A 56849-nucleotide genomic window follows, 5' to 3' on the forward strand; every position below is an offset into this window, starting at 1 on the left:
GCGAAGATCAAGACCAGGATCCGCGGCATTACGGCGCCCGAAGTCCCGGTGTCCCGCCTCTCCGAGTACTTCAAGTAGGGCGGAACAACACCCATCCCCTCTGTGCCCCCCTCTTCCTTACGCCGCCTTGAAGCTCCGCAGGCGCAGGCTGTTGCCGACCACGAAGACCGACGAGAACGCCATGGCCGCTCCCGCGATCATCGGGTTGAGCAGGCCCATCGCCGCCAGGGGCAGTGCGCCGACGTTGTAGGCGAAAGCCCAGAAGAGGTTCGACTTGATGGTGCCGAGGGTCTTGCGGGAGAGGCGGATGGCGTCCGCCGCGGCGCGCAGGTCTCCTCGTACGAGAGTGAGGTCGCCGGCTTCGATGGCGGCGTCCGTCCCCGTACCCATCGCCAGGCCCAGGTCGGCCTGGGCGAGAGCGGCGGCGTCGTTGACCCCGTCGCCGACCATGGCGACCGAACGGCCCTCCGCCTGGAGGGACTTGATGACATTCACCTTGTCCTCGGGCATGACTTCGGCGATGACCTGGTCGATGCCGACCTCGGCGGCGACCGCCTCCGCGACGGCCTTGTTGTCGCCGGTGAGGAGGATCGGGGTCAGGCCGAGGGCGCGGAGCCGGCGGATGGCCTCCGGGCTGGTGTCCTTGACGGCGTCGGCCACCGTGAGGACGGCGCGGGCCTCGCCGTCCCAGGCGACGGCGATGGCGGTACGGCCGGCCGCCTCGGCATCGGCCTTGGCGCGCTCCAGTTCGGCGGGGAGGGTCATCGCCCACTCGGTGAGGAGCTTCGTACGGCCTACGAGGACGGCGTGGCCCTCGACGATGCCCTGGACGCCGAGACCGGGAACGTTCGCGAAGTCCTCCGGGGTGGGGAGGGCGCCGACCTTCTCCGTGGCTCCGGCCGCGACCGCCCGGGCGATCGGGTGCTCGGAAGCATTCTCCAACGCGCCTGCCAGACGCAGGACTTCGGCCTCGTCCACGCCCGGTGCGGTGCGGACCGAGAGGAGGGTCATCCTGCCGGTGGTGACGGTGCCGGTCTTGTCGAGGACGATCGTGTCGACCTTGCGGGTGGTCTCCAGGACCTCCGGGCCCTTGATCAGGATGCCGAGCTGGGCGCCGCGCCCGGTGCCGACCATGAGGGCGGTCGGGGTGGCCAGGCCGAGGGCGCACGGGCAGGCGATGATCAGGACGGCGACCGCCGCCGTGAACGCGGCGGTCAGCCCCGCGCCGCTGCCGAGCCAGAAGCCGAGCGTGCCGAGCGCGAGCGCGATGACGATCGGAACGAAGACGGCGGAGATCTTGTCGGCGAGGCGCTGGGCGGCTGCCTTCCCGTTCTGCGCGTCCTCCACCAGCCTTGCCATCCGGGCCAGTTGGGTGTCGGCGCCGACCCGGGTGGCCTCGATGACGAGACGGCCGCCCGCGTTGAGGGTCGCTCCGGTGACGCTGTCGCCGACGCCGACCTCCACCGGTACGGACTCGCCGGTCAGCATCGACGCGTCGACGGCCGAGTTGCCCTCGACGACCGTGCCGTCCGTGGCGATCTTCTCCCCGGGACGTACGAGGAAGCGGTCGCCCGGCTTCAACTCGTGGGTGGGGACGGTGACTTCGACCCCGTCGCGCAGGAGGGTGACGTCCTTGGCGCCGAGCTGGAGGAGCGCCTTCAGTGCGGCGCCCGCCTTGCGCTTGGAGCGGGCCTCGAAGTAGCGGCCGGCCAGGATGAACGCGGTGACGCCGGCGGCGGCCTCCAGGTAGATGTTCCCGGCGCCGTCGCTGCGGGCGATCGTCAGCTCGAAGGGGTGCGTCATGCCGGGCATGCCGGCCGTACCGAAGAACAGCGCCCAGAGCGACCAGAGGAAGGCCGCCGATGTGCCGACCGAGATCAGGGTGTCCATGGTCGCGGCGCCGTGCCGGGCATTGGTCCAGGCGGCGCGGTGGAAGGGCCAGGCGGCGTACGTGACGACGGGCGCGGCGAGCGTGAGCGACAGCCACTGCCAGTACTCGAACTGCAGGGCCGGGACCATCGCCATCGCGATCACCGGGACGGCGAGGACGGTGGCGGTGATCAGACGCTGGCGCAGCGAGGTGAGGGCGGGGTCGGCCGCCTCCGTATCGGGGTCGGCGTGGGGGTCGGGCGGGCCGTCGTGGCGTACGGGGGCGGGCTCCTCGGCGGAATACCCCGTCTTCACGACGGTGGCGATGAGGTCGGCGACCTCGGTGTTCTCCCGGTCGTACGCGATCTTCGCCTTCTCGGTGGCGTAGTTGACGGTCGCCTCGACGCCGTCCATCCGGTTGAGCTTCTTCTCGATGCGGGCGGCGCAGGAGGCGCAGGTCATGCCGCCGATGGCGAGCTCGACGTGGGCGGGGGCGGCCGGGGGCGGGGTCGGTGCGGGTGCCGGTGCGGGTGCCGGTGCCGGGGTCTGGGTGGCCATGACCGCTCTCCTTTGGTGGGTGGGGCTCTCTGGTCTATTACCCCCTGGGGGTATCCCTTGCTGGGTTCATGTATACCCCCCTGCCCCATGTGATGCAAGGCTTCTTGTATACCCCGAGGGGGTATATGGGAGGGGTGGACATCGGCTTGGGTTTGATCGCGCCCGCGTGGGGGTGGTGCGCGGGGCGGAGTGGGGCTCTAGTCTTGATATTGGACTAGACCTATATCTGTTGGCTGTGCCGTATCGGATGCCCGTTTCGGATGCCCGTATCGGCTGCCCGTACGGGCGATGGCGAAGGAAGCGGAAACCCCATGAGTGAGCGTGCAGTCCTGGAGGTGATCGCCCTCACCGTCGAGGACGCGATCGCGGCCCAGTCCGGCGGTGCCGACCGGCTGGAGCTGGTCACGGACATGGCCGCGGACGGGCTGACCCCGCCCGTCGCGACCTTCGCCGCGATCCGCGCGGCCGTGGACATCCCGCTGCGGGTGATGCTCCGGGCGGCGGACGGTTTCGCCGCGGGCTCCCCGGCGGACGTGGACGCGCTGGTCAAGGACGCGCGGGCACTGCGGGCCGAGGGTGCGGAGGAGTTCGTACTCGGCTTCCTGGACGCGGACGGCAACGCCGACCTGGTCACGGTGGAGCGGCTGGTGGCGGAGCTGGAGGGATGCAGGTGGACGTTCCACCGGGCGATCGACCGGGCCGCCGACCGGGACGCGGTCCGCAAGCAGCTGGCGGACCTGCCGGGACTGGACGCGTTCCTGACGGCCGGCTCGGCGGAGGGCGTCGACGCGGGCCTGCCGACGCTGCTGGCGGAGGCCGGGCTGGCGGGATCGCCTGGCTACGGGGCGGAGATTCTGGTCGGGGGCGGGCTGCGGCTCGACCACCTGCCGGTGTTGCGGGCGGGCGGGGTCAATGCGTTCCACATTGGTGGGGCGGCGAGGCCGGGGGGCTGGGGGGAGTCGGTTTCGGCGGGAGCGGTGGGGGAGTGGAGGGGGGTTTTGGACGCGTAGACGCGGAGCGGTGGGCGCTGGGCTGGGGGCGGGGGGCGGGGCTCCGCGTGGGGGCCGCCCCCTTGCCCACCCGTCCCGCCCCCGGGGGCGGCCCCGCTGCCCAAGGAGGCTAGGGGGGCTAGCGGGTTAAGGGGCAGGCTTTTAGGGGCGCGGGGAACTGCGCGATCAGCCACGACGCGCCCGCACGACGCCCACCGGCCCGCCCAGCCCGGCCCCGCCCCGCCCGCCGCTCAGCCGCCCAGTGCCGCCGGGAGCGGTCCCGTGTGGCGGACCGCCAGTCCCGATACCGCGCGCGTCAGCGCCACGTACAGCCGCCGAAGCCCCGTCCTCTCGTCCGGTTCGCCGGCCACGATTGCCGTCGGATCGTCGAGAACCACGTAGTCGTATTCGAGGCCCTTGGCGAGGGAAGCGGGCACAAGTGTCAGGCGAGACGCGGCAGTTGTCTCCTCGCCGGGCGAGAGGTAGGAGTGGTCCGCCGCTTCGAGTGCCTTCGCCAGGTCGGGGATGCGTGCGTCCGCCGCGATCAGGCCGATCGAGCCCTCGTGGGTCAGCGCCTCCTCGCAGGCGGCGACGATCGCATCGTTCAAGTCGGCCTTGTCCAGGACCTGTTGGACGGACATCGCGCCGGGGCTCTCCCGTACCGAGGAGACCGGGGCGAGGCCCGGTGACATGTGGGGGAGCAGCAGGGAGGCGTACGCGATCACGTCGCGGGGGACGCGGAAGCCCGCCGTCAGCTCCTCGACGAGTGCGTCCGGCTTGCCCAGGTGGGTGAGGGCCTCGGCCCAACTCCCGGTCGCCCAGGGCGTGGTGCCCTGCGCGAGGTCCCCGAGGATCGTCGCAGAGCCGGTGCTGCACCGGCGGCCCACCGCCCGGTACTGCATGGGGGAGAGGTCCTGCGCCTCGTCGAGTACGACATGGCCGAGCGAGTGCGTGCGCGCGACGAGGTCGCGGGCCTCGTCGATGAGGACGGCGTCGGCGGCCGACCACTTTGCGGATTTCGGTGAGCGGGCCGGCTTGGCCCAGAGGATGGTGGACTGCTCGTCGGGTGTGAGGATGCCGGCCGCGTGCTCGGCCAGGAACTCGGGGTCGGCGAGCAGGCGCAGGACGAGTTTGGCCGGGTCGACCGGGGGCCAGATCGCCTTGACCGCTGCCTTCACCGCCGTGTTGCGGGCCACCGCGTCCTGTACGCGGTCGTCGGGCGCCTCGCCCGACTCCTCCATCCGTACCAGGATCTGGTGCGCGATGCGCTGCGGAAGGGCCTCGCGGGCGGCACCGTAACGGATGTCGCGGGCCTGCAACTCGCCGACGATTTCCTCCAGTTCGTACGTGGGTACGCGCCAGCGGCGGGAGCCCCGTACGACCATCACCGAATCGGTGGGCGCCGTCACGTGCGAGCGGACGGCACGGCGCAGGACCTCCGCCATGCGGGCGTCGCCCTTGATGACGGCCGCGGCGGCCTCGTCCGTGCCGCGGATCTCGATGCCCGCGCCGTCGCCGGTGGTGACGAGGTCGTCGACCGTGGCCTGCTTGACCTCCAACTCGCCCAGGGCGGGGAGGACTTGCTCGATGTAGTGCAGGAACGACTTGTTCGGGCCGATGACGAGGGTGCCGGTGCGGGCGAGACGGTCGCGGTGCGCGTAGAGGAGGTACGCGACACGGTGCAGGCCGACGGCGGTCTTGCCGGTGCCGGGGCCGCCCTGCACGCAGACGGAGCCGGACAGCTCCGCTCGTACGATCTCGTCCTGCTCGGGCTGGATCGTCGCGACGATGTCGCGCATCGGGCCGACGCGGGGGCGCTCGATCTCCGCCTGGAGCAGCTTGCTGGGCGGCGCGGCCTCGTGGGTGTCGCCGCCGGCGAGGTGCTCGTCCTCGTACGCGGTGAGTTCGCCTGCGGTGTAGCCGAAGCGGCGCCGCAGGCCGACGTCCCGCGGGTCCTTCTTGGAGGCGCGGTAGAAGGGCTGCGACACGGGTGCGCGCCAGTCGATGACCATGGGGTCGCCGTCGGCGTCGTGAACGTGCCGGCGGCCGATGTAGAAGCGCTCGCCGGCGCTCCCTTCGGCCTCCGCGGCGCCGACGGTGTGCAGGTAGTCGAGGCGGCCGAAGAAGAGCGGGGTGTGCGAGAGGTCCGCGAGGGCCTTGATGCGGTCCTCGATCTGGGCGGTGAGGACGACGGCGTTGACCCAGTTCGCGGTGACGTCCTTGATGTCGAGGTTCTCGACGTCCTCGCGCATGGCGCGCAGGGCGGAACGGGACGCGGAGAGGTGGGCGCGCTCGCGGGAGAGAGGGTCGGAAAGGGGGTCTGTGAGGGGGGCGGCGATCGTGTCGTCGGTGTCGTGCGCGGGCACGGTGAGGCCTCCGGCTGAGGTACGAAGGCCGGGCGGCCGGGTTCCTTGCGGCGGCCGGGGTCCTGGCGCGGGGCCGGGACCGGGGCGGCCGGGTGTGCGGCTCGGCTCGGCGGGAGCTACGTCTTGGCTTGCCGGCCGGTTTCCGTCCGGGCGGCGCGCGCTCCACGGGAGGGAGGCGGGCAGACGGGCGATTGTAGTGGCGGGGGAGGGCGAGGGCCAATGGTTATTGGTGCGGGTGCGGGTGCGGGTGCGGGGGCGGGGGCTTGTGCGGGCGGCCCCGAGCCCCGTACGGGTGGTGGTCCCCGTAAGACCAGCGGGTGAGTTTCGGGGGCGGGCTCAGCCTGAGGGTGGAGAGCGGCGGGGGTGCGGTTCAACCCGGGGTCCGATGTGCCGGAGGGGGGCGGCGGACACCATGGATGTATGAGTACAGCGACGTTCACCCCAGGTGCATCAGCAGGAATGGCAGGAGCCCGCACGGCGGGCCACGGGCACTCCGGTGCCACCGCAGTCTCGGACAAACCGCACCGCGTCGTCCGCGCGCTGCGTGCCGTCCGGATCTTCGCGGGTGTGGCGGTCGGCGTGGCCCTGCTCGGCGACTACGCGCAGGAGTGGAAGGAGGACATGCGGGAGGCGGACGGCCAGAAGACGAAGGACTGGAGGCGCGAGCGCGACGCATGGGCGGACGGGCGTATGAGCGGTGAGCGGTGAGTGGGATGCGGCGGGCGCATGAGCGGCGAGCGGTGAGCATGATGCGGCGGGCGCATGAGCGGTGACCGGTGAGCGGGATGCGGCGGGCGTATGAGCGGTGACTGGTGACCGGTGAAGCTGACGCGACAGTCGCATGAGCGGCGGTCGTCGGCGAGTCTGCCGCGACGCATGGACAGGCTGCCGTACGGCCTCGGCTGCCGGTGAGTCTGCCGCGGGGCGGGATACGCGCAAGGTCAACCCTGGGCTGGACGCCGGGACTTGGCCTGGGCCACGCACCGGGCCCTGCAAGGCCACGCACCGGGTTACCCACCGGGTTCCCCACCGCGCCAAGCCCTCGGGCCGCACGTCCGACCGCGCCCTGCCACCTACTCCGGCCGCACGTCCGACCGCGCCCTGCCACCTACTCCGGCCGCATACCCGGCCGCGCCCTGCCACCTACTCCGGCCGCATGCCCGACCGCGCCCTGGCACCTAGCACCTACCTCCGGACCGCAGCCCGGACCGCATGCTCCGCCGGCCCCACCCCCGTCGGACCGCCCCCACCGCACCCCCGCCCGACCGCCCCACCGCATCCCCGCCCCCGACGCGCGTCGTTTCCGGAGGGGGAAGCCTCATAGGCTTGCCGTCGTGACGACAGACCGGACCGAGAACGCCCGCGCCGCCACCGCCCGCGTGAGCTCCACCCGCTCGCCGCAAGGGGACCCCCGTGCGGCCCGCCCACGAGCCCTGCTCGCCGCGCGCGTGCTCCTGGGCCTTTCGCTGGCCGCGCTCATCACCCTCTTCGTGGTGACCCACATCCCGCTGGGCGACACCCTCGTCTACCGGGCCGAAGGACAGGCCGTCGTCAACGGCACCAGCCTCTACGACTTCGTGACGACGGAGTGGAAGCTGCCCGCCACCTATCCGCCGTTCGCGGCGATCCTCTTCGTACCGACGACCTGGCTGCCGGTCACCGCCATGAAGATCTGCTTCTTCGTCGGCAACCTCGCCCTCCTCGCCCTCCTCGTACGCCTCTCGTGGCGGTTCGCCAAGCTGCCGGACCGGCCCGAGCTGATGACGGCCGCGATCGCCTTCGCGATCTGGCTGGAGCCGGTCTTCCAGACCTTCGTGTTCGGGCAGATCAACCTCGCGCTCGCGTGCCTCGTGCTGTGGGACCTGACCCGGCCGAAGGGTGCCCTCGGCAAGGGCGTCGGGCTCGGCATCGCCGCCGGCATCAAGCTCACCCCGGCGATCTTCATCGTGTACCTGCTGGTCACAGGCCGGGTGCGGAACGGGCTGACCGCCCTCGCCTCCTTCACCGCCACCGTTCTGTTCGGCATCCTCGTCCTGCCCGCCGCGAGCCTTGACTTCTGGACCCGGCGGATGTTCGAGACCGACCGGGTCGGCAAGGTGTGGATCGTCGACAACCAGTCCCTGCAGGGGATGCTGGCGCGCGCGATGAACTCCATGGAGCCGGGGTTGGTGTGGTTCGGGTGCGCCGCCGCCGTCGGGCTCGCCGGGCTGTGGATCGCCCGCCGGGCGGTACGCGCCGGGAGGGAGGAGTGGGGCATCGTGATCGTCGCGATCACGATGGTGCTGGTCTCGCCGATCAGCTGGTCCCACCACTGGGTGTGGTGCGTGCCGCTGCTCGCGCTGCTGCTGGCCGAACGCCGCTTCCGTACGGCCGCGGCCGTCGCCTTCCTCTTCACCTGCCGCAGCTTCTGGGCGGTGCCCCACCAGGGCGACCTCGATGTACAGCTGCCGTGGTGGCAGCAGCCGGGCCTTTCGCCGTACCCGATGGCGGGGCTGGCCCTGCTGGGCTGGATGGTGTGGCGGCTGCGGGACGGGGCAGAGGCGGACGGTTCATCGCTACCGGGCGGGGGCGGGGGCGGGGGCACGGGCGCGGGCACAGCAGCGGGTACGGGCACGGGCGCCCCCGTGCTCCGCTCCATGCCGGAGCCCCGCAAGCAGACGCCCTCGGAGTCGCGCACCGAGCACTGAGTCCGGGCGCCGAGCGCCGAGCCCGAGCGCCGAGTCCGGGCGCCGAGCCCGAGCGTCGAGTCCGGGCGCCGAGCCCGACCACTGAGTCCGGGCGCCGGACCGGGCGCCGAGCCCGAGCGCCGAGTCCGAGCACTGAGCCCGAGCCCTCAGCCCGAGCCCTCAGCCCGAGCGCCGAGCCCGGGTGAACACCCGCCCACCGCACCCCCCTCGCCCCACCCCCCCACCCCGCAGTTACGCCGCCTGCGGCCCCGACCCCTCCGCCAGCAGGTCGTCCGCGTCCACGATCCGGTACGCGTATCCCTGCTCCGCCAGGAAGCGCTGGCGGTGCGCCGCGAAGTCCTGGTCGATGGTGTCGCGCGCGACCACCGAGTAGAACCGCGCCTCGTGCCCGTCCGCCTTCGGCCGCAGTACGCGCCCCAGCCGCTGCGCCTCCTCCTGCCGCGACCCGAACGTGCCGGACACCTGGATCGCGACCGTCGCCTCCGGCAGGTCGATCGAGAAGTTCGCGACCTTGGACACGACCAGGACGTTCAGCTCCCCGGTCCGGAACGCGTCGAAGAGCTTCTCCCGCTGCGAGTTCGGCGTCTCCCCCTTGATGACCGGCGCCCCCAGGTGCTCGCCCAGCTCATCCAGCTGGTCGATGTATTGGCCGATCACGAGCGTCTGCTCGCCCTTGTGCTTGGCGACCAGCGCCTCCGTCACCTTCCGCTTCGTCGCCGTCGTCGCACAGAAGCGGTACTTCTCCTCCGGCTCGGCCGTCGCGTACGCCAGCCGCTCGGAGTCGGTCAGGTTGACCCGTACCTCCACGCAGTCGGCGGGCGCGATGTAACCCTGCGCCTCGATCTCCTTCCACGGGGCGTCGAACCGCTTCGGCCCGATGAGCGAGAAGACGTCCGACTCGCGCCCGTCCTCCCGTACCAGCGTCGCCGTCAGCCCCAGCCGGCGCCGCGCCTGGAGGTCGGCCGTGAACTTGAAGACGGGCGCGGGCAGCAGATGCACCTCGTCGTAGATCACCAGACCCCAGTCGCGCGAGTCGAACAGCTCCAGGTGCGGGTAGACGCCCTTCCGCCGCGTCGTCAGCACCTGGTACGTGGCGATGGTGACCGGCCGGATCTCCTTCTTCGTACCGCTGTACTCGCCGATCTCCTCCTCGGTCAGCGAGGTCCGCTTCACCAGCTCGTGCTTCCACTGGCGGGCGGAGACCGTATTGGTCACGAGGATCAGCGTGGTTGCCTTCGCCTCGGCCATCGCACCGGCCCCGACCAGCGTCTTTCCCGCGCCACAGGGGAGTACGACCACACCCGACCCGCCGTGCCAGAAGCCCTCCACGGCCTGCTTCTGGTACGGGCGGAGCGCCCAGCCGTCCTCGGCCAGCTCGATCGGGTGCGCCTCCCCGTCGACGTAACCGGCGAGGTCCTCGGCCGGCCAGCCCAGCTTCAGCAGCGTCTGCTTGATCTGCCCGCGCTCGGAGGGGTGCACGGCCACGGTGTCCGGGTCGAGCCGGGCTCCGACCAGCGGCTGCACCTTCTTCGACCGCAGGATCTCCTCAAGCACCGGACGGTCGGTCGACGTCAGTACGAGGCCGTGCACCGGGTCCTTGGAGAGGGTCAGCCGCCCGTACCTGGCCATCGTCTCGGCGACGTCCACCAGCAGCGCGTGCGGCACCGGGTAGCGCGAGAACTCCACGAGCGCGTCCACGACCTGCTCGGCGTCGTGACCCGCCGCCCTGGCGTTCCACAGCCCCAGCGGAGTCAACCGATAGGTGTGGATGTGCTCCGGCGCGCGCTCCAGCTCCGCGAACGGCGCGATGGCACGACGGCAGGCGTCCGCCCGGTCGTGGTCGACTTCCAGGAGCAGCGTCTTGTCGCTCTGGACGATCAGGCAGGACACACATACCTCCGGAAGTAGGATCGTCCCGTGACGGACAACACACCCGCAACGGCGCGGGCTTTGCCCCGTGCTCGACGCTCTCAGGGCGTCTCCGCAAGTGCGCCAGGAATGCGCGCCGCCCTCTACGTACGACTTTCACGCGAAACAGAAGAGTCTACCTCGCCCGAGCGTCAGCGCTCTGCGTGCGAGGCGTTGTGCAAGGCCAGGGGCTGGAACGTCGTCGCAGTAGAAGAAGACATCGACGTGTCCGGCTATTCCCGTGGGCTTGATCGTCCGGGGCTGCAGCGCGTGCTGTCCCGGCTCGCCGAGTTCGACGTCATCGTGTTCTTCAAGATCGACCGTCTCGCCCGGTCCACGGTGGACTTCGCCGAGATCATGAAGGTGACGCAGAGCGCGAGCGTGGCGCTGGCGTCGGCCAGCGAGCCACTGGACCTTACGTCGTCCATGGGGCGCGCCATGGCGAAGGTGATCGCGGTCTTCGCAGAGCTGGAGTCCGACACCATCGGCATGCGGGTCTCCAGCGCCCACGAGCACCTGCGCCGGGAAGGGCGCTACACGGGCGGCAGGGTGCCCTACGGATACCGCGTGGTCCCGAACCCCGAGGGTGCCGGGAAAGTCCTGGAGATCAACCCCGAGGAAGCGGAGACCATCCACAGGATCGTCAAGCGGGTCCTGGACAAGGATTCACTCCTGAAGATCGCAACGGACCTCACCGCGTCGGACAAACCCTCACCCGGCCACTCGTCCCGTCAGACCACGGGCAAGCGCAGCGACTCGAAGCAGTGGTACACATCCACGCTGCGCAGCCTGTTGACCAATCCGCAGTTGTTGGGCCAGGTCATCGAGGACGGCAAGCCGATCTTGATGACTGACGGGCTGCCGATGGTGAGCCGCACGCCGATTCTCGACACGGACACGTGGCAGGCGTTGCAGGACGAGTTGGGCCGACGGGCCAATCCTGGTGACAGACGGCGGGAAGGCACGTCGCTGCTTCGGGGAATCGTGTACTGCGCGGTGTGCCAGACCCGGATGTATACGTACGTCGCCAAGGGGCGGACCCGGTATCGCTGCATCGGCCGGTTGAAGGCCCTGCAAGCGGGTACGGAAAGCGGCTGTTACGGCGTGAGCATCGCGGGTGAGGGGATGGAGCGGTACGTCACGGACCGGTTCCTCACGAGCTTCGGAGCGCTCCCTGTGGTGCTCGTGGTGGAGCACGCAGGAGAGGACTTCCGCCCGCAGATCCGGCAGGCCAGGGAAGCGCTGGACGACCTGGAGAAGGACCGGTACGACCGTGGGCTGTTCAAGGGCGAGGAGGGTGCAGCTAGGTACGCAGCGCAGTACGGCAAGCTGGAAGAGCGGCTTGCCGCGCTGAACGAGAAGCAACGCACCGCCAAGCCTGCGGGTGTTGAGGCTGTTCCGACCGGTCGCACCCACGGACAGAACTGGAAGGACGCCGACACGGCGGGCAAGCGGGATCTACTGCTGGACGCCGGGGCGTACGTCGAAGTCGGCATGTCCCGCAAGGGTGGGCCGAAGCTCGACACGTCCCGTCTTACGGTGCACTTCGGAGAGGACGGCAAGTTCCGCCGTGCGGACGCTGACGGCAAGGACGTGGAAGCGGTCGTGCACCGTGCCGTGGCGCGGGAACTGGCGTTGTCCGGAGACTGACTGAGCATTCATGAGGTGCGCCACGTAGTCGGAGTGCTTCCTCACACGCTCCAAGAGGTCTTGGGGTGGAGACACCGGGTATTTCATGGCCAGTTCGTCAAAGGCGTTTTCAAGCCGTTCGAGGGTGCCAGTGCGCCGTACGTGCGCAAGCGCGGCGGGTGGGAGCGGGGTCACAGCGGGGTGCGGGCGCCGGTTGCGGGGTAGACGGGCGCCATGACTGTGGAGCGTACGACCGGTGGCGAAGCGGGACCGCGTACGTCGTGGTCCTGGGTGCTCTTACGGACGGGCCTGATCGTGCTGGCGTTTCTGGTGCTGGTCGCCTTCTCCGTCGTACTGGCGAAGCTGACGCTCGAACCGTCGCCCGCCTCCGAGGGGCTCGTGCACAGCAATCTGCGGCCCGGGGCGTCCCTGCGGCAGTACGTGCAGGACTACACCTTTCTCGGCGCGGCCAAGCAGGTCGGCGGGAATGTGCTCCTCGGCGTGCCGTTCGGGGTGCTGCTGCCGGTCCTGGGGGCGCGGCGGTGGCGGTTCGTGCGGATGCTGCTGATGACGGTCGCGGTGATCGTGCTGGTCGAGCTGGCGCAGGGGGCGATCGTCAGGGGGCGGGCCTTCGACGTCGACGACGTGATCATGAATACGGCGGGCGCGTTGATCGGGTACGTGGTGCTGGGGCGGCGGCTGGGGCGTGTGGTGCACCGGCGGCGGTACCGGGCGGTGGCTACGCCGGATCGTCCGCCAGCTCCGCCACCCCCGTGATGCGGTGCAGGGGGTACGTCTTCACCTGGTCTGCCGTGTGGTCGTAGGCGGTGACGAAGCCGCCCTCGACGCGGACCGGGGCGATGACGCGCTGGCTGGCCGCGCCGTCCGCGTTGACGTAGCCGATCCAGAGCGTGGAGCCGGTCATGGCGGCGGCCTGGACGGTGGCGAGGGTCTCGGCGGAGGAGGTGCGGGGGAGCTGGGCGCCGGTGGCGCTGGTGGTGGCGGATTCTTCGGGGGAGCCGGCCGCGGCGGGTTTGCGTACCGCGTTCGCGGCCATGTCGCCCGCGCGGATCGCGTGCAGCGCCGCGCCGAGCAGGGTTTCGTCCGGTACGTGCGGGCCTTCCGGCACCGGTGCCGGAGCGGTCCGCGGCGGTGTGCGGTGGGTGTCCGTACGCGTGATCAGTACGTCCCCGGCGGCCGACTCGGCGGCCGGCGCGAAGCCCATCGCGCGCAGTCCGTCCAGGAGCGTGGCCGGGTCGGTGCGGGCGGCCAGGACCGTGGGGGCGAGGCGGCGCAGGCCCAGGCCCGCCGAACGCTTGTCGGCGAGGATCTCGCCCAGTACCGCGTCGTCGTCGCAGCGTACGTAGGCGGAGGCGGCGCCCACGCGCAGGTGCCCGTGCCGGCGGGCCACGTCGTCGATGAGGTAGCTGAGGGGCTGCGGGATCGCGGTGCGGCTGTGCGCGGCAAGGAAGGCGTGCAGGTCGGAGGCGGCCTGGCCGGAGTCGAGCGCACGGCGCACCGAACCCGGTGTGAACCGGTACACGGTCGCCCCGCCCCTGCTCTCCACGTCCGCGATCACGGAGAGGGTCTCGGCGAGCGGGCGCTGCAGAGGTCCGGGGGCGACGGCGGTCAGGTCGGCCTGGAGCAGCACGTGGTCGAGGGGCTCGGGGATGAGGGGCGCGAGGAGGGTGGAGGCGCGGAGCGCGGAGGCGGCGGACTCGGCCTCGGTGGGGGAGACGCCGCCTTCGGTGACCGGGACGGTGGTGTGGGCGGCGGCTGTTGGGGTGGCGGTGCGTGCGGCGCCTGTTGGGGCGGTGGTGTGCGCCGTGCCTGTCGGGGCGGTGGCCGCGGGAGTGCCGTCCAGGCCGGCCAGGGCCCGGCCGTGGGCCGACAGCGCGCCGCGTCCCGTCACGCCCAGCTGTTCCGCCTCGGTGAGGGTCCACAGCGCCACGCGGGTGCGGAGTTCGCCGGTGGCGCCGCGCTGGGGGCGTTCCCAGCGGAGGCGGTCCAGGACGGATTCCGGAGTGGGGGAGGTGCCTTCGGGGAGGGCGGCCAGCAGGGCCAGGACCCGGCGGCGCACCTCGGGGGCCGAGGAGCGGTCCAGGTCGGGGCCGAGTGCGGACAGGGTGCGGCCCTTGGCGTCCTGGCCGCCGATCAGGCCCGCCGTACGGGTGCCGCGCAGCCAGGTGGCGGCGAGGCGGGTCCAGCGGTCCTGGGGCGGGAGGCCCAGCCATTCGTCGTACGCGGGCGTGGGTGCGTACCGTTCGTCGGTCTCGCCGTCGGAGGCCAGCAGCCCCGCCGCGTAGGCGAGTTCGATCCAGAAGGCGGCGGTCGGCTCCGGGAGGTCCATCGCCGCCGCCGTGCGCTTGAGGTCGCGGACGCTCAGGCCGCCGGAACGCAGCACGGCGGGGCCGCCCCTGTCCCAGTCCTTGAGCAGGTCCTCGACCGTCGTCAGCGCGGTGAACGCCTGGCCCGCCGCCGTCAGGTCGACCATCTTCCGCGCGTGCGACGAGGCGGTGACCAGCTGCGGAGGGAGAGGTTCCGTGGTGTGGTGGGCGCGGCCCGCGCGCAGGTGCAGGGCGGCTTCCCTGGGCAGTACGACCGTACGTGCGCTGGTCGGCAGCAGCAGCCCGTGGTCGCGCAGCCAGCGCACCGGCGGCGTCGGGTCCGAACTGACCTCGCCGTACGGCGGGCCCCAGACCAGCCGGTCGAGCACCGTCAGCGCCTCGGACGGGGCCGTGTCGAGCAGTGCGTCCATCCGGGCCCGGTCGGTGAAGAGCGAGGTCAGGCCGTGTACCGCCGACACCGGGTCGTGGGTGCCCGGCAGTCCGGCCGCCACCAGGATGCCCTGCAGCCGGGTCGGCGACATCCCGGTGGTCGCCTCCGCGACGGTCGGGCCGAGACCCGTGGGGGAGGGGTGCGTGGGGGACGGCGCGAGCAGCTCGCGTGCGGTGCGTACGAGCCGGAGCCGGTCGTCCGCACCCCAGACCAGGGCCTGTTCGCGCAGCACCCGGACGGCGTGCGGCAGCGCCGCCTCGGTCTGCGGGGCGCCCTCGTCGCCGGTCATCAGAGCGCGCAGCATGTCGTACGTCGCCGGGTCGGGCGCCACCGCGAGTGCCTCGGCGGTCTGCAGCGCGAACTTGTCGAGCCGCTCCAGGGCCCGGACGACGGAGGCCCTGGTTCCGGCCCGGGTGGCGAGCAGGCCCACGTCCCCGGGAACGGGCGAGAGCAGGTCGGGCCGGGCCCGCAGCAGCGCGGTCAGAGCCGCGTCGTCCCGGGTGCGCAGATCCTCGGCGAGGGTGCGCGGAGGCGCGGTGCGGCCGGATGAAGCGCTGCGGGATGCGGGCCGGTCAGATGCGGTGCTGCCGGATGCGGGTCGGTCAGATGCGGTGCTGCCGGATGCGGGCCGGCCTGCTGCGGTGCTGCCTGCTGCGGACTGGGCTGCTGCGGTGCGGTCGTGTGCCGGGCGGTTGGACGGTGTGCCGGCGGGCGTGCTGTCGCCGGGCATGCCTGCGGACGTGTCGGCTGTCGTTCCGGCCGACTCGGCCGACGTTCCGGCAGTCGTGTCACCGGTGGTGTTTCCTTCGGGCACGTGCGCCTCCAGGTCGCGCTCGCTGGTCCCCATCCGCCCCACGTTAGCCCCTGTGCGGGCCCCCACCCGGCGGCAGGCGCTAACGTCGGTCCGGGGCGGGTCGGCAACTGCCCGTGGCCGACGCGTACTTGCGAGGTGCGAGAAGCCAGGACGCCGCGGCGCAGCACGCGCAGCAATGGCACGGTTCAGCAGGGCACAGCACGCACAGCACAGCAGACGCAGGGGACGGACGGACGTCGTGGGCATCGAGAGCGACCAGCTGGTCTTCGACTATCTGAGCCGGGTCGGCGACCTGGCCCAGCAGCACCAGCTGAACTCCGGCGACCGCATGCGCCTGGTGTCCACGCTGCGCGGCGAGATCGACCGGCAGCGGGCGAAGGCGATCGGCGGCCCGGACAGCGTCGCCGCCGTACAGCGCATCCTCGGCAGGCTCGGCACGCCGGACGAGATCGTCGAGGCGGCGGGCGGCGGAGGCGTGGAGGCCGTCCTGGCCTCGCGTACGTCACGGAAGGTGCCGCGGCAGAGGCGTGCGGCCCAGGAGCCGGGCCGGGGCGAGAAGGCGTCCGGAACCCCCGTCGGCTTCGAGAAGCAGCCGGGGAAGCAGCCGGGCACGGAGGAGGGGAACCAGTCGGGCACGGAGGCGGGGAAGGAGTCGGGGGCGCCGTCGTGGATGCAGTCCGGGCCGTCTTCCCCGCACCTCGCCGACAGTGACGAACTCGGGCCCGGCGGCGACGACATCGAGTGGTGGCGCACCGAGCCGGGACCCTTCGGCGGCCTCGGCACCTCCGTGCCCGGCTTCACCGGCGGCGTCGAGATCCCCGAGATACTCAAGCCCCCGCCGGAGGACGACGAGGACGAGGCGGACGAGGACGACGGCGACGGCGAGGAGGACGCTGCGGGCCTGGGGCGGTGGCTGCCGCGCCGCCTCCGCCGGCGCACCCGCGCGGAGGCGGAGCAGGACGCGGAGGAGGACGCCGAGGAGGCACCGGCGCCCGTCCGCGCGGCCCTCGTGCCGCGCGGCAGCCCGTTCCTGCTCCTCGCCGCCCTGCTCCTCGTCACCGGCGCCGTGCTCGGCAACGTGCTGGTCCTCGCGGGCGGCTGGTTCCTCGCGTACTTCTCGCGGAAGATCAGCCGCGCCGAGGCGAAGTGGGCCGTACTCGGGCTGCCCGGTGTTGTCGCGGCCGGTGGTGTGGTCTGGCTGTGGGGGCGTACGGACGGACGCTGGGGCGCACCGCTGTCGACGCAGGCCGAGGGCGCGCTGAGCGACGCGATCGCGGGGCTCTGGCCCGTACTGCTGCGGACGGCGGCGGTCGCCACGGCGCTCTATCTGGTGTGGCGGGCCCGCAGGCTCGGCCGGTAACGCACGGACTGCGGCGAACGGCGAACGCGAACGGCGAGCGCGTGAGCCGGCTACTACTTCGTCAGGTCCGCCCGCAGCTCGTCCAGGATCCTGCCCGCGGCCGTGTAGCCGATGCCCTGGATCCACAACTGGTCGTCGACGCCGAAGACCTTGCCCGCCTTGACCGCGGGGATGTTCTTCCAGAGCGCCGAGTTCAGCGTCCGGGTCTGCTTGGCCTTCGCCGGGTCGCCGTACGTGGAGTGGAGGATGACGGCCGCGTCCTCGCCCGCGAGGTCGATCTTCTCGGGGCTCACGTCGTACGAGAAGCCGTCCTTGGCCTTGTCCACGACGGCGGGGCGGCCGAGGCCGACATCGGCGAGGACGGTCGCGATGTAGTTCTTCCTGCCGTAGATGCGGATGTCGGCGCCTTCGACGAAGCGCACCACATTGACCTTGGTCCGCGCCGCCTTGGCCTTGCCGCCGATCGCCGCGGTCACCTTCGCGGCGTGCGCGGTGTACTCCTCGACGGTCTTCTTCGCCTCGGCCTCCTTGCCGAGGGCCTTGGCGTGCAGCTGGAAGTTCTCCTTCCAGGGGAAGCCTGTGCCCTCGGTCATCACGGTCGGGGCGATGGCCTTCAGCTCGTCGTACTTGTCCCCGTGGCGGACCTTGCTGGTGAGGATCAGGTCGGGCTTCAGCTCGGCGACGGCCTCCAGGCTGGGGGTCATCATCTCGCCGACGTCCTTGATGCCCGCGACCTTGTCCTTGGGCAGGTAGTTCAGGAAGCCGGACTCGACGTCGGCGTGCGTGGAGCCGACCGGCTTCACGCCGAGGGTGATCGCGGAGTCCAGTTCGGCGGTGTCGAGGACGACGACGCGCCTGGGCGCCTCGGGCACTTGGACGTCGCCCATGGCGGTCTTCACGGTGCGCTTCTTCTGCTCGCCGGAGTCCGTGCCCGAGCCCTGGCCGGAGCCGCCGCACGCGGAGAGCGCGAGCGCGCCCACGGCGGCGAGGGAGACGGCGGCCGTGCGGCGAAGGAGGCGCGGTGCGTTGCTCATGAGGTGGCTGCCTTTCGGGGATCGGACTTTCGGAGAGCGGGCTTTCGGGGATCGGGCTATCGGAGAGCGGGCTACGGAAGGGCGGACGGAACAGAATCGTCCGCGTCGGCGGCGTCGGCCGTCACGGAATCCCCGTTCTCGGGCGGTGTCCACGGCGCCCCCGGCACCACCAGCGGCGACCCCGTCACCGGGTCCGGCACCACGACCGCCTCCAGGCCGAACACTTCTCGTACGAGATCCTCGGTGACCACGTCGGCCGGCGCACCCTCGGCGACGATCTCGCCCGCCTTCATCGCCACGAGGTGGTCCGCGTATCTGGCGGCCTGGTTGAGGTCGTGCAGCACCACCACGACGGTCCGCCCGCGCTCCCGGTTGAGCTGCCTGACCAGGTCGAGGACCTCCACCTGGTGGGAGATGTCGAGGTACGTCGTCGGCTCGTCGAGCAGCAGCAGATCGGTCTCCTGGGCGAGGGCCATCGCGATCCACACGCGCTGGCGCTGGCCGCCCGACAGCTCGTCCACGGACCGCTCCGCCAGCGCTGCCACGTCCGTACGCTCCATGGCGTCCGTGACGGCCCGCTCATCCTCTGCGGACCACTGCTTCCACCAGGCCTGATGCGGCTGACGGCCGCGTGACACGAGGTCGGCGACGGTGATGGCCTCGGGTGCGACGGGCGTCTGCGGCAGCAGCCCGATCGACTGGGCGATCTTCTTGGTGGGGATCCTCGCCAGCTCGGCGCCGTCGAGGAGCACCGCCCCGCCCTTGGGCTTCAGCAGCCGTCCGAGCGCCCGCAGCGTGGTCGACTTCCCGCACGCGTTCGGGCCGACGATGACGGTGACCCGTCCGTCGGGCACCGCCAGGTCCAGTTCGTGGACGACGGTGCGGTCCTCGTAGCCGAGGGTCAGCGAGGCCGCCCGCAGCCGTGACGCGTCGGAACTCATGCCTTGCCTCCTGTACGCCCACTGTGTCCACGCACGATGAGCCAGATCAGATACGGGGCGCCCACCGCCGCCGTGAGCACGCCCACCGGCAGTTCGGTGGGCGAGAAGAGCCTGCGGGCGAGCAGGTCCCCCAGTACGACGATGACCGCACCGAGCAGCGCCGAGCACACCAGCGGAATCTGCGCGGTCCGCGTCAGCCTGCGCGCGATCTGCGGCGCGAGCAGCGCCACGAAGTCGACGGGCCCTGCCGCCCCGGTCGCCACCGACGCCAGGACGACACCGAGCGCGACGAGGCCCAGCCGCACCCGCCCGAGCCGCACGCCGAGCGCCACGGCCGTGTCGTCGTCCATTCCGGCCGTGCGCTGCGCCCGCGCCGCCCACGCGATGCCGGGCAGCAGCACAAGGAGCACCCACCCGAGGGTGGCCGCCTCTTCCCAGCCGCGCCCGTTGAGCGACCCGGTCATCCAGATCTGCGCCTGCTGTGCGACGAGGTAGTCGCCCTTCGTCATGAAGAGCTGGGTCACCGACCGCAGCGCGATCGCGAAGCCGATGCCGATCAGCACGAACCGCGTCGCGTGCAGCCCGCCGCGCCACGCGAAGACGTACACCAGCGCCGCGGCCAGCACCCCGCCGACGACGGACAGGTACGGCAGTACGTCGTACGACGTGACGCCGAAGATCATCGCGCCGACGGTGAGCGCACTCGCGCCCTGGCTGATGCCGATGATGTCGGGGCTGGCCAGCGGGTTGCGGGCCACGGTCTGGATGAGCGCCCCCGCGACCCCGAAGGCCAGCCCGACCTGCAGTCCGACGGTCATCCGGGGCAGCCGCAGCGTCCCCACGACGAGTTCGCTGTGCGACTCCTGCCCGAAGAGCACCCGCAGCACTTCGCCCGGCGCCACGAAGCGTTCCCCGACGCACAGGTACGCGACGCACACCGCGGCGAGCGCCGCCGCGAGAGCGCCCGCGACGAGGGCCGCCCGGCGGTGCAGCAGGAACGACGCGCTCCCGGCCCGTACGAGCGTGTACCCGGCGGGACGGACCCGCACGGCAGCGGTCGCGGGGGCGGGGGTGGTGGCCGTCGTGCTCATGCCGGCACCGCCTTCCTGCGTACGAGTGCCACCAGGAACGGCACCCCGATCAGCGCCGTCATCACGCCCGCCGGCACTTCGCTCGGCGGGAAGACCAGCCGCCCGATCACGTCCGACACCAGGAGCATGACCGGCCCGATCAGCGCCGCCATCGGCAGCACCCACCGGTGGTCGCTGCCGACGACCGCCCGCGCGATGTGCGGCACGGCGAGACCGATGAACGCGATCGGCCCGGCGGCGGACACCGCGACACCGGTCAGGACCGTCGCGCCGAGGCCGCCCACGATCCGCACCAGCGCGACGTTCTGCCCGAGCCCCTTCGCCACGTCCTCGCCCAGCGCGAGCGCGTCGAGCCCACGCGCCACGGCCAGTACGAGCACCACGCCGACCACCAGGAACGGCCAGATCTGGCCAATGATCTCCGCGTCCCGTCCGGCCACCGAACCCACCTGCCAGAACCGGAACTCGTCCATCGCGGCGGCCTTCGTCGTCAGCACCGCCATCGTCACCGACACCAGCAGCGCGTTGATCGCCGCGCCGCCCAGCGCAAGCTTCACGGGGGTCGCGCCGCCACGTCCGCCCGAGGCGATCGCGTACACCGCGACCGACGCGAGCGCCGCTCCCGCGAACGCGAACCACACGTACCCGCTGAGCGTGTGCACGCCCGCGAACGCGATCGCGAGGACCACGCCCACCGAGGCGCCCTGGCTGATGCCGAGGATTCCGGGGTCCGCGATCGGGTTGCGGGTGATGCCCTGGAGGGCGGTTCCGGCGATCGCGAGGGCCGCGCCGACCATCAGCCCGATGACGGTGCGGGGCACCCGCATCTGCCGGACGACCTCGGCGTCGGAGGAGTTCCCGCCGTGCAGCAGCGCGTCGAACACCGTCGCCGGGGCGACGCTGCGCGCACCCAGCGCAAGGCTCAGCAGTACGGCCACCAGCAGTGCCGCCACCGCGAGCACGGTCAGGCCGACCCGGCGGGAGACGGTCGCGCTGCGGATCCCGGGCGGTGGGGCGGACCTGGACAGGGGTGGGGCGGCGGTCGGCATCGGTCCCATTCCGGAGGCTGGGCAGGCAGGTTAGGCGGACCTAAGTGTACGGGCGGGGGTGAGCGGGCCTCCCGGCACAATGGCACTCATGACCACTACTGGACCGCCTCTTCCCGGGCCCGCCGTCGGCTTCGACCTCGACATGACCCTGGTCGACTCCCGCCCCGGCATCCGGGCCGCCTACCAGCAGCTTTCCGCCGAAACCGGGGTGGAGATCGACGCCGACCTGGTTGTCACCCGGCTCGGCCCTCCCCTTGAGGACGAGATCGCCAACTGGTTCCCCGCCGAGCGGATCGAGGAGGCCGCGAACCGCTACCGCGCGCTCTACCCCTCGTACGCGATCGCACCCAGCACCGCGCTTCCGGGCGCCCGCGAGGCTGTCGAAGCGGTGCGGGCGGCGGGCGGCCCGGTCGTCGTCGTCACCGGCAAGTGGGAGCCCAACGCCAAGCTGCACCTCGCGCACCTGGGCATCGAGGTGGACGCCGTCGTCGGCAACGTGTGGGCGGAGGGCAAGGCCCTCGCGCTGCGCGAGCACGGGGCGGCCGTCTACGTGGGGGACCACCTCGGCGATGTACGGGGCGCACGCGCGGCGGACGCGCTCTCGGTCGCCGTGACGACGGGACCGTACGGCGCCCAGGCGCTGAAGGAAGCGGGCGCGGACGTGGTCCTGGCGGACCTGACCGCCTTCCCCGCCTGGCTCGCGGACTACTGCGCGGCGGAAGCGGCGGAAGCCGCGGGCGTGGCGCCTGCGGGAGAGGCCGAGACCGCCTTGGCCTGATGCCTCTGCACCGCGATCGACTGGAGCACCCCTGCCGCCGCGATCACGAAACCGACGCCCATCAGCATGCAGACGGCGTACGCCACCGACGGGAACGGCTCCGTCTTCAGGAACAGTGGGGCGACTGTGACCAGCGTGGCGATCGCGCCGGCGAAGAAGGTGATCGCACCGATGCGAACCAGCCGATCGCCGGCTCCGGACTCTGTCGTGGGGGTTTCATTGCTCACCCGGCAAGGGTAGTTCCCAGCCCTGAGGTTCAGCCTCGGGGGAAGCATTCAGCGACCCTTGTCAGCAGCGCACAGAGCATTAGCCTGGTGAGTGGCAGGTCGACGGTGACCTGCCGCAGTGCTATCCGGAGCCGTTTTCGCGGCTCTCCGGACCCGACGAGTACGAGGACGAGGACAGACGGTGCCTACCGGCAAGGTCAAGTGGTTCAACAGCGAGAAGGGCTTCGGCTTCCTCTCCCGCGACGACGGCGGCGACGTCTTCGTCCACTCCTCGGTGCTCCCGGCAGGTGTCGAGGGCCTCAAGCCCGGCCAGCGCGTGGAATTCGGCGTCGTCGCCGGTCAGCGCGGTGACCAGGCCCTTTCGGTGACGGTCCTCGACCCGACCCCTTCGGTCGCCGCGGCCCAGCGCCGCAAGCCCGACGAACTCGCGTCGATCGTGCAGGACCTGACGACGCTCCTGGAGAACATCACCCCGAGCCTGGAGCGGGGCCGCTACCCCGACAAGGCGGCGGGCGCGAAGATCGCCGGCCTGCTGCGGGCGGTGGCGGACCAGCTCGACGTGTAGCTCGTAGTACGTAGCCCGTACGTACGCAGCCCGTACGTACTACGGGAAATTCAGCGCATCGCGGCCGAGGGGCGGAACGAGCCCCTCGGCCGCCGCACGTTCCAGAAGTCCGCGCACCGCCGCGTACCCGTCCTCGCCGAGCTCCGCCGTGAACTCGTTCACGTAGAGGCCGATGTGCTGGTCGGCGACCGCCGGGTCCATCTCCTGCGCGTGCGCCAGTACGTACGGACGTGAGGCGGCGGGATCGTCCCACGCCATCCGCACGGACGTCCGCGCCGCCTCGGCCAGCTCCCGCAGCCGCGCCTCGCCCAGCGAACGCTTCGCGATGATCGCGCCGAGCGGGATGGGCAGCCCGGTGGTGGCCTCCCAGTGCTCGCCCATGTCGGCGAGCTTGTGCAGGGAGTAGTTCTGGTAGGTGAAGCGCGCCTCGTGGATGACGAGTCCCGCGTCCACGAGCCCGTCGCGCACCGCGGGCATGATCTCGTCGAACGGCATGACGACGACCTCGCCGACCTTGCCCGGCACGACGTCGGCCGCCCACAGCCGGAACAGCAGATACGCCGTCGAGCGCTCGCTCGGCACGGCGACGGTCTTCCCCGTCAGGTCGACGCCCGGCTCGCGGGTGAGGACGAGCGGGCCGCAGCCCCGGCCGAGCGCCCCGCCGCACGGCAGCAGCGCGTAGTCGTCGAGGACCCACGGCAGCACGGCGTACGACACCTTGAGCACGTCGAACTCGCCGCGCTCGGCCATGCCGTTGGTGATGTCGATGTCCGCGAAGGTGACGTCGAGCTCCGGCGCCCCTGGCACCCGCCCGTGCGCCCACGCGTCGAAGACGAAGGTGTCGTTGGGGCAGGGCGAGAAAGCTGTCTGCAAGGCATCAGCCGTGGTGGTCATGTGGTGTCCAACCCTCCAGTACGGGCCTGAGCTTCCCGAAGGCGTCGCTCAGCGCGGCGAGCGCGTCCCCGATCCGCCAGGCGTCGCGGTCGCGCGGCCCGACGGCGTTGGAGACGGCACGGATTTCGAGCACCGGCAGTCCGAACAGGGCGGCGGCCTCCGCGACCCCGAACCCCTCCATCGCCTCGACGGCGGCGTACGGATGCCGCGCGCGCAGCTCGGCGGCGCGGGCGGCGGTGCCGGTGACGGTGGAGACGGTGAGGGCGGTGCCCGTGGCGGCTCCGGTGGCCTGCGCCGCCGTACGTACGAGAGCGGCGGGCGGCAGGTGCTCGACGGTCCCGAAGCCGAGCCCGGTGACGGATACGTACCCCTGCGCGGTCTCGGCGCCGAGATCGGCGGCGACGATCGCATCCGCGACGACGACGGAGCCGACCGGCGCGACGTCCGCGAACCCGCCGCCGATCCCGGCGGAGATCACCAGGTCGTACGGGGCGGAGGCGGGGGCGGCGCCGGCGGGGGCCGTGGTGGCGAGGCCCGTGGTGGCGAGGGCCAGTGCGCGGGCGGTGGATGCTGCGGCGGCGGCAGGGCCGACTCCGCCGGAAATCACGTCGCAGCGGACCGTGTCGCAGCCCCCGAACGCACGCGTGACCGCGTCCCGCTCAGCGGGGACCGCGGTCACGACGAGGACGTTCACGGGGATCACGGGGGTCAGGAATCCTTCTCCAGCTTGAAGCTCCACACGCCGATGAGCTTCTTTCCGCCGGTCTCGACGATGCTGACCGTCGCTTCCTTGGCGGGCGGAGCGCCCTGCTGGCCGCTGGTGAAGAACGCGTTGCCGGGGATGGACCGGTACGTCTTCTTGAACGGCTCCTGCTCGGCGGGCTGCCCGTTGATGAAGACCGTCCAGCCGTTCTCGGCGACCTCGGGGTCGACGCCCAGGCGGACCTTGTCCTCCATGGAGACCTTGATGGACTTGGCGGGCTTCTTGTTCAGGCAGCCCGGGGTCTCCTTCTCGCTGATGCCCGCATCGCCGTGGGCGTAGCAGGCAGCCTCGGAGTTCACCGATTCCGAGCCGACCGTGAGGGTGGCGCGCGGAGTCGGCTTGTCGCAGGCGGAGAGGACGAGCAGCCCGGCGGAGACAACGCCGAGGGCGGCAGCGGTACGGCGGGCCTTGCCCGAGAACAACGCAACGGTCATGCGCGAAGGCTATCGCCCGGATGCTGTTCGGCTGCGCCGGGGGGTTTGCGGGGTGTTGGTGGCGTGAGCTGCCGGGCTGCGCCCGGGGCCCGGGGGTTGCCCGTCCGGGCGGGGTTTTCCGCGTGCGGGTGCGTTGTGGCTGGTGGCGCCCACGCGGCGGAGCCGCATATTGATACAGCCCCGCGCCCCTGACGGGGCGCCCCTGAAGGGGCGCTCCTGGAATGGTTAGCGGACTCGGGGGCGGCTTTTTCCGTGGCCGGCGCCCAGCAGGCCTCGTACCGACAGGAGTACTCCGGCCGCCACCAGTGCCGCTGCCACGCTCATCCCCAGCCAGGCCACCAGGGGCAGCACGATGCCGATCGCTCCGCCCGCGACCCAGGCCACCTGCAGCAGCGTTTCGGACCTGGCGAACGCCGAGTTGCGTACCGCCTCCGGTACGTCGCGCTGGATCAGTGCGTCCAGGGACAGCTTTCCCAGGGCCTGGCACAGTCCCGCCGTCGCCCCCAGTGCCGCCACCAGCACCCCGCTGAAGAAGACGGCGGTCAGCGCGGACACTCCCAGCGCGATACCGAGCACGGTCGCGATGATCAGTTCCGGTGCGCGTGACTTCAGCCAGGCGCCGACCGCCGTTCCCACCGCGTTCCCCAGGCCCGCCGCGACTCCGACGATTCCGAGCGAGACCGCCGCGCTCTGCCCGGCCAGCGGGTGCTGGCGCAGCAGGAAGGCGAGGAAGAAGATCAGGAAGCCGGAGAGTGCGCGCAGGGCCGCGTTCGCCTGGAGGGCGTGGACGACGGACGGGCCGACGTCGCGAAGGCCCCGCCCGGGGCGTTCCGGCGCCTCTTCCTCCCCCGGATGTTCGGAGGCCAGATGGGCGCGTCTTTCACCCTTGGCGGAGTCCACCTTTCCGGGCAGGGAGAAGGCGAGGAAGGTGCCGGCCACGAAGACGAGGAAGGCCCCGTACAGCGGCCAGGCAGGGCCGACGCGCTGGAGCGCCGCCCCGATCGGCGCAGCGGCCCCCGTCGCGAGCAAGCCTGCGAGGGTCACCCGCGAGTTCGCCTTGACCAGCGAGAAGCGGGGTGGCAGCAGTCTGGGCACGACCGCGCTCCGTACGACTCCGTACGCCTTCGAGGCCACCAGCACGCCCAGCGCCGCCGGGTACAGCTCGATGCCGCCGGTCGCCACCGCCCCCGACATGGCGAGGGCCAGTACCGCCCGCGCCAGCATCGCGCCCGCCATCGCGGCCCGCCGCCCGTGCGGCAGCCGGTCCAGAAGCGGGCCGATCACCGGGGCCAGCAGAGTGAAGGGCGCCATGGTGATCGCGAGGTAGAGCGCGACGCGGCCCCGGGCCTCGTCGGTCGGTACGGAAAAGAAAACCGTCGAGGCGAGTGCGATTGTGATCAATACGTCGCCCGCGCCGTTGACGGCGTGCAGTTCGATGAGCTTTCCGAGCCCCGACTCACCCGCGCCGTGGGCGTGCGTGGCGCGCCGGATGCCCCGCGCCGTACCGGTGAACGGCAGGTGGAGGGCGCGACCGACCGCCCGGCCCGCCTTGCGCAGCGGCCCAGTTGGGACGTACGAGCGTGACGACGAACGTGCGCTGGCCACCCCGCCATAGTGCCCCAAAGACGCGCGGGCACCGCCCGACCCGAACCAGGATTCGGACGTGCAGGTGGGATGGGGGCGGCGGAGGGGGTAGCGTGCGTAGCGCGCCACCGGCGGTTGTCCTCGGCCGCGCGCCTCTCAGCGATCCCGCAGAATGGATGGCGGAAGGTGTGCCCGAGGCAGGTAGGTAGGTCGGGCGCGGACGTCGACGCGGCCCTTCGGTCCGCTCCGCCCGCAGCTCGTACATCCATCTACATCGCTCCTCGGCAGGCGCACCCGTGATACGGCGTAGGAGAGAAGCGAAACCTGTGAGTGCTGCGACGACGAGAAGCCGTACCCCTGACCGTCTGTGCGCCGAAGCGGTCGACCTCGCGCGCGAGGCTGCCGAGGAGGCTGCGTACCCCGGGGTGGTCGGCGAGCACATCACTCTGTTCTCCGAGGGCGACCGGGTGGTCACCCACCTCTTCGAGGCCAAGGAGCCCGGCTACCGCGGCTGGCGCTGGGCCGTCACGGTGGCCCGCGCGTCCCGCGCGAAGGTCGTCACCCTCGACGAGACGGTGCTGCTGCCCGGCCCGGACTCCCTCCAGCCCCCCGAATGGGTGCCGTGGAGCGAGCGGCTGCGCCCCGGCGACATGGGCCCCGGCGACCTCCTCCCGACGGAGGCCGAGGACCTCCGGCTGGAGCCCGGCTGGACGGGCGAGGACGCCCCGCCGCCGAACTCCCTCCTCTCCGAGGAGATGGAGTCCCAGGCCCTCGCCGAGGTGGTGGACGCCGAGGATGCGGAACTGACCGCTCCGGTGACGCCGGTCCCCGTGCGCGGCTCGATCACCTCCGTGGCCGAAGAGCTCGGCATGCGCCGCGCCCGCGTCCTGTCCCGCTACGGCCTCCACCTGGCGGCCGACCGCTGGGACGAGGAGTACGGCCCGAAGACCCCGATGGCGCAAGCGGCCCCCGCCACCTGTGTCTCCTGCGCGTTCCTCATCCCGGTCTCCGGCTCGCTCGGCCAGGCCTTCGGCATCTGCGCGAACGAATTCGGTCCGGCGGACGGCCACGTCGTGTCGCTCTCGTACGGCTGCGGGGGGCACTCGGAGGCGGCGGTCATGCCGAAGACGCCGAAGCCGACGGGGCCGGTGCACGACTCGATGGCGGTGGATGCGTTTCCGCTGAGGCCGGACCCGGAGGGTGGTTCCGTGCCCGGCGCCATGGACCCGGAGTCGGAGGACCTGGGTCACTCCTGACCCCGTATTAAGGGGCGCGGGGAACTGCGCAGAACGCCGGCCCCCACGCACCCGCACAAAGTCCACCGGCTCCCCGCCGGGGAGGACTGTCCGGCCGCTCACCGGGCAGGGGCATGGGTCAGCCGCGCGGTACCTTGCACGCCGCAGACCACGACAGAGGAGCACCACCGTGAGCGCATCGGAGACGGACACCACCCCGGGCGACCCGTTCGGCACAGCTCGACTGCGGCGCGGTGTGCTGGACGCCTGGACCGCGACCCCGGCCCGTTTCCGGGAGGACGCGAACGCGGAGGAGGACCTCGCCCTCGGCGGCTACCGCGACCGGCTCGTCGTGGAGCTCGCGCAGAACGCAGCCGACGCGGCGGGACGCGCGGGAGTCGCCGGGCGGCTGCGACTGACCCTGCACCCGGCCACCGCCGACGGGCCCGCCGTGCTCGCCGCCGCGAACACCGGTGCTCCGCTGGACGCCGTCGGCGCGGAATCCCTCAGCACTCTGCGGGCCTCCGCAAAGCGCGAGGACACCGACACCGCCGTCGGCCGCTTCGGGGTCGGCTTCGCCGCCGTCCTCGCGGTGAGCGACGAGCCCGCAGTGCTCGGCCGGCACGGCGGTGTGCGCTGGTCGCTCGCCGAGGCGCGCGGGATGGCGGAGGAGTCCGCACTCCGCAGCCCCGGCCTCGCCGACGAACTCCGCCGCCGCGACGGCCATGTGCCGCTGCTGCGGCTGCCGTTGCCCGCCGAGGGGACCGCACCCGAGGGGTACGACACGGTCGTCGTGCTCCCGCTGCGCGACTCGGCGGCCGTGGCGCTGGTCGAGCACCTGCTCGTCGCCATCGACGACGCACTGCTGCTGACGCTGCCGGGTCTGAGCGAGGTCGCCGTCCAGACGCCCGAGAGCGTACGGACGCTGTCGCGGTCGGTGGACGGGGCGTACGTCCACATCAAGGACAGCCGGAACGAGAACGGCCGCAACGAGGACGGCCGGAACGAGGACGGCCGGAACGAGGACGGCCGGAACGAGGACAGCACGACCCGCTGGCGTACGGCTGCCGCGTCGGGCCCCCTCACCCGCGCCCTCCTCGCGGACCGCCCCGTCGAGGAACGCCTGCGCCCGCACTGGTCCCTCACCTGGGCCGTCCCCGTCGACGACGACGGGTCCCCGCTGCCGCCGCGCACCGCACGCGTCGTGCACGCCCCGACGCCGACCGACGAGCCGCTGGGCATGCCCGCGCTGCTCATCGCCTCGCTGCCGCTGGACACCACCCGCCGGCACCCCGCCCCCGGACCGCTCACCGACTTCCTCGTGGAGCGGGCGGCCGACGCGTACGCCGAACTGCTGAGCGGCTGGGACCCGGTCTCCATCGGCACGCTCTCCCTCGTCCCCGGGCCGCTGGGCAAGGGCGAGCTGGACGGAGCGCTGCGCGCCGCGATCGTCGCCCGGCTGCCCCGCATCCCCTTCCTCCTGCCCGCCGCGCCCACCGAGGAGCAGCCCGCACTGCGCCCGTTCGAGGCGGAGGTCGTGGAGGGGGCGGGCGAGGAGACCGTACGCGTACTGGCGGAAGTCCTGCCCACCCTGCTGCCCGCCGGGCTCGAACGGCGGGCGGAACTGCGGACGTTGGAGGTGGGGCGGCTCCCGCTCGGTGACGCCATCGAGCGCATCGCAGGCGCCGAGCGCGCTCCCGGCTGGTGGCGCCGGCTGTACGAGTCGCTGGCCGGCGTCGACCCGGACCGCCTGGCGGGACTCCCGGTGCCGCTCGCCAACGGGCGTACCGCGATCGGCCCCCGGCAGGTGCTGCTGCCGCTCCCGGACACCCACGCCCCCGAGCAACTCGCCAGGCTGGGGCTGCGCGTCGCGCACGCGGAGGCCGTGCACCCCCTCCTGGAGAAGCTGGGCGCACTGCCCGCGACACCGCGCGCCGTACTGACAACCCCCCAGGTGCGGGCGGCAGTTGCGGGCTCGCTGGACGGTTCGGACATCTGGGACGAGGACGCGCTCGACGCGGACGAGCTGACCGATACGGTCCTCGGCCTCGTACGGGACGCGGATCTGGTGCCGGGCGACGAGCCGTGGCTGGGCGCGCTGGCCCTGCCGGACGAGGACGGGGAGCTGTCCCCTGCCGGTGAACTCGTGGTACCGGGATCGGACTTCTCCCTGGTCATGCGGGAGGACGAACTCGCCCTGGTCGACCAGGACCTGGCGGACAAGTGGGGCGAGTCGGTGCTCGCCGCCGTCGGCGTGCTGGCCACCTTCGCCCTCGTACGGGCGACGGACGTCGTGCTCGACCCGGACGAACTCGAACCGCGCGACGGGGACTTCGCCGAGCCGGACGACGCCGGGCTGCTGGACGCCGTGGACGTGTGGTGCGAGGACATCCTCGACCAGCTGCCCGACATGCCGGTGCCGCCGGTGGCGACGGAGATCGTCGCCGTACGGGACCTGGACCTGGTCGACGACGACAAGTGGCCCCGCGCCCTCGCGCTGCTGGCGCAGCCGCCGCTGCGGGACGCCCTCACTCAGCAGGTGCGGGTGCTGCTGCCGGACGGGACGACGCGGTCGGTGCGGCCGTACACGGCGTGGTGGCTGCGGGACCACCCGGTCCTCGACGGACGCCGCCCGGCGGGCCTGCTGGCGGCGGGCGGGGACGCCCTGCTGGAGGGCCTGTACGACGAGGCCGACGCGACCGGCTTTGAGGACGAGCAGGTGCTGCGGGCACTGGGCGTACGCACCTCGCTGGCCTCGCTGCTCGCCGAGCCGGGCGGGGCTGCGGAACTCCTCGGCCGGCTCGCGGACCCGCGGAGCGAGGTCGACGAACACCAACTGCACGCGCTGTACACGGTGTTGGCGGACCTGGACCCGGAGCAGGTGACGCTCCCCGACGAGCTGCGCGCCGTCGTCGACGGGCGGGTGGAGGTCGTGGACGCGGCCGACGCGCTCGTCGCGGACGCCCCGGACCTGCTGCCGCTGACCGGCGGCCTGGCCCTGCTGCCGGTGTCGCCGTCGCGGGCGGCCCGGCTGGCGGAGCTCTTCCAGGTACGGGGGCTGGGGGAGACGGTGCCGGGGGAAGTGAGCTCGGAGGGCGCCGAACGGGAGGTTCCGGCGGCGGTACGGGAGCTGCTGGGGTCGCGGACCCCGGCGACGTACCTCGAACACGAGGAGCTGCTCGGGGGCGGCGTGGAACTGGACTGGCGCGGGACGCCGGACGGGGTGCTGCACGCGTCCACGCTGGAGGGTGTCGCTGCCGGCCTGGCCTGGGCGGCGGGGCAGTGGCCCCGGCGTTTCGAGGTGGCGGCGCTTCTGGAGGACCCGACGCGGAGGGTGGAACTGGCCCGCAACAGGTGGTTCGACTAAGCCCTGAGCGCGGTCCCACCGCCCCCTAGCCTCCTTGGGCAGCGGGGCCGCCCCCCGGGGGCGGGACGGGTGGGCAAGGGGGCGGCCCCACGCGGAGCGCGCCCCCTCCGCGCCCGCTGCTGCACATCGTGCGGGTGCGTCGTGGCTGGTCGCGCAGTTCCCCGCGCCCCTAACTGCCTGCCCCTCAGCCCCGCGCCCCTAAATGCCGTCTACGCCGGCCACCTGCGGCCGACCCACCTCCACGACCCCTCCAGCAGCGCCGCCGCCGCCGCGGCAATGCCCACCGCCGTCCACGGCATCGTCGTTCCGATCAGCTTCAGTGCGAAGAAGTCCTGCAGCCACGGCACCGCCAGGACCAGCAGGAACCCGGCTCCCATCGTCGCCACCAGCGCGATCCGCCACCACGTGTACGGCCTGGCGATGATTGCCAGTACCCACATCGACACCAGGAAGAGCGTCAGCGTCGCCGCGCTCGTTTCGGCGGCCAGTGCATCGGGGCCCGAGTAGTGGGACCGTGCCAGCAGGTACGTCGCGAAGGTGGCGACCGCCGCGATGGCCCCGCTCGGGATCGCGTACCGCATCACCCTCCGCACGAAGTGCGGCTTCGCCCGCTCCTTGTTGGGGGCGAGGGCGAGGAAGAAGGCCGGGATGCCGATCGTCAGCGTCGAGAGCAGGGTCAGGTGGCGGGGCAGGAAGGGGTACTCGACCTGCGAGCAGACCACCATGATGGCGAGGAGGACGGAGTAGACCGTCTTCGTCAGGAAGAGCGTCGCCACGCGCGTGATGTTGCCGATGACCCGGCGGCCTTCGGCGACCACCGACGGGAGGGTGGCGAAGCTGTTGTTCAACAACACGATCTGCGCGACGGCGCGCGTCGCCTCCGAGCCCGAACCCATCGAGACGCCGATGTCGGCGTCCTTCAGGGCGAGTACGTCGTTGACGCCGTCGCCCGTCATGGCGACCGTGTGGCCCTTCGACTGGAGGGCCGCGACCATGTCCCGCTTCTGCTGCGGCGTAACCCGCCCGAAGACCGCGTTCGAGTCGAGGACCGCCGCCATCTCGGCCTGATCGGTCGGGAGCCGGCGTGCGTCGATCGTGTTCTCGGCGCCCGGCAGTCCCAGCTTCCCGGCCACCGCGCCGACCGACACCGCGTTGTCGCCCGAGATCACCTTGGCCGCCACGTCCTGGTCGGCGAAGTAGGCGAGGGTCTCGCCGGCGTCCGGGCGCAGCCGCTGTTCCAGGACCACCAGGGCGCTCGCGGTGGCTCCCGCGCCCACCTCCGGATCGCTCAGCTCACCCGCCGCACGGGCGAGCAGCAGCACCCGCAGCCCCTGCGCGTTCAGCTCGTCGATCTCGGCGAGGGCCGGGTCGTCGGCCGGCAGCAGCACGTCCGGGGCGCCGAGCAGCCACGTCGAGTTCTCGCCCGTACCGTCGCTGAAGGACGCCCCGCTGTACTTCCGCGCGGAGGAGAAGGGGAGGGACTCCTGGACCCGCCACTCCGCCTCGTCCGGGTACTTGTCCTTGATGGCCGTCAGGCTCGCGTTCGGGTGCGGGTCGGACTCGCCCAGCGCGCCCAGGACCTGCCGTACGTACGCCTCGTCCGTGCCGTTCAGCGCCCGCAGCTCCGTGACGTCCATGCCGCCCTCGGTGAGCGTGCCCGTCTTGTCGAGGCAGACGACGTCGACCCGGGCCAGGCCCTCGATCGCGGGCAGCTCCTGCACCAGGCACTGTTTGCGGCCGAGCCGGATGACGCCGATGGCGAAGGCGACCGAGGTGAGGAGGACCAGGCCCTCGGGGATCATCGGGACGATGCCGCCGACGGTGCGGGCCACGGAGTTCTTGAAGTCGTTCTCCTTCACGACCATCTGGCTGATGATCAGCCCGATCGCCGTCGGGATCATCATCCACGTCACGTACTTGAGGATCGTGGAGATGCCGGAGCGCAGTTCGGAGTGGACGAGCGTGAAGCGGGACGCCTCCTCGGCGAGCTGCGCCGCGTACGCCTCCCGGCCGACCTTCGTCGCCGTGAACGCGCCGCCGCCCGCGACCACGAACGAGCCCGACATCATCGCGTCGCCCGGCTTCTTCAGCACCGGGTCGGCCTCGCCGGTCAGCAGCGACTCGTCGACTTCGAGGCTGTCGGCCTCCGCCACCTCGCCGTCGACCACGACCTTGTCGCCCGGCCCCAGCTCGATGACGTCGCCGAGGACGATCTGTGACGTCGAGATCTCGGCGGCCACCCCGTCGCGCCGCACCGTCGGCTTCGCCTCGCCGATGACCGCGAGCCCGTCGAGGGTCTTCTTGGCGCGCAGCTCCTGGATGATGCCGATGCCGGTGTTCGCGATGATCACGAAGCCGAAGAGGCTGTCCTGGATGGGCGCGACGAACAGCATGACGATCCACAGCACGCCGATGATCGCGTTGAAGCGGGTGAAGACATTGCCCCGGACGATCTCCGACATCGAGCGCGAACTGCGCACCGGAACGTCGTTGACCTCGCCCCGCGCGATCCGTTCCGCCACCTCGGCGGTGGTCAGCCCGGACGCGCGCACGGCGACCGGCCGTTCGGAGGCGGGCGCTTCCACCGGGTGTACGGGGTCCAGCTCCGAGCCCGCGTCAATGTGCGTCATGCACTCGACCGTACGACCGGATGTCCGGGTCTACCCGTCGAGGGACCGGATTTCAGGGCCACCGGGAGGCAAGATCAGACCTCGGTACGAGGCGGCTTGACCGCGAGATGTATACCGGTGGCGGCTTTTGTCGGTTACGGGGCCCTCGGGCATTGCCGGGCTGTCGGTTACGGAGTCGCCGGTTACGGGGCGGAGGGCGTGCCCTCGCCGGCAGCCTGCGCCGCCTTCTCCGCCGCGAACCGCTTCAGCGCCGCGTCGCGCCCCCGTACGTACCAAATGCCGATGAGGCCGAGTCCGGCGCCGGCCAGCGGCGTCCAGTACCACCAGACCAGGTCGCGGTCGGCGAACCAGCCGTAGAACGCGGCCTGGGCGAGGAAGATCACGAACCAGATGATCGTGCCGCCGACGATGGTGCCGACGACGGGCCCCTCCAGGGGCTCCGGTGCTTCGTGCTTCGCTGTCCACTTCGCCATGTCAGCAGTGTAGGCCGCAGCCGGGAAGGGGTCGCGGGAAGGCCGTCGGGCCGGGCGCCCCATGGGTCTACGCGCGGAGATACCGATCTTCAACTTATGCATTCATACTGAAACAACCGTCGTTTGACTGATTCTGTTCGTCGGAACATCCAAGTCTGACCGGTTTCCCCGCCTTTCGTCGCCCCATCCCGTGAGGTCACGCATGCCCCCCGCCAGCTCCCCGGTGGACGCCGCCGAACAGTCGCCCGCCCCGAAGCCGACGCAGTCGCAGCCGGGGCCGGTCAACGGACTCGACCGGTTCTTCAAGATCACCGAGCGGGGTTCGACGGTCTCCCGCGAGCTGCGCGGCGGTCTCGCCACCTTCTTCGCGATGGCGTACATCATCGTGCTGAACCCGATCATCCTCGGCAGCGCCAAGGACATGTACGGGCACCAGCTCGACAACGGCCAGCTGGTCACCGCGACCGTCCTGACCGCCGCCCTCTCCACGCTCCTCATGGGTGTCATCGGCAACGTCCCGATCGCGCTCGCGGCCGGCCTCGGCGTCAACACCGTCGTGGCCCTCCAGCTCGCGCCCAGGATGAGCTGGCCGGACGCGATGGGCATGGTCGTCCTCGCCGGTGTCATCGTCATGCTGATGGTCGCCACCGGGCTCCGGGAGCGCGTGATGAACGCGGTGCCGCTGGGTCTGCGCAAGGGCATCGCGATCGGCATCGGCCTGTTCATCATGCTGATCGGCCTCGTCGACTCGGGCTTCGTCTCCCGCATCCCGGACGCCGCGCACACCACCGTCCCGCTCCAGCTCGGCACGGGCGGCCACCTCGACGGCTGGCCGGTCCTGGTCTTCGTCCTCGGCGTCCTGCTGACGCTCGCCCTGCTGACCCGCAAGGTGCCCGGCGCGATCCTGATCTCGATGGTCGTCATGACCGTCCTCGCGATGATCATCCACGCGGTCGCCGACGTGAAGAGCTGGGGCCTGACGACGCCCGAGTGGCCCGGCAACCCGGTCGCCGCGCCCGACTTCGGGCTGCTCGGCAAGGTCAGCCTGTTCGGCGGCTTCGAGAAGGTCGGCATCCTCACGGGTGTCCTCTTCGTCTTCTCCGTACTCCTCTCCTGCTTCTTCGACGCGATGGGCACGATCCTCGCGGTCGGCGACGAGGCCAAGCTGACGGACGCGAAGGGCAACCTGCCGGGCGTCAACAAGGTGCTCCTGGTCGACGGTCTCGCCGTCGCCGCCGGCGGCGGAACCTCCTCCTCCGCCACCACCTGCTTCGTGGAGTCCACGGCCGGTGTCGGCGAGGGCGCGCGCACGGGGCTCGCGAACATGGTCACCGGCGGCCTCTTCGCCCTCGGCCTGTTCCTGACGCCGATCGTCACGATGGTCCCGTCGCAGGCGGCGACGCCCGCACTGCTCGCGGTCGGCTTCCTGATCATGGCCGGGTCGATCAGGGGCATCGACTGGAGCGACTACACGATCGCGATCCCGGCGTTCCTGACGATGCTGATGATGCCGTTCACGTACTCGATCACGAACGGCATTGGCATCGGCTTCGTCAGCTTCTGCGTGCTGCGGCTGGCGGCCGGGCGCGGGCGCGAGGTGCCGGTGGCGATGTACGCCGTGTCGGCGGTCTTCGCCTTCTACTACCTGATGCCGGCGCTGGGTCTGACGTAAGCGCCTTGTGCGCACGGGGTCCACACGGGCTCACGCGGCTTGTACGCGCGGACTCAGGCAGCTTGTACGCACGGGCTCACGCAGCGCCGTAGAACTTCTCCGTCTCGTCGACCGCCGTTTTGAAGCGCTCGTCGAAGTCGTCGCGAATGAGCGTCCGGACCACATAGTCCTGGACGCTCATTCCGCGTTTTGAGGCATGGTCCCGGAGTCGGTCGAGGAGATCGCCGTCTATCCGCAGGCTGAGCACTGACGAATCCATCGCTGGTGGGGTCACCGCCCCAGGGTCGGTCCGGGGCCGGGCAGTGCGTGTCACTTTCCGACCCGTTCTCACTCGTACGGGTGACTTCTGCCACCACGCCCCGTGCCTCTGTGGCGGGGGTGGTCTTTAGAGTGGGTAATGAGTTACGCTAACAAACATGCCTGACCTGTCCCACGGCGACAACGCCGCCGCCGTGAACGCCCTCCGCTCCGCAGTCATGCTGCTCGGCCGGCGTCTGAAGCACCAACGAGTCGACGAGTCGCTGAGCCCCACCGAGATGTCGGTGCTCGGCACCCTCGCCCGCTGCGGCTCCGCCACACCCGGCGAGCTGGCCCGCAAGGAACACGTACAGCCGCCTTCGATGACTCGCATCGTGGCGCTGCTCGAAGCGAAGGGCCTGGTCAGGCTGGAGCCACACCCCGAGGACCGCCGGCAGAAGGTGGTCAGCCAGACCGAGACCGCCGAGGCGATGCTCGAAGAGAGCCGCCGCAAGCGGAACGTCTGGCTGTCCCGTCTCGCCGACGGTCTGGACGAGGACGAATGGGCGAAGCTGCGCGCTGCCGCCCCGGTCCTGGAAAAACTCGCCCACCTGTAAGTGCCAGTTGGCTGGCCTGCCCAGGGTGGGCCCCTGCCGCTATCGACCCCGCGCGCCGCCAAGGAGGCGAACCCACATTGAGTACGGGATCCGGAGCAGACTCCGCCCCCGCACCGACCACCCCCAAGCAGTCCATGTTCAGCTCGCTCAGGAACCGGAACTACCGGCTCTTCGCAAGCGGGCAAGTAGTTTCCAACACCGGCACCTGGATGCAGCGCATCGCCCAGGACTGGCTGGTGCTGTCGCTCACCGGGTCGGCGTCCGCCGTCGGCGTGACGATCGCTCTCCAATTCCTCCCGATGCTGCTCTTCGGCCTGTACGGAGGCGTGCTCGCCGACCGCCTGCCGAAGCGGCCGCTGCTGCTGGTCACCCAGTCCGCGATGGGCCTGACCGGTCTCGCGCTGGCCGTCCTGACGCTGACCGGGCACGTCGAGGTCTGGCACGTGTACGCGACGGCCTTCGTCGGCGGACTCGTCACGGTCGTCGACAACCCGGCCCGGCAGACCTTCGTCGCCGAGATGGTCGGCCCGGCCGACATCCAGAACGCGGTCAGCCTGAACTCCGCGAACTTCCAGTCCGCGCGGCTGGTCGGCCCGGCCGTGGCCGGTGTCCTGATCACCGCCGTGGGAAGCGGCTTCGCCTTCCTCCTCAATGGCCTCTCCTTCCTCGCGCCGATCGCCGGCCTGCTGATGATGCGTACGTCCGAACTCCACAAGGTGGAGCGGACGCCGCGCGGCAAGGGGCAGTTGAGGGAGGGACTGCGGTACGTCGCGGGCCGCCCCGACCTGATCTGGCCGATCGTGCTGGTCGGCTTCATCGGCACGTTCGGGTTCAACTTCCCGATCTGGCTGACGGCCTTCACCGACGACGTCTTCCACGAGGGCGCGGGAACGTACGGGCTCCTCAACACCCTCATGGCGGCGGGCTCACTGGCGGGTGCGCTGCTGGCCGCCCGGCGCGGCACGTCGCGCCTGCGGCTGCTGGTCGGTGCCGCGGTGCTGTTCGGCGCCCTCGAAGCGGTCACCGCCTTCGCGCCGTCCTTCTGGCTGTTCGCGGCGCTGATGGTGCCGATCGGGATGTGCGGCCTGACGGTCAACGTCACGGCGAATTCGAGTGTCCAGATGGCGACGGACCCCGCGATGCGGGGGCGCGTCATGGCCCTCTTCATGATGGTGTTCACCGGCGGTACGCCGCTGGGAGCCCCGCTCCTCGGCTGGATCACGGACACGTACGGTGCGCGGATCGGCTTCGCGGCGGGCGGCGTGATTTCCGCTCTGGCCGCGGCGGGGGTGGGGGTGCTGCTCTGCAGGGTGGGCGGCCTCCGGCCGAAGCTGGATCTGCGGAAGGGGCACCGGCATCTGCAACTGGTGCCGAGCGCGCGGGCGGCTCGCCGCAAGGAACTGGTGGCGGTGGCGTAGCCCGCGGCCCCGCGGCCCCGCGCCCCCGCCCCCGATTCCCTGGCGCTCTTGGGCAGAGAGGCATGGTGCGGGTGCGTCGTGGCTGATCGCGCAGTTCCCCGCGCCCCTAAAAGATTGCCCCCTAGCCCTTAGCCCCTTTGAGCCCCCTAGCCCTCTTGGGCAGCGGGGCCGCCCCCCGGGGGCGGGACGGGTGGGCAAGGGGGCGGCCCCTACGCGGAGACCGCCCCTTCGCGCCCGCCCCCGCTCCCCTCGGGCGCGCTGGGCCGCCGTCGGTGGAGTAGGCGCCTCCCTGTGGTCACAGGCCCCGCAAAGGGTTGTCCCGAGCCGGGAACGGGGATCGGGACCCGTCGCTACAGCTCGTAGTCCTGGGCCAGTTCCTCCCAGCGAATGCTGCGAAGCGCGAGATCGGCATCCTCGCCCGCCGGTACCTCCGGTGTGGGCTGGAACCAGGCGACGACGAGGGCGGAACCGTCCATTGCCGGGTCGAGCGCCGTGGAGGCGAAGAGACCGACGCAGGTCACGGAGGGCAGCACCTCGACGGGGCCGAAGGCGCCGGCGGTCTCGTCCGGGTACTCGCGGGAGGGCGGAACGAGATGGACCGGCGTGGCGGGAAACGCGCGCTCGGCCTGCGCCCGGAGCCAACCGGTCTTCCGGTCGTTGACGGGCTTGCAGGGGTAGCCCTCCAGCAGCCCCCCGTAGGTCGAAGACATCCGCAGCTCGGTGAGCCGGAGCGAACGACCGGACAGGAGGGCTATGTGACTCAGTGACATGCCGACACCCTATGTACAGGTGGCTCCCCCGCACGGGGGAGGCTGATCGTTCGTACGGCCGACGCCCTGTTGTCGAGGGTCGGCGACGGTGGAGCCGTGACGATCAAGCATTCTTTGGACGCACCAGTGCGTCAGGAGCCGGGCCGGGCGCTCCGCCTCCGCCTGGGCAGGTGGCCCGGGTTCGCCGTTGCGGCGTGGGGGGTTCTGTTCGCGCTCCCCAGTTTCGTCTGGGCGTCGGGCAGCACCTTCGGTGCGCGGTCGACGGTGGCTCCGTCGCTGGTGAAGCTTGCCGATGACCGGGTGGCGTGGTTCGTGGCCGTCTTGTGGGTGACCGGTTTCCTGAAGCTCTTCGGGGCGTTGATCGGTATCGGCCTGACGTGCCGTCGCGGCAAGTGGGCGGGCCGGTTCATGGTGTTCTGCGGCGGTGGCGCGACGGTGCTGCTCGTCTGGCACGGATGTCTGTTCGTCGTCCACGGAGTGCTGGTCGAGGCGGGGGTGCGCGCTGTCGCGCCCGATCTGGCCGGGCTGACCCGCTGGTACCTCTACCTGTGGGGGCCGTGGTTCATCGCCGGCGGCCTGGCCTTCGCCGCAGCCGCCACGCATTACGTCCGCCGACTCGATGGCCGGCGCGAGGTGCGGTTCTACGGCTCTGTGGGTGCGCTGGGTGCGCTGTTCCTTTCGTTGGCCTCGGTGGTCACGGGGATTGGCTGACGGCTGTCACGCGGCTCCCGGTCACGGGGATTGGCTGACGGCTGTCATGCGGCTCCCGGTCACGGAGCGCCGGACGGTCTAAGGCCCTCGATCGCTGCCAGCACCAGATCCAGCGCCCCTTCGAACGCCGACCCCGCCATCACCGGCAGGTGCTCCCGTACCGCGTACAGGTTCGGGTACTCCTCCTGCGACACCTCCGCGTACGCCGACGCCCACGCTCCCGCGTCCGCCTCCTGCTGTTCGGGGCGCAGGCCCTGGACCGCCGCGTCCAGGGCCGCGTGGCCCAGGACCGTGTCGACGAAGGCGTGGTAGTGGCGTACCGCCGTCTCCTCGTCGAAGCCCGCCGCGCGCAGCAGGCCGATGCCCGTGTCGATGGCGCGCTGTTCGTTCGGGAGGCGGGTGACGCGGAAACCGCTCAACAGGGCGGCCCGCGGGTGGCGTTGGGCCGAGTGGTAGGCGCGTACGCCGAACTCCCGTAGCGAGGCGCGCCAGTTGGCGGGGTCGGGGTCCGGGGTGAAGCCTGCCATCGTGTCGGCGATCAGACGGTCGCCGAGCGCCAGGTGCAGGTCCTCCACCGAGCGGAAGTAGCGGTAGACCGCGCTCGGGTCGGCGCCGAGGGCCTGGCCCAGCCTGCGCATGGTCAGGGCTTCCGCGCCGTGCTCCTCGACCAGGGCGAGCGCCTTCTCGACGATCGACTCCGCGGACAGGACGGCCCCGGAGCGTGTCGGCCGGCGCCGCTTCCGTTCGGCCGGAACGCGTGCCGCGTCACCGCGCGTACCGCCGCGTGTGCCGCTCTGCGTACCGCCGCGCGCGTCGCTCTGCGTACCGCCGCGTGTGCCGTTCGCTGCCATTGGTCCGAGGCCCCCTCGACGATCTCCGTTCTCCTGCGGGCCAGTTAACCACCGTGTTACGTCAACACCATTGACATAAGTCTGACGGCGGCTGTTTCATCGGCGCACACCGCCCTTAAGCCCAGGACCCGCCAGGAGTGTGCGCCGTGCCCCCGAACACGCAGCAGCCACCGTCCGAGCCGCAGCAGGCGCCGCAGCAGGCGCCCGCCCTGCGCCGCTCCCTCGGCGTCAAGGACGGCATGGCCATCGCCGCCTCCAGTACCGCCGCCACCACCAGCATCGGCATCGGGATGGGGTCGCTGGCCGCCTACGCGGGCCGGCAGACGCCGGTGCTTCTGCTCATCGCGTTCCTGCCGATCATCGGCATCGCTCTCGCGTACGCCCGCCTCAACCGTGTCGAGCCCAACTGCGGCAGCGGCTACACGTGGGTGGGGCGCTCCATCGGGCCCTGGTCCGGGTTCCTCACCGGGTGGGTCGTCCTCGTCGGGACCATGATCTTCATGGCGTACACCGGGGCGGTGACCGGCTCGGTCATCCTCCAGTTCCTCAACAAGCTCGGCCTCGAATCCTTCCTCGGCATCGCCCTGGACCCGTCCTCCACCGGCATCAGCACCGTCGTCGGCCTGGTCGCACTCGTCGCGGTCACCATCACCGCGATCACCGGAGTGAAGGGCGCGACGCGCCTCCAGCTCGGGCTGCTGATCTTCGAGTACGCCGTACTGATCGTCTTCTGCGGGTGGGCGATCGCCGCCGGCGACCAGCCCTTCTCCCTCTCCTGGCTGAACCCCTTCGAGATCGGGTCCGGGCAGTCCCTCGCCCAGGGGCTCGTCCTCGCCGTCTTCATCTTCTGGGGCTGGGACGCCGCGTTCAGCGTCAACGAGGAGAGCAAGGACCCGCGCGACGCGGCCCGCGGCGGCTTCATCGCGCTCCTCACCATGCTGGGTCTCTTCCTCTTCGCGTCGATCGCCTTCCAACGGGTCATGTCCACCGACCAGTTGGTGGAGAACGGGCCGCAGGCCCTCACCTTCCTCGGCTCGCACCTCGCCGCCGAGCCGTGGGCCTCGCTGCCCCTCGCCGCCCTCATGTGCTCGGCCTTCGCGTCCCTCCAGTCGAGCGTCATCCCGACCGCCCGCGGAAACCTGGCCATGGGCCGCGACCGTACGCTCGGAAAGATGTGGACCCGCATCCACCCGCGCTTCGGCACCCCGGCCGTCGGCACGCTCGTCCTGATGGCGATCGCCGCCGGAATCTCGGTCCTCGCGGTCGGCATTCCCAAGCTCAACGACATGATCCTCACCGCCGTGAACTCCATCGGCCTGATCGTCGCCCTCTACTACGGCCTCACCGCCCTCGCCTGCGCGGTCCGCTTCCGCAGCTCACTGCGGGCGGGTGCCCGTGAGGCGATCGCCGCCGTGATCGTGCCGGCCGCGAGCGGCCTCGCGCTCTTCGTGCTCGGCGGGTACCTGGCGTACACCTACGCCACGATGAGCGATCACTTCGAGGCGAGCCCGGACAACGGGTGGTTCATGCTGACCATTCCGGTGGCGGTCGTCGGGTCCGGCTTCCTGGCGGCGGCGATCGCCAAGTGGGGCCGCAAGTCTCCCTACTTCACCCGCGAGGGGCGCGGCCGGGGAACCGACCCCGACGCACTCGTCCTGCCCATGGACCAGACCCCCGCCTCCCTCTGACCCCCGCCTCCCTCTGACTCCAACGCAAGGAGCACCACCCATGCCGACGTTCGACCGGCCCGCAGACCTCGTCCTCACCGGCGGCCCCGTGCACACCGTGGACGCCGCCCGCTCCCGGGCAAGCAGTGTCGCCGTGCGCGACGGGCGGATCGTCGCCGTCGGGCACGACGAGGTGCGCGAGCTGATCGGGCCGCGTACCGAAGTCGTCGACCTGGCAGGGAAGTTGCTGATCCCGGGCTTCCAGGACGCGCACGTCCACCCGGTCGGCGGCGGCGTCGAAATGGGCCAGTGCGACCTGACGGGGGCCGTCACCGCCGACGAGTACCGCGAGATCATCCGTACGTACGCGGACGCACACCCCGAGGCGGAGTGGATCACCGGCGGCGGCTGGTCGATGGAGGCCTTCCCCGGCGGCATGCCGGACCGGGCCTTCCTCGACGCGCTCGTACCGGACCGGCCCGTCTACCTGGTCAACCGGGACCACCACGGCGGCCTCGCCAACTCCCGTGCACTGGAACTGTGTTCCGTCACCCAGGACACCCCCGACCCCTCCGACGGCCGACTGGAGCGGGACGCCGCCGGGGCCCCTACCGGCATGCTCCAGGAGGGCGCGATGGGACTGGTCGCCCGCCACGTCCCCGCCCCGACCCCGGCCGAACGCCTGACCGGTCTCCTCCGCGCCCAGCGACTGCTCCACTCGCACGGCATCACCGCCTGGCAGGACGCCATGATCGGTGAGCACGGGGGCATGGTCGACGCCACACCGGCCTACGTGTCGGCGGCCCGGGACGGCCTGCTCACCGCCCGCGTGAGAGGATCCCTCTGGTGGGACCGGGCTCGCGGCACCGAACAGCTCCCCGAACTCATCGCCCTGCGCGAGGAGTTGACCATCGGCGACCGGCTCGGCGCCTCCACCGTGAAGATCATGCAGGACGGCATCGCGGAGAACTACACCGCCGCGATGCTCGACCCCTACCTGACCGCCTGCGGCTGCCCGTCCGACAACTCGGGCATCTCCTTCATCGACCCCAAGTCCCTCTCCTCGTACGTCACTTCACTCGACGCGGCGGGCTTCCAGGTGCACTTCCACGCGCTGGGCGACCGGGCGGTACGGGAGGCGCTGGACGCGGTCGAGGCAGCGCGTGCGGCCAACGGCTGGAGTGACACCCGTCCGCACCTCGCGCACCTCCAGGTGGTGCACCCGGACGACGTGCCGCGCTTCCGCGCGCTGGGCGCCACCGCCAACATCCAGGCCCTCTGGGCGGCCCACGAACCGCAGATGGACGAGCTGACCATCCCCTTCCTGGGTGCGGAGCGCGCCACCCACCAGTACCCCTTCGGCGACCTGCTGCGCGCCGGTGCGACCCTGTGCGCGGGCAGCGACTGGCCGGTCAGCAGCCCGGACCCGCTCGCCGCACTCCAGGTGGCGGTCACCCGCCGCGAACCGGACTGCGACGACGCGACCCCGGTCTTCCTCCCGGAACAGCGCATCGACCTGGGCGCGGCCCTCGCCGCTTACACGGCCGGGAGCGCGTACGTGAACCACCTCGACGAGACGGGCTCGATCCGCCCCGGCATGCTGGCCGACCTGGCGATCCTGGACCGGGACATCTTCGCGGGCCCGCCGCAGGAGATCGCTTCGGCGCGGGTCGTGTCCACGTACGTGGGGGGTGTGGAGGTGTACGCGGCGGGGGAGTGAGGGGCTCGCGCGGCGGGGTGTGAGGGGTGGGCGTGGCGGAGTGTGAGGGGTCTGCGGGGTGGGTGCCCCTGCAAAACTGGCCCGATGAGACTCTTCGTCGCCGTCATCCCCCCGCCCCTGGCAATCACCGAACTCGCTCACACCGTCGACCAGTTGGAAAAGCTCCCGGGTGCGGAAGCCCTCCGCTGGACCGCCCGGCCCGGCTGGCACTTCACCCTCGCCTTTCTCGGCGAGGTCGAGGACGAGCGGATTCCGTCGCTTCAGCGGGCTCTCGCGTACGGCGCCGCCGGTGCGGCTCCGTTTCCGCTCGCCCTCCACGGGGGTGGGCACTTCGCGGGGCGGGCCCTGTGGGCCGGGGCGGACGGTGACACCGCCGCCCTGCGCCGGCTCGCCAAGGCGTCGGGCGACGCCGCCCGGGAGGCCGGGGTGGAGCCCGACACCGGGCTGCCGTTCCGCCCGCACCTCACCCTCGCCCGCACCCGGGGCCGACGCGAAGAGGCGAGGGCGGGAGATGCGGACCTCGGTCCGTACCTCGCCGCCCTCGCCCCCTTCGCCGGTACGCCCTGGACGGTGTCCGAGCTCGCCCTCGTACGCAGCAACCCGCCCACCCACGGAGTGCGTGGCTGCGGTCCGCGCTACGAAACCGTCGCCGACTGGCACCTGGGCCGGTGAGCCGGGCCGCCGGCCCTTCCGGTTACGCTCGATGTGTGAATCCCAAAATCCGTAACCAGATCATGGCCGGCGTGCTCGTCCTGATGTTCGCCGTCATCGCGGTGGCGTCCCTCGCGGGCAACTAGGGCCTGGCCCGGCCGCCCGAGGCCAGCACCGCTTCTACCAGGCAAAAGCCTCCGGAGAGGCCCCCGGGCCTGGGAAGATTTCGTCCAGTCCCGTCAGTACTTCCGCCGACAGCTCCAGCTGAGTCGCCCGCAGCGCGGACGCGAGCTGGTCGGCGGTGCGCGGGCCGACGATCGGCCCGGTGACGCCCGGCCTCGTCAGCAGCCAGGCGAGCGCCGCCTCGCCCGGCTCGATGCCGTGCTTGTCGAGCAGGTCCTCGTACGCCTGGAGCTGCTTGCGTACGGACGGGTCCGCGAGCGCATCCGCCGACCGCCCGGACGTCGAACGCGCCGCACCGCCCTCGCGCTCCTTCCGCAGCGCGCCGCCGAGCAGCCCGCCGTGCAGCGGTGACCACGGGATGACTCCGAGCCCGTACTCCTGGGCCGCCGGGATGACCTCCATCTCGGCGCGCCGCTCGGAGAGGTTGTACAGGCACTGCTCGCTGACCAGCCCGTACGAGCCGAGCCGCCGTGCGGTCTCGTTGGCGCGGGCGATGTGCCAGCCGGCGAAGTTCGACGAACCGGCGTAGAGGATCTTCCCCTGCTGGATCAGTACGTCGACGGCCTGCCAGATCTCCTCGAAGGGGGTCGAGCGGTCGACGTGGTGGAACTGGTACACGTCGATGTAGTCCGTGCCGAGCCGCTTGAGGCTGGCCTCGACCGAGCGGCGGATGTTCACGGCGGAGAGCTTGTCGTGGTTGGGCCACGGCTCCTCGCCGTCGCCCGCCATGTTCGCGTACACCTTCGTCCCGAGGACGACCTTGTCGCGCCGTCCGTCGCCCTTGGCGAACCAGGAACCGATGATCTCTTCCGTACGGCCCTTGTTGTTGCCCCAGCCGTAGGCGTTCGCGGTGTCGAAGAAGTTGACGCCAGCGCCGAGCGCGGCGTCCATGATCGTGTGGCTGTCGGCCTCGTCGGTCTGCGGCCCGAAGTTCATCGTGCCGAGGACGAGACGGCTGACCTTGAGTCCGGTGCGTCCGAGCTGTGTGTACTTCATGACAGCCAAGCCAACGCCTTCGAGCGCGCTCGATGCAAGGGGGCAGAAGGGGGACGGTGTGTGTCCGTGGGGCACGGACCACCCGCCCGGACCACCCGCCCGGACCACCCGCCCGGACCACCCGCCCGGACTACCCGCCCGGACTACCCGCCCAGCCATCCTGCCGTGTCCAGCCGGAAGCGGTCCGAGGGCGGTACGAGCGTACGGAGGGCCGACTCCAGGTCTCGTACGCGCTCCGGGCCGACCGCCTCGGACCACTCCGCGCGCAGCGTTTCGAAGATCGCGGCAGAGCGCGTCAGGGCGTCGAGGCCGTGCGGGGTGAGGCGGAGGAGTTTGCGGCGGGCGTCGGCCGGGTCGGGGGCGGTGGTGGCGTAGCCGAGGGTGATCAGCCGGTCGACGGTCTTGCCCGCGGCCTGCTTCGAGATGCCGAGGCGGCGGCCCACCTCGCCGGCCGTGGCGCCGGCGGGGCCCGACGCGCCGATCGCCTGCATGGCGAAGCCGTACGCGGGGCGGGCGTCGGGGTGGCCCTGAGTGGCGAGTTCGGTGTGCAGGCGGTCGATCAGGGAGCGGAAGCCGGCGAAGAGGAGGAAGGGGAGTTCCCAGCCGGGGGTGGGGTCCGGGCCGTCCGGTCCGGGGTCGGTGGCCGGCTGGGAATCCCCCTTGCCCGAATCGACAACCTGGTTTACTTTCTTTTCGTCAACCATGTTGTCGATTCTAGGGGGCTGCATCCATGCGCGAAACCGACCTGCGATTTGCCGAGCACACCGTCGACACCGCGCCCGCCGGGTCCGTGAAGGCGATGGAGGGCATCGTCAAGAACCTCGGGTTCCTGCCGTCGATGACCGCCAGGCAGTCCGAGTCGCCCGAGCTGCTGAACGGGTTCCTGCGGATGAGTGCGCTGTTCGAGAGCGTGACCCTGGAGCCGGTCGCACGTGAGGTCTTGATCATGACCGTCGCCGCGCGGAACGAGTGCGGGTTCTGCGTGCGAATGCATGCGGGGAAGCTGGAGGAGTTGGGGGTGGGGGCGGATGTCGTTGAGGCACTGGAGGGTCAACAGCCGCTTGAGGACGATGCGTTGGAGGCCGTGCGGGTGTTCACGCATGCGGTGATGGACCGGGCGGGGGCGGTGAGTGATGCGCAGCTGGAGGCGTTCTACGCGCACGGGTACAGCAAGCGCCAGGCCCTCGAAGTGGTCCTCGGCATCGGCACGTACACCCTCTCCACCTTCGCGAACCGCCTCGTCGAGCGCGGGGAGCACCTGAGCTAGTGGCTCGTCCCGGTCCGGAGCCGGCGGCAGGCTTTGCCAAACGGTCCACCAGTTGTCTCTCCTGGGCGGCTAGCTTTCAGGGCATCCAACGATCTTTGTGTGCGGGCCCGTTCGGCATGACCGACCGGGTCCGTGAGAGGGGTGTGCCATGAATGTGCTCGACCTTGCGGAGACGGCGGCCGGTCTGCCGGAGGCGTGGAGCTCTCGCGTGCTGGGCACGGTGGGGGCTGCCTGCGTGAAGGTGCTGCGCATGGACGAACTGCCGGTCGAGAAGGAGAGCCATGGTGCCGCCGAGGCTCTGCTGGTCCTCGACGGCCGGCTGGAGCTGGAGGTGGAGGGTGCGCCGGTGTCGGTGCGGGCCGGCGAGCTGTTCATGGTGGCGGCGGGAGCTGTACACGCGGTCCGTCCCGGAAGCAGGGGCACGTTGGTGATCGTGGAAATGCCGGAGGCGTAACGGCCACTGGTCCTGGGCGCGGCCGCCGGTCCTGGCTGCGGCCACTGGTCCTAGGTGGGGTGTGGGGCCTTACTTTTGGCAGGGGTGGGGCGGGGGTGGTTCTCCGTACGGTCGCCGCATGAGCCGAAACGTGAACAGAAATCGCCGCCTCGCCGCCTCCGCGGCAGCCCTGCTCGCTCTCTCCCTCGCAGTCCCGCTCGCTTCGGCGGGCAGCGCCTTCGCCGCGTCCGGTCCGGCAGCCGTGTCGGCCACTGCTTCCGTGTCCGCCGCTTCATCCGTGTCCGCCGCTTCCTCCGCGTCCACCGCCGCTTCCGTGACCGCGCAGCTTCAACTCCCTTCCCCCAGCGGCAGGTTCGTCGTGGGAAGGAAGGACCTTCACCTCGTGGACAAGTCCCGGACCGACCCCTGGGTGCCGGCCGCCGGGAACCGCGAGCTGATGGTGTCGATGTACTACCCCGCAGGCAGGGGCGGCGGGGGTGCGTCCTCCTCGTACATGGGCAAGGGGGAGGCCCAGCTGCTGCTGGAGGGGATCCGGCGCGCGGACCAGTTCCCCGCCGAGCTGCTCAGCGGTGCGCGCACCAACTCCCGTACGAACGCACGCCCGTTGGGCGGAAAGCATCCGCTCGTCGTGCTCTCGCCCGGGTTCACCCTGCACCGTGCCACCCTCACCATCCTCGCCGAGGAACTGACCAGCCGCGGGTACGTCGTCGCGCTCGTCGACCATGCCTACGAGTCGTACGGAACCACCTACCCCGATGGTCGCACGCTCACCTGCGCCGCCTGCGTCGACGGCAACATGAAGCGGGTTCCGCAGGGGCGGGCCGCCGATGTTTCCTTTCTGATCGACCAACTCCTGCGGAAGGAGCATGAGTTCAGCAGGGTCATCGACCGGAAGCGGATCGGGATGGCCGGACATTCCATCGGCGGCAACAGCGCCGCCGTCGCCATGGCCCAGGACCCGCGGATCAGGGCGGGCGCGAATCTCGACGGCGGCTTCCAGGACGAGACTCCCGGCGCCGGGATGGCCGGCCGGCCGTTCCTGCTGCTCGGGACCGACGCCACCCATCGGCCCGAGCTCGGCAAGGGCAAGTGGCTGGAGGCGTGGGGCCGGATGGACGGGTGGAAGCGGTGGCTGACGGTCGCCGGATCCGGGCACTTCTCGTTCAATGATGTGCCCGTGCTCGGCGGGCAGTTGGGTGTGGTCGACCCGAGCGCTCCCCTCTCCGGGAAGCGCTCGGGCGAGATCACCCTGGGATACGTCGGGGCCTTCTTCGACCTTCAGCTGAAGGGGAAGCGGACCACGCTGTTCGACGGGCCGACGGCAGCCAATCCTGAAGTTGACTTCCACCGTCCGTGAGCAGGCTCGTGGGCTCCCCCGTGAACAGCTCTGTTCAGCTGGGGAGTTGACCCACGATCCACGATCCCAGTTCCGGCGTCATCGTCGTGTGCGCGGTGGTCGACGGCGCGCACAGGAAGTCGTGCAGGCCGCTGCGTTCCACCGGGACCTCGCGGAGGTCCGCGAACGGGTCGGCCTCCGGGGTCGACAGGTCAAAGTCCGCCAGGTCCACCGCGCTGCCCGTCGGCACGAAGCACGTCGCCGGGTGGTGCGCGGTCGCCGGCGCACCGAGCGCGCTCAGCAGCTGCGCCACCAGTTCGAAGTTGACGAGGGTGCCGCCGGGGGCGCCGTCCATCTCGGGGACGGTGTCCGTGTGGACGGGGATCGGCTCCGTGCCGGTCTTCGCCAGTTCGGCGACCAGTGCGCCCCTGCCCTGCTGCTGCGTGTACAGCCTCGTACCGGAGAGGTCGCCCGCGGCGGACAGGGCGAGCTGGTCGGGCTTGATGCCGTTGCCGATGCCCTTGCCGTCGCCGTTCGCGACGCCGACGAGGCGGGGGATCGAGGGCCAGCCGCCGACCCGCTCCAGCTGCTGCAGGAACGTCTTGCGGTCGTCGTGCATCGCCGGCTCGCCCTGGACCTTGCTGGTGTGCCAGCGCATCATCTGCTTCGCGGCGGGGCTGCTCACCAGGCCCAGCATCCGCGAGTCGCCCAGCAGGTACGGGACCAGCTTCTGGATGCCGATCGGCAGCCAGGCGCCCCGGTGCGGGGTGTCGTACGAGACGTAGAGGGCCGTGCGGTGCTCCATCCGCTGGCGTTCCATGTGCGCGAGCGCGTAGCGGGTGATCAGGCCGCCCATGCTGAAGCCGCCGACGGTGAGGGGCGCGTTCCCCTCCTGCTTGGAGAGGGCGGCGATGATGCACTCCGTCGCGACCTTCGCGTTGTCGAAGATCGACTTCGTACGGTCCTGGTAGCCGAGTAGGACGAGGTCGTGGCCGCGCTGGTGCAGGGCGGAGATGAACTTGTAGTCCGGGGAACCGTCGCCCTCCAGGCCGTAGTAGAGCTCGTCGTACGAGCTGGGCAGGCTGGAGAACCCGTCGGAGAGGATGACGGGCCTCTGTATCGCCAGGCGGCCGGGCACGCGGTACACCCATGCGGTGCCGCCGTCCCTGAGTGTCCAGGTCTCGTCGGGGAGGGGCGCTTGGGGGAATGCGGTGCGGGCGCGTGGGTCGAGGTCGCCCCAGAAATTGACCACAGGTGCGGACATTCAGGCCTCCCGTACGTCGAATGGTCCACCGAGGGTGCTCGGCAGGGCACTGAAAGTAGTCGGGGGTGTGGGGCGGATTGAATGGGTCGGATCACCTTTGGCTGCAAAGTATTGGTGTAGGCGGAAAGTCGTCCGGGTGGGTTTTGGCCATGTATGCGCCGGTGGGGTGGCGGGGGTGGTGGCGGTGGAGTACGGGGGTGTACAGGGGTGTACGGGGGGTGTACGCGCCGAAGCCCGGCGGCACCGTGGGGTGCGCGCCGGGCTTCGGGGTGGAGCGGTGCTGCGGTGGAGCGGTGCTCCGGTGGAGCGATGCTGCGGTGCAGCGGTGCTCCGGTGCTGCGGCTGCTGGTTAGAGCTGGCCGGAGGCGGCGATGGTGATCTTCGCCGAGGTGCGGCCGCTCCCCGAGCCGAGCGACTCGATCTTCTTGACGAGCAGCATGCTCTCCTCGTCCGCGACCTCGCCGAACACGACGTGCTTGTCGTCGAGCCAGCCGGTGACGATCGTGGTGATGAAGAACTGCGAGCCGTTGGTGTTCTTGCCCGCGTTGGCCATCGAGAGCTGACCCGGCTTGGTGTGCTTCAGCGTGAAGTTCTCGTCGGCGAACTTCTCGCCGTAGATGCTCTTGCCGCCGGTGCCGTCGCCGCGCGTGAAGTCGCCGCCCTGGAGCATGAACTCCGGGATGACGCGGTGGAAGGAGGAATTGGCGTAGCCGAAGCCCTTCTCGCCCGTGCAGAGGGCGCGGAAGTTCTCCGCCGTCTTCGGGACGACGTCGTCGAAGACGTTGAAGGTGATGCGGCCCGCGGGCACGTCATCGATGGTGATGTCGAAGTACGTCTGGATCGTCATGGGGGCAATCCTGACACCTGGGGGGCGGGGGCGGCGAACCGGGCCATGAATATGCAGGTCAGCGCGTGGGTGAGGCGGTGCGCGAGGCGGGGGTGAGGCGGGCTCGGGGTTGGCGGACGGTCATGCCGACCTGGTTGTCGGCGGTGGGCCGGAGCTGTGCGGACCCCTCTTTTCATGATCGCGCTCCGGGGGTTCGGTAAGGGGCGCTCCTGCGGTCCGTGCAGGGGAGCTGGGTGTAGGCGAGGTGGCCTCCCGGTGACGCCGAACTGACCGTTTATAGGCGGTTGTTGGGCGTTAGTGGAGTGTTAGCGGACCTCGCCATGATGGGGTTGCTGCGATCTTGGGCCCGTCTCGGCTCGGCGTGCGCGGCGAGGATGGGAGAGGGATCGATGAAGAAGGCAAGAATCGTGACCACGGCGTTGGCGGTGGTGCTGGCCGTCGGATCGGCAGGGGTGGTCGTCGTCAACGCGTCCGCTTCGGAGGGGGTAGGGGCCTACCTGGGGCTGTGTCCTCCTTCCGGGGGCCCGTCGTCGGTCCCGTCGTCGGCTCCGTCGTCGGCGTTGCCGTCGCAGCCGTCGGACGGGGAGAGCGGGACGACGCGTCCGTCAGCCCCGGCGTCGAGCGATGTTCCGACCCCGCCGGTCTCGGGGACCCCGACGCCTCCGCCTCCGGCTCCGGGAGAGAGCAGTACGCCTCCGCCTCCGGCTCCGGGAGAGAGCAGTACGCCTCCGCCTCCGGCTCCGGGAGAGAGCAGTACGCCTCCGCCTGCGCCGAGTGAGGGGGGCGTGACGGAGGTTCCCGAGGAGCCGTCCGCGGCGCTTTCCGCGGAGCGTTCCCGGACAGAGGGGCGTGCGCAGGGGGACGGCGACGGTGACGGCGGCTCGTGGCTGTGCCCTCCGTCCGGGGCGCCGTCCTCGGTTCCGTCGTCGGTTCCGTTGCCGTCGCAGCCGTCGGACGGGGAGAGCGGGACGACGCGTCCGTCCGCCCCGGCCACCAGTGGTGTTCCGACGCCTCCCGCTCCGGCAACGAGCAGTGCGGCTCCGCCTCCCGCCCCGAGGACGAGCAGCGCGGCACCCCCCTCCGCGCCGGTGACGAGCAGTGCGCCCACACCCCCGCCGGCCCCGCGCATCTCTGCGGAAGTGCCCCCTGAGCCGGGCGGCATGACCAAGCGCCCCGGGTTGCCCGGCGGCTCGGCGGAGATCCTGCCCCACTACAACTGATCTGCGGGGTCTCCGGCTCCGGGACGCAGAGAGGCCTGAACTGCGGTTGTCTCAGCGACAGTTGGGGCCTGTCCAGTCCGGGTCGTCCTGGGCGGTGGGGAGGGGGCGGTAGCCCTCCGAGTAGTGGTTCGTCCAGCCGCAGACGCCGCATGCGTAGCGGCCGTCCAGGCCCGCTATTTCGGTGCCGCAGCGGCGGCAGTTGGTGTACGTGATCTCGGGTGGGGCCGGTGTCGGACGGGGAGGCCGGGACGACTTGCGCGCATTCATGATTCGAGGAGTATGCGGGACGCGGGGGCGGGGGACGCGTGGTGCGCCGCGATCGGGGGGCGGCGAGTCGCGGCGCACCCTGTGGGACGGGTGGTGCGTACGGTGCGTACCGTGCGGGTCAGCTGGTGGCGGCGGGGCTCATGGTGAGCACCCTGCCGGACGTCGCTAACGAGCGGCCAACGTTCCCATGGCGTCCGGGAGTTGGGTGCCTGTACCCCACGCCTGGCGCATCGCGTCCGCGAAGGCCATGGCGAGTTTGTGCTCGCCGGTGGGGCCCGGGTGCGTGCCGTCGTACGTGTCCGTGTGGATGTCGTACGTGGGGTGGGGCGTGGCGAGGAGGAGCGGGGAGCGCGGCTCGCCCCGGTCGGCGACCGTCTTCGCGAGGAGCTCGTTGAAACGGGTGCACTCGGCGGCGAAGGGGGCGTCGCGTTCGGCGCGGACGTTGGGGATGACCGGGTGGATGACGATCGCGATGTGCGGGTTCGCGGCGCGGGCCTCGGTGAGGAAGAGGTCGAGGTTGGCGGCGGTCTGCGTGGCGTTCGTATAGAAGCCGAGGTCGATCAGGCCCAGGGAGACGAGGAGGGTGTTCGCGCCGGTCGCGTCGACGGTTTCGCGGATCGCCGGGGCCATGTGCAGCCAGCCCTCGCCCCAGCCGGCGAGGTGGCGGCGGGCCGCGGCCGGGAAGTCTTCGGCGGCGTACGCGTCGGAGGTGGCGGCGGCGGTGGTGGGGTCGTACAGGGCGGTGCGGGGGCCGACGATCTCGTACGGCTCGCTGCCCGCCTCCAGGTGCTGCCACATGCGGTAGCGCCACGTGAAGTCGCCGGGGCAGCCGATGGTCATGGAGTCACCGACGAAGAGGAAGCTGCGCATCCGATCATCATCGGGGATGCGCTGCGGGGGTCGCACCGTGATGCTGAACACTTGGGTGCATGCGCTCTTCTCGTACGTGTGTAGTCCTGGCCGCCGCCACCCTGGGAGCCGTGCTGGTGCTGCCCGCGCCGGTTGCTTTCGCTGGGGATGGTGAGGGGTTCACGATCAAGGACCCGCGGATCACCGAGTCGAGCGGCCTGGCGGCGAGCCGTGCGCATCCCGGCGTGTACTGGACGCACAACGACCAGGACGGGCCGTACGTGTACGCGGTGGACGGGAAGAGCGGGGAGACGGTCGCGCGGATCACCATGCGGGGGGTGGGCAAGCCGCGCGACATGGAGGCGATCTCGGTGGGACCCGACGGGAACGTGTACGTCGGGGACATCGGGGACAACCTCGGCGGGACGTGGGACCACGTGTGGATCTACCGGTTCCCCGAGCCGAAGACGCTGAAGGATCAGAGCGTCTCCGCCGTGCAGTACGACGTGAAGTACGCGGACGGGGCGCGGAACGCGGAGGCGCTGATGGTGCACCCGAAGACGGGACGCGTCTACATCGGCAGCAAGCAGGAGGACGGGGCGGGGCTCTACGAGGGACCCGCGCAACTCTCGCCGAAGGCGACGAACACCTTCCGGAAGGTGAGCGGGATCCCGTGGGTGACGGACGGAGCGTTCTCGCCGGACGGGAAGAAGCTGGTGCTGAGGTCGTACCTGGGGGCCGAGGAGTACGACTGGAAGTCCGGCGGCCGGGACCTCGGGGACGGACGGTCGCTGAACATCGGGTACCGGGGGCAGTCGGAGTCGGTGACGTTCGAACTGGACGGGAAGTCGATGCTCTTTGGGGCGGAGGGGGAGGGGAGTGAGGTGATGCGGCTGGCGGTGTCGCCGCGGGAGGACTCCTCCTCCGACTCCTCCGACTCGTCCGATTCGCCGTCGGCGAGCCCTGGTGGAGAGAGTGGTGGGGGCCGAGGGGCGTTGGGTGGCGGGGTTACGGGGTTCGTCGTGGTGGGGGTGGTGGTGCTGGCCTTCCTGGGGCTGCGGGGGAAGCGGAAGCGGGGCTGAGGGGGCGGTGTCGGGGGGCGTGCGGCCGCGAGGGGTGGGGCTCGCGTGGGGGGCCGCCCCCTTGCCCACCCGTCCCGCCCCCGGGGGGCGGCCCCGCTGCCCAAGAGGGCTCGCGGCGAAGGGGCAGGCATTTAGGGGCGCGGGGAACTGCGCGATCAGCCACGACGTGCCCGCACGATGCCCACCGCTCAGCCACGACGTGCCCGCACGACGACCACCCGCCCCCACGCACGGGGCCCGGCACGCATAGCTCGTGCCGGGCCCCGTGCTACGTACCGCAGGAAGATGTCAGAGCTGCTCGATGACATAGTCGATGCACGCCGTCAGCGCCTGCACGTCCGCCGGGTCGATCGCCGGGAACATTGCCACGCGCAGCTGGTTGCGGCCCAGCTTCCGGTACGGCTCCGTGTCGACGATGCCGTTCGCGCGCAGGACCTTCGCGATGGCCGTCGCGTCGATGCCGTCCGCGAAGTCGATCGTCCCGATGACCTGCGACCGCTTCGCCGGGTCGGTGACGAACGGCGTCGCGTGCTTCGAGTTCTCCGCCCAGGAGTACAGGGCCGAGGAGGAGGCACCCGTGCGCTGGACCGCCCAGTCCAGGCCGCCCTGCTTGTTGAGCCACGTCAGCTGCTCGTTGAGCAGGAAGAGCGTGGCGAGGGCGGGGGTGTTGTACGTCTGGTTCTTGAGGGAGTTGTCGATCGCCGTCGGCAGCGAGAAGAACTCCGGGACGTGGCGGCCGGAGCCGTGGATGCGCGCCGCGCGCTCCAGGGCCGCCGGGGAGAACGCCGCCAGCCACAGGCCGCCGTCCGCCGCGAAGGACTTCTGGGGCGCGAAGTAGTAGACGTCGGTCTCGGTGATGTCGACGGGGAGACCGCCGGCGCCGGACGTCGCGTCCACCAGGACGAGGGAGTCGGCGTCGGCGCCCGCGACGCGCTTGATCGGCGCCGCGACACCCGTCGACGTCTCGTTGTGGGTGTACGCGTAGACGTCGACGCCCGCCTCGGCCTTCGGGTCCGGGTGCGTACCCGGGTCGGAGGCGATCACGGTCGGGTCGGCCAGCCACGGGGCGAGCTTGGCCGCCTTCGCGAACTTCGACGAGAACTCGCCGAAGCAGAGGTGCTGGGACTTGTTGTCGATGAGCCCGTGGGTGGCGACGTCCCAGAAGGCGGTGGAGCCGCCGTTGCCCAGGATGACCTCGTAGCCCTCGGGGAGGGAGAAGAGCTCGCGTACGCCGTCCCGTACCGCGCCGACCAGGTTCTTGACCGGGGCCTGGCGGTGGGACGTACCCATGAGTGAACTGCCGGTGGCGGCAAGCGCGTCGAGCGCCTCCGTCCGTACCTTGGAGGGGCCCGCGCCGAAACGGCCGTCGGCGGGCTTGATGTCAGCGGGAATCTGGATCTCAGCCACGAGCCGGAGCGTAGTCGCTCCCGGGGGACGGGTGTTACCTCCGTCCGGCGGATGAGACGACCGGCACTCCGGCCCGTCGCTCCGGCCCGTACAGGTGCCTTCCAGGTGCCTTCGTACGAGAGACGCGCTGGTCAGGCCTGCTTGCCCAGGCGGACCGGGACGTCGACGAGGTCGTTCTGGGTGAGTACGGCCTTGTTGCGCAGCTCGGACGCGGGCACGGCGAGGGTGAGGTCGGGGAAGCGCGCGTACAGCGCGGGCAGTGCGATCGCGGCCTCCAGGCGGGCCAGCGAGGCGCCCGGACAGACGTGCGGGCCGTGGCCGAACGAGATGTGCTTGACGCTGTCGCGGGTGATGTCGAAGTCCTCCGCGGTGTCGCCGTGCACCCGCTCGTCGCGGCCGAGGGCGCCGAAGGAGACCAGCAGACCCTCGCCCTTGGGGAGGACGGCGCTGCCGACCGTGATGTCCTCGGTGGCGTACCGCAGGAGGACGTGCGAGGTCGGGGTCGACCAGCGCAGGGTCTCCTCGACGACGTTCTCCCACGGGATCTCGCCGGAGAGGGCCTTCGCGCGCTGCTCGGGGTGCGTCTCCAGGCCGATGACCGCCTGCAGGAGGAGGCTGATCGTCGTCTCGTGACCGGCGATGATCATCACCTTGATGGTGTTGAGGAGCTCCTCCTCGGTGAGGCTGTCACCGCCTTCGGAGGCCTGCAGGAGGGCCGTGGTCAGGTCGTCGCCCGGGTGCGTGCGCTTCTCCGCGACGACCTCGGAGAAGATCTCGTCGATCTCGGCCAGGACCCTGGGCATTTCGCCCGGCTCGGTCTCGCTGGAGAAGAACCGGTCGAAGACCGCCGTCAGGCGCGGGCTGACGACCTTCTCGACGCCCATCAGCGCGGTGACGACCTTCATCGGCAGCGGCTGGGCGAACTCGGCCTTCAGATCGACGACTTCGGTGGCGCTGCGGGAGCCGAGGGCGTCCAGGAGGGTGTTCGTGATCGCCTCGATGCTGCCGCGCAGCCGCTCCACCCTGCGTACGGTCAGCGCCTGTGCGACCAGGAGGCGCAGCCTGCGGTGCTCGGGGCCGTCGACGGTGAGCATCGAGCGGCCCGGGTTGACCAGGCCGATCAGCGGCCAGTCCATGGCGATCTCGCCGCGCTGCCAGGCGTTCCACTGGTTGATGTCCTTCACCAGACGGGGGTCGGTGAGGAGCTGGCGGGCCTCGGTGTGGTGGGTCACCGCGTAGACGCGGACGTCGCCGGGGAGCACCACGGGGACGAGGGGGCCGGCGGCACGCAGCCGGGCGCCTTCGCCGACGAGGTCCCGGACGAGGGGGTCGAGGGCTAT

Annotated in this window: 49 protein-coding genes (1 of these 49 running past the window's edge); 23 read left to right on the forward strand and 26 right to left on the reverse strand. The window is 71.3% G+C overall.

What is annotated here, in order from left to right:
- Window positions 1–117: 117 nt before the first annotated feature.
- Window positions 118–2331, reverse strand: coding sequence for a heavy metal translocating P-type ATPase (locus AB0D18_RS30195; protein WP_362425854.1), 2214 nt, complete (start codon window positions 2329–2331; stop codon window positions 118–120).
- Window positions 2332–2738: 407 nt separating this feature from the next.
- Between AB0D18_RS30195 and AB0D18_RS30200 the strand changes: the two genes are divergently transcribed.
- Complete coding sequence (locus AB0D18_RS30200; protein WP_362425471.1) at window positions 2739–3437, forward strand: copper homeostasis protein CutC; 699 nt, start codon at window positions 2739–2741, stop codon at window positions 3435–3437.
- A gap of 230 nt (window positions 3438–3667) precedes the next feature.
- Here AB0D18_RS30200 and AB0D18_RS30205 read toward each other — a convergent pair whose 3' ends face one another.
- A complete protein-coding gene (locus AB0D18_RS30205) occupies window positions 3668–5782 on the reverse strand; it encodes an ATP-binding domain-containing protein (protein ID WP_362425473.1) in 2115 nt (704 codons plus the stop codon).
- Window positions 5783–6202: 420 nt separating this feature from the next.
- On the opposite strand from AB0D18_RS30205, the gene AB0D18_RS30210 reads away from it, so the two are divergent.
- Together AB0D18_RS30210 and AB0D18_RS30215 are read left to right on the forward strand one after the other, a co-directional pair.
- Window positions 6203–6490 carry a hypothetical protein gene (locus AB0D18_RS30210; RefSeq protein ID WP_362425475.1) on the forward strand — a complete coding sequence of 96 codons (288 nt, stop codon included), beginning with the start codon at window positions 6203–6205 and terminating at the stop codon, window positions 6488–6490.
- A 725-nt stretch (window positions 6491–7215) separates the two neighbouring features.
- Window positions 7216–8469, forward strand: a complete 1254-nt coding sequence (locus AB0D18_RS30215; protein WP_362425857.1) for a glycosyltransferase 87 family protein — start codon at window positions 7216–7218, stop codon at window positions 8467–8469.
- A gap of 231 nt (window positions 8470–8700) precedes the next feature.
- Here the strand turns inward: AB0D18_RS30215 and AB0D18_RS30220 are convergent, their stop codons facing one another.
- Entirely contained in the window at window positions 8701–10359 is a 1659-nt protein-coding gene (locus AB0D18_RS30220) for a DNA repair helicase XPB (RefSeq protein ID WP_362425478.1), read from the reverse strand.
- 108 nt (window positions 10360–10467) lie between these two features.
- On the opposite strand from AB0D18_RS30220, the gene AB0D18_RS30225 reads away from it, so the two are divergent.
- Window positions 10468–12027, forward strand: coding sequence for a recombinase family protein (locus AB0D18_RS30225; RefSeq protein ID WP_362425481.1), 1560 nt, complete (start codon window positions 10468–10470; stop codon window positions 12025–12027).
- A gap of 213 nt (window positions 12028–12240) precedes the next feature.
- Complete coding sequence (locus AB0D18_RS30230; protein ID WP_362425484.1) at window positions 12241–12783, forward strand: VanZ family protein; 543 nt, start codon at window positions 12241–12243, stop codon at window positions 12781–12783.
- Here AB0D18_RS30230 and AB0D18_RS30235 read toward each other — a convergent pair.
- Window positions 12746–15631, reverse strand: coding sequence for a helicase-associated domain-containing protein (locus tag AB0D18_RS30235; RefSeq protein ID WP_362425487.1), 2886 nt, complete (start codon window positions 15629–15631; stop codon window positions 12746–12748). The genes AB0D18_RS30230 and AB0D18_RS30235 overlap by 38 nt on opposite strands.
- 205 nt (window positions 15632–15836) lie before the next feature.
- Here AB0D18_RS30235 and AB0D18_RS30240 point away from each other — a divergent pair, with 205 nt between their 5' ends.
- Complete coding sequence (locus AB0D18_RS30240) at window positions 15837–16958, forward strand: hypothetical protein (protein WP_362425490.1); 1122 nt, start codon at window positions 15837–15839, stop codon at window positions 16956–16958.
- A 53-nt stretch (window positions 16959–17011) separates the two neighbouring features.
- Here AB0D18_RS30240 and AB0D18_RS30245 read toward each other — a convergent pair whose 3' ends face one another.
- The 4 genes from AB0D18_RS30245 to AB0D18_RS30260 form a co-directional block, all read right to left on the reverse strand.
- Window positions 17012–17992 (reverse strand): iron-siderophore ABC transporter substrate-binding protein, encoded by a 981-nt coding sequence (locus AB0D18_RS30245; protein ID WP_362425493.1) that lies wholly within the window; start codon window positions 17990–17992, stop codon window positions 17012–17014.
- A 71-nt stretch (window positions 17993–18063) separates the two neighbouring features.
- A complete protein-coding gene (locus AB0D18_RS30250; RefSeq protein WP_362425496.1) occupies window positions 18064–18933 on the reverse strand; it encodes an ABC transporter ATP-binding protein in 870 nt (289 codons plus the stop codon).
- Window positions 18930–20024 carry an iron ABC transporter permease gene (locus AB0D18_RS30255; RefSeq protein WP_362425499.1) on the reverse strand — a complete coding sequence of 365 codons (1095 nt, stop codon included), beginning with the start codon at window positions 20022–20024 and terminating at the stop codon, window positions 18930–18932. Before AB0D18_RS30255 ends, AB0D18_RS30250 begins: the two co-directional genes overlap by 4 nt.
- Complete coding sequence (locus AB0D18_RS30260) at window positions 20021–21082, reverse strand: iron ABC transporter permease (protein WP_362425502.1); 1062 nt, start codon at window positions 21080–21082, stop codon at window positions 20021–20023. Before AB0D18_RS30260 ends, AB0D18_RS30255 begins: the two co-directional genes overlap by 4 nt.
- A 70-nt stretch (window positions 21083–21152) precedes the next feature.
- Here AB0D18_RS30260 and AB0D18_RS30265 point away from each other — a divergent pair, with 70 nt between their 5' ends.
- Entirely contained in the window at window positions 21153–21851 is a 699-nt protein-coding gene (locus tag AB0D18_RS30265; RefSeq protein ID WP_362425505.1) for an HAD family hydrolase, read from the forward strand.
- Here AB0D18_RS30265 and AB0D18_RS30270 read toward each other — a convergent pair.
- Window positions 21779–22126: a hypothetical protein gene (locus AB0D18_RS30270; RefSeq protein WP_362425508.1), complete on the reverse strand. Its 348-nt coding sequence runs from the start codon at window positions 22124–22126 to the stop codon at window positions 21779–21781. The genes AB0D18_RS30265 and AB0D18_RS30270 overlap by 73 nt on opposite strands.
- A gap of 133 nt (window positions 22127–22259) precedes the next feature.
- Between AB0D18_RS30270 and AB0D18_RS30275 the strand changes: the two genes are divergently transcribed.
- The gene (locus tag AB0D18_RS30275) at window positions 22260–22643 is read left to right on the forward strand and encodes a cold-shock protein (RefSeq protein ID WP_362425511.1); all 384 of its coding nucleotides are present in this window, start codon (window positions 22260–22262) and stop codon (window positions 22641–22643) included.
- Window positions 22644–22682: 39 nt separating this feature from the next.
- On the opposite strand, the gene AB0D18_RS30280 is transcribed toward AB0D18_RS30275, so the two are convergent.
- The 4 genes from AB0D18_RS30280 to AB0D18_RS30295 form a co-directional block, all read right to left on the reverse strand.
- Complete coding sequence (locus AB0D18_RS30280; RefSeq protein WP_362425514.1) at window positions 22683–23537, reverse strand: 1,4-dihydroxy-6-naphthoate synthase; 855 nt, start codon at window positions 23535–23537, stop codon at window positions 22683–22685.
- Window positions 23521–24231 carry a futalosine hydrolase gene (locus AB0D18_RS30285; protein ID WP_362425860.1) on the reverse strand — a complete coding sequence of 237 codons (711 nt, stop codon included), beginning with the start codon at window positions 24229–24231 and terminating at the stop codon, window positions 23521–23523. The genes AB0D18_RS30280 and AB0D18_RS30285 overlap by 17 nt, the downstream gene beginning before the upstream one ends.
- Before the next feature lie 14 nt (window positions 24232–24245).
- A complete protein-coding gene (locus AB0D18_RS30290; RefSeq protein ID WP_362425516.1) occupies window positions 24246–24734 on the reverse strand; it encodes a DUF2771 domain-containing protein in 489 nt (162 codons plus the stop codon).
- Between the two features lie 225 nt (window positions 24735–24959).
- The gene (locus tag AB0D18_RS30295) at window positions 24960–26339 is read right to left on the reverse strand and encodes an MFS transporter (protein WP_362425519.1); all 1380 of its coding nucleotides are present in this window, start codon (window positions 26337–26339) and stop codon (window positions 24960–24962) included.
- A 305-nt stretch (window positions 26340–26644) separates the two neighbouring features.
- Here AB0D18_RS30295 and AB0D18_RS30300 point away from each other — a divergent pair, with 305 nt between their 5' ends.
- Both AB0D18_RS30300 and AB0D18_RS30305 read left to right on the forward strand, forming a co-directional pair.
- The gene (locus AB0D18_RS30300) at window positions 26645–27574 is read left to right on the forward strand and encodes a DUF3027 domain-containing protein (protein ID WP_362425522.1); all 930 of its coding nucleotides are present in this window, start codon (window positions 26645–26647) and stop codon (window positions 27572–27574) included.
- A gap of 169 nt (window positions 27575–27743) precedes the next feature.
- Window positions 27744–30920: a molecular chaperone Hsp90 gene (locus AB0D18_RS30305; RefSeq protein ID WP_362425525.1), complete on the forward strand. Its 3177-nt coding sequence runs from the start codon at window positions 27744–27746 to the stop codon at window positions 30918–30920.
- Between the two features lie 209 nt (window positions 30921–31129).
- Here the strand turns inward: AB0D18_RS30305 and AB0D18_RS30310 are convergent, their stop codons facing one another.
- Window positions 31130–33550, reverse strand: coding sequence for a cation-translocating P-type ATPase (locus tag AB0D18_RS30310; protein WP_362425528.1), 2421 nt, complete (start codon window positions 33548–33550; stop codon window positions 31130–31132).
- Between the two features lie 182 nt (window positions 33551–33732).
- Complete coding sequence (locus tag AB0D18_RS30315; RefSeq protein ID WP_362425530.1) at window positions 33733–34023, reverse strand: DUF2530 domain-containing protein; 291 nt, start codon at window positions 34021–34023, stop codon at window positions 33733–33735.
- 202 nt (window positions 34024–34225) lie between these two features.
- Here AB0D18_RS30315 and AB0D18_RS30320 point away from each other — a divergent pair, with 202 nt between their 5' ends.
- Window positions 34226–35695, forward strand: a complete 1470-nt coding sequence (locus tag AB0D18_RS30320) for an NCS2 family permease (protein ID WP_362425532.1) — start codon at window positions 34226–34228, stop codon at window positions 35693–35695.
- Window positions 35696–35771: 76 nt separating this feature from the next.
- Here the strand turns inward: AB0D18_RS30320 and AB0D18_RS30325 are convergent, their stop codons facing one another.
- On the reverse strand, window positions 35772–35954 hold the full coding sequence (locus tag AB0D18_RS30325; protein WP_362425863.1) for a ribbon-helix-helix protein, CopG family: 183 nt from the start codon (window positions 35952–35954) through the stop codon (window positions 35772–35774).
- A 157-nt stretch (window positions 35955–36111) separates the two neighbouring features.
- On the opposite strand from AB0D18_RS30325, the gene AB0D18_RS30330 reads away from it, so the two are divergent.
- Both AB0D18_RS30330 and AB0D18_RS30335 read left to right on the forward strand, forming a co-directional pair.
- Window positions 36112–36549 (forward strand): MarR family transcriptional regulator, encoded by a 438-nt coding sequence (locus tag AB0D18_RS30330; RefSeq protein WP_362425535.1) that lies wholly within the window; start codon window positions 36112–36114, stop codon window positions 36547–36549.
- Window positions 36550–36626: 77 nt separating this feature from the next.
- Window positions 36627–37967 (forward strand): MFS transporter, encoded by a 1341-nt coding sequence (locus tag AB0D18_RS30335; protein WP_362425538.1) that lies wholly within the window; start codon window positions 36627–36629, stop codon window positions 37965–37967.
- Window positions 37968–38317: 350 nt separating this feature from the next.
- Here AB0D18_RS30335 and AB0D18_RS30340 read toward each other — a convergent pair whose 3' ends face one another.
- Window positions 38318–38737, reverse strand: a complete 420-nt coding sequence (locus AB0D18_RS30340) for a hypothetical protein (RefSeq protein ID WP_362425541.1) — start codon at window positions 38735–38737, stop codon at window positions 38318–38320.
- A 96-nt stretch (window positions 38738–38833) separates the two neighbouring features.
- On the opposite strand from AB0D18_RS30340, the gene AB0D18_RS30345 reads away from it, so the two are divergent.
- Window positions 38834–39448, forward strand: coding sequence for a DUF3995 domain-containing protein (locus AB0D18_RS30345; protein ID WP_362425544.1), 615 nt, complete (start codon window positions 38834–38836; stop codon window positions 39446–39448).
- 59 nt (window positions 39449–39507) lie between these two features.
- Here the strand turns inward: AB0D18_RS30345 and AB0D18_RS30350 are convergent, their stop codons facing one another.
- Window positions 39508–40299, reverse strand: a complete 792-nt coding sequence (locus tag AB0D18_RS30350; protein WP_362425547.1) for a helix-turn-helix domain-containing protein — start codon at window positions 40297–40299, stop codon at window positions 39508–39510.
- A gap of 239 nt (window positions 40300–40538) precedes the next feature.
- On the opposite strand from AB0D18_RS30350, the gene AB0D18_RS30355 reads away from it, so the two are divergent.
- The 3 genes from AB0D18_RS30355 (at window position 40539) to thpR (ending at window position 44358) form a co-directional block, all read left to right on the forward strand.
- Complete coding sequence (locus AB0D18_RS30355) at window positions 40539–41987, forward strand: APC family permease (RefSeq protein ID WP_362425866.1); 1449 nt, start codon at window positions 40539–40541, stop codon at window positions 41985–41987.
- Window positions 41988–42027: 40 nt separating this feature from the next.
- Window positions 42028–43686: an amidohydrolase gene (locus AB0D18_RS30360; RefSeq protein ID WP_362425550.1), complete on the forward strand. Its 1659-nt coding sequence runs from the start codon at window positions 42028–42030 to the stop codon at window positions 43684–43686.
- Window positions 43687–43770: 84 nt separating this feature from the next.
- Window positions 43771–44358 carry an RNA 2',3'-cyclic phosphodiesterase gene (gene thpR, locus AB0D18_RS30365; RefSeq protein ID WP_362425553.1) on the forward strand — a complete coding sequence of 196 codons (588 nt, stop codon included), beginning with the start codon at window positions 43771–43773 and terminating at the stop codon, window positions 44356–44358.
- A 159-nt stretch (window positions 44359–44517) separates the two neighbouring features.
- Here thpR and AB0D18_RS30370 read toward each other — a convergent pair whose 3' ends face one another.
- Together AB0D18_RS30370 and AB0D18_RS30375 are read right to left on the reverse strand one after the other, a co-directional pair.
- Complete coding sequence (locus AB0D18_RS30370; RefSeq protein ID WP_362425556.1) at window positions 44518–45516, reverse strand: aldo/keto reductase; 999 nt, start codon at window positions 45514–45516, stop codon at window positions 44518–44520.
- Between the two features lie 143 nt (window positions 45517–45659).
- Window positions 45660–46220, reverse strand: coding sequence for a MarR family winged helix-turn-helix transcriptional regulator (locus AB0D18_RS30375; protein ID WP_362425559.1), 561 nt, complete (start codon window positions 46218–46220; stop codon window positions 45660–45662).
- A gap of 26 nt (window positions 46221–46246) precedes the next feature.
- Between AB0D18_RS30375 and AB0D18_RS30380 the strand changes: the two genes are divergently transcribed.
- The 3 genes from AB0D18_RS30380 to AB0D18_RS30390 all read left to right on the forward strand — a co-directional run bounded on the left by AB0D18_RS30380 (window position 46247) and on the right by AB0D18_RS30390 (window position 48594).
- On the forward strand, window positions 46247–46783 hold the full coding sequence (locus tag AB0D18_RS30380; RefSeq protein ID WP_362425562.1) for a carboxymuconolactone decarboxylase family protein: 537 nt from the start codon (window positions 46247–46249) through the stop codon (window positions 46781–46783).
- A 148-nt stretch (window positions 46784–46931) separates the two neighbouring features.
- Window positions 46932–47237, forward strand: a complete 306-nt coding sequence (locus AB0D18_RS30385; protein WP_362425565.1) for a cupin domain-containing protein — start codon at window positions 46932–46934, stop codon at window positions 47235–47237.
- A gap of 118 nt (window positions 47238–47355) precedes the next feature.
- Window positions 47356–48594, forward strand: a complete 1239-nt coding sequence (locus AB0D18_RS30390; RefSeq protein ID WP_362425568.1) for an alpha/beta hydrolase — start codon at window positions 47356–47358, stop codon at window positions 48592–48594.
- 34 nt (window positions 48595–48628) lie between these two features.
- Here the strand turns inward: AB0D18_RS30390 and AB0D18_RS30395 are convergent, their stop codons facing one another.
- Window positions 48629–49837, reverse strand: coding sequence for a hypothetical protein (locus AB0D18_RS30395; RefSeq protein WP_362425571.1), 1209 nt, complete (start codon window positions 49835–49837; stop codon window positions 48629–48631).
- A 349-nt stretch (window positions 49838–50186) separates the two neighbouring features.
- The gene (locus AB0D18_RS30400; RefSeq protein ID WP_362425574.1) at window positions 50187–50684 is read right to left on the reverse strand and encodes a peptidylprolyl isomerase; all 498 of its coding nucleotides are present in this window, start codon (window positions 50682–50684) and stop codon (window positions 50187–50189) included.
- 505 nt (window positions 50685–51189) lie between these two features.
- Between AB0D18_RS30400 and AB0D18_RS30405 the strand changes: the two genes are divergently transcribed.
- Window positions 51190–51462, forward strand: coding sequence for a hypothetical protein (locus AB0D18_RS30405; protein ID WP_362425577.1), 273 nt, complete (start codon window positions 51190–51192; stop codon window positions 51460–51462).
- Window positions 51463–51567: 105 nt separating this feature from the next.
- Complete coding sequence (locus tag AB0D18_RS30410) at window positions 51568–51834, forward strand: hypothetical protein (protein WP_362425580.1); 267 nt, start codon at window positions 51568–51570, stop codon at window positions 51832–51834.
- Between the two features lie 121 nt (window positions 51835–51955).
- Here AB0D18_RS30410 and AB0D18_RS30415 read toward each other — a convergent pair whose 3' ends face one another.
- Window positions 51956–52171 carry a hypothetical protein gene (locus AB0D18_RS30415; protein ID WP_362425583.1) on the reverse strand — a complete coding sequence of 72 codons (216 nt, stop codon included), beginning with the start codon at window positions 52169–52171 and terminating at the stop codon, window positions 51956–51958.
- Between the two features lie 165 nt (window positions 52172–52336).
- Window positions 52337–53041 (reverse strand): GDSL-type esterase/lipase family protein, encoded by a 705-nt coding sequence (locus AB0D18_RS30420; RefSeq protein ID WP_362425586.1) that lies wholly within the window; start codon window positions 53039–53041, stop codon window positions 52337–52339.
- A gap of 59 nt (window positions 53042–53100) precedes the next feature.
- Between AB0D18_RS30420 and AB0D18_RS30425 the strand changes: the two genes are divergently transcribed.
- Window positions 53101–54102: a WD40 repeat domain-containing protein gene (locus tag AB0D18_RS30425; protein ID WP_362425589.1), complete on the forward strand. Its 1002-nt coding sequence runs from the start codon at window positions 53101–53103 to the stop codon at window positions 54100–54102.
- 288 nt (window positions 54103–54390) lie between these two features.
- Here AB0D18_RS30425 and serC read toward each other — a convergent pair whose 3' ends face one another.
- Both serC and AB0D18_RS30435 read right to left on the reverse strand, forming a co-directional pair.
- Window positions 54391–55509, reverse strand: a complete 1119-nt coding sequence (gene serC / locus AB0D18_RS30430; protein ID WP_362425591.1) for a phosphoserine transaminase — start codon at window positions 55507–55509, stop codon at window positions 54391–54393.
- A gap of 131 nt (window positions 55510–55640) precedes the next feature.
- A protein-coding gene (locus AB0D18_RS30435) for a cytochrome P450 (protein WP_362425593.1) crosses the window boundary here: on the reverse strand, window positions 55641–56849 show its 3' portion. The gene runs 93 nt beyond the window's last position; the window shows 1209 of its 1302 coding nt (coding positions 94–1302); the start codon falls outside the window, past its right edge; it ends in the stop codon at window positions 55641–55643.

The organism is Streptomyces sp. NPDC048442 (assembly GCF_040651475.1).
Classification (GTDB): domain Bacteria; phylum Actinomycetota; class Actinomycetes; order Streptomycetales; family Streptomycetaceae; genus Streptomyces.

Coding starts and splice junctions, on each gene's coding strand:
- AB0D18_RS30195 (WP_362425854.1), bottom strand. CDS start 2,331: ATGACCTGCGCCTCCTGCGCCGCCCGCATCGAGAAGAAGCTCAACCGG.
- AB0D18_RS30200 (WP_362425471.1), top strand. CDS start 2,739: ATGAGTGAGCGTGCAGTCCTGGAGGTGATCGCCCTCACCGTCGAGGAC.
- AB0D18_RS30210 (WP_362425475.1), top strand. CDS start 6,203: ATGAGTACAGCGACGTTCACCCCAGGTGCATCAGCAGGAATGGCAGGA.
- AB0D18_RS30225 (WP_362425481.1), top strand. CDS start 10,468: ATGCGCGCCGCCCTCTACGTACGACTTTCACGCGAAACAGAAGAGTCT.
- AB0D18_RS30230 (WP_362425484.1), top strand. CDS start 12,241: ATGACTGTGGAGCGTACGACCGGTGGCGAAGCGGGACCGCGTACGTCG.
- AB0D18_RS30235 (WP_362425487.1), bottom strand. CDS start 15,631: ATGGGGACCAGCGAGCGCGACCTGGAGGCGCACGTGCCCGAAGGAAAC.
- AB0D18_RS30245 (WP_362425493.1), bottom strand. CDS start 17,992: ATGAGCAACGCACCGCGCCTCCTTCGCCGCACGGCCGCCGTCTCCCTC.
- AB0D18_RS30250 (WP_362425496.1), bottom strand. CDS start 18,933: ATGAGTTCCGACGCGTCACGGCTGCGGGCGGCCTCGCTGACCCTCGGC.
- AB0D18_RS30255 (WP_362425499.1), bottom strand. CDS start 20,024: ATGAGCACGACGGCCACCACCCCCGCCCCCGCGACCGCTGCCGTGCGG.
- AB0D18_RS30260 (WP_362425502.1), bottom strand. CDS start 21,082: ATGGGACCGATGCCGACCGCCGCCCCACCCCTGTCCAGGTCCGCCCCA.
- AB0D18_RS30265 (WP_362425505.1), top strand. CDS start 21,153: ATGGCACTCATGACCACTACTGGACCGCCTCTTCCCGGGCCCGCCGTC.
- AB0D18_RS30270 (WP_362425508.1), bottom strand. CDS start 22,126: ATGCTTCCCCCGAGGCTGAACCTCAGGGCTGGGAACTACCCTTGCCGG.
- AB0D18_RS30280 (WP_362425514.1), bottom strand. CDS start 23,537: ATGACCACCACGGCTGATGCCTTGCAGACAGCTTTCTCGCCCTGCCCC.
- AB0D18_RS30290 (WP_362425516.1), bottom strand. CDS start 24,734: ATGACCGTTGCGTTGTTCTCGGGCAAGGCCCGCCGTACCGCTGCCGCC.
- AB0D18_RS30310 (WP_362425528.1), bottom strand. CDS start 33,550: ATGACGCACATTGACGCGGGCTCGGAGCTGGACCCCGTACACCCGGTG.
- AB0D18_RS30315 (WP_362425530.1), bottom strand. CDS start 34,023: ATGGCGAAGTGGACAGCGAAGCACGAAGCACCGGAGCCCCTGGAGGGG.
- AB0D18_RS30320 (WP_362425532.1), top strand. CDS start 34,226: ATGCCCCCCGCCAGCTCCCCGGTGGACGCCGCCGAACAGTCGCCCGCC.
- AB0D18_RS30325 (WP_362425863.1), bottom strand. CDS start 35,954: ATGGATTCGTCAGTGCTCAGCCTGCGGATAGACGGCGATCTCCTCGAC.
- AB0D18_RS30330 (WP_362425535.1), top strand. CDS start 36,112: ATGCCTGACCTGTCCCACGGCGACAACGCCGCCGCCGTGAACGCCCTC.
- AB0D18_RS30340 (WP_362425541.1), bottom strand. CDS start 38,737: ATGTCACTGAGTCACATAGCCCTCCTGTCCGGTCGTTCGCTCCGGCTC.
- AB0D18_RS30350 (WP_362425547.1), bottom strand. CDS start 40,299: ATGGCAGCGAACGGCACACGCGGCGGTACGCAGAGCGACGCGCGCGGC.
- AB0D18_RS30355 (WP_362425866.1), top strand. CDS start 40,539: ATGGCCATCGCCGCCTCCAGTACCGCCGCCACCACCAGCATCGGCATC.
- AB0D18_RS30360 (WP_362425550.1), top strand. CDS start 42,028: ATGCCGACGTTCGACCGGCCCGCAGACCTCGTCCTCACCGGCGGCCCC.
- thpR (WP_362425553.1), top strand. CDS start 43,771: ATGAGACTCTTCGTCGCCGTCATCCCCCCGCCCCTGGCAATCACCGAA.
- AB0D18_RS30370 (WP_362425556.1), bottom strand. CDS start 45,516: ATGAAGTACACACAGCTCGGACGCACCGGACTCAAGGTCAGCCGTCTC.
- AB0D18_RS30375 (WP_362425559.1), bottom strand. CDS start 46,220: ATGGTTGACGAAAAGAAAGTAAACCAGGTTGTCGATTCGGGCAAGGGG.
- AB0D18_RS30380 (WP_362425562.1), top strand. CDS start 46,247: ATGCGCGAAACCGACCTGCGATTTGCCGAGCACACCGTCGACACCGCG.
- AB0D18_RS30385 (WP_362425565.1), top strand. CDS start 46,932: ATGAATGTGCTCGACCTTGCGGAGACGGCGGCCGGTCTGCCGGAGGCG.
- AB0D18_RS30390 (WP_362425568.1), top strand. CDS start 47,356: ATGAGCCGAAACGTGAACAGAAATCGCCGCCTCGCCGCCTCCGCGGCA.
- AB0D18_RS30395 (WP_362425571.1), bottom strand. CDS start 49,837: ATGTCCGCACCTGTGGTCAATTTCTGGGGCGACCTCGACCCACGCGCC.
- AB0D18_RS30400 (WP_362425574.1), bottom strand. CDS start 50,684: ATGACGATCCAGACGTACTTCGACATCACCATCGATGACGTGCCCGCG.
- AB0D18_RS30415 (WP_362425583.1), bottom strand. CDS start 52,171: ATGAATGCGCGCAAGTCGTCCCGGCCTCCCCGTCCGACACCGGCCCCA.
- AB0D18_RS30420 (WP_362425586.1), bottom strand. CDS start 53,041: ATGCGCAGCTTCCTCTTCGTCGGTGACTCCATGACCATCGGCTGCCCC.
- AB0D18_RS30425 (WP_362425589.1), top strand. CDS start 53,101: ATGCGCTCTTCTCGTACGTGTGTAGTCCTGGCCGCCGCCACCCTGGGA.